Origin of the sequence: Prevotella sp. 10(H), assembly GCF_000711235.1 — a bacterium.
In the GTDB taxonomy this organism is placed as follows: domain Bacteria; phylum Bacteroidota; class Bacteroidia; order Bacteroidales; family Dysgonomonadaceae; genus Dysgonomonas.
On sequence record NZ_JOMI01000001.1, the window covers coordinates 230,687 to 288,357 of the forward strand.

Genomic DNA, 57,671 nt, shown 5'->3' on the forward strand with positions numbered 1-57,671 from the left:
GACTATAAAGGTGAAGGGCTGATTCCTGTAAATCTGGAATCGGGTAATTTCTACCCTCCTCATCTTACAGTTATCGACGATAAAGTAGACGCATGCTCTGACAGCAAAGGCGCTCAACGCTTCGAAAAAGCTGTATCGGGTATGTATCTGGGTGAAATACTGAAATCGGTATTCCCTACCGACGAATTCGAAGAAAGATTCGATGCCCAGAAGTTGACCAACATCATGAACTATCCTGATATCCATAAAAAAAGATACGTCGATGTATCACGATGGATATACAAGCGTTCGGCTCAGCTGGTAGCTGCATCGCTTGCAGGGCTGGTACTGGTACTTACTTCGCATGACAAGTCGATCAAGAAGATACAGCTGGTTGCAGAAGGCAGCCTCTTCTGGAGTGAGCACCGTCTGGGCAAAAACTATAAAGATATGGTATCGGAAGAACTTCGTAAGCTTCTTGAAGAATTCAATCTGAGCGATGTTCAGGTACATATCAGCAAGATGAAGAATGCCAACCTTATCGGTTCGGCTATCGCTGCATTGTCTTAACAGATTCCAAGTAATATAACAAGACAGGTTATTCAGAAATGGATAGCCTGTTTCTTTTAAAACATCACGGTATGTTGAAAAGCAGCAGGGAAGATTTACGGAATAGAGGTGCCGCAGATGAAGCCGATATCCATGCATATAAAAGCCTCTGCAAAGAGGAACTTTTCGAAAAAACAAATTCCGCTATCGCTTCAGAGCGCACGGCTGCTATCATAGCTTTACGCGACATATGCGGCTGGGAAGATATGGCTTATACAAGGCTTTTACTGGATAGATTGAGCACAGAGAAAGCCCTGTATACAAAGATAGAAATCTGCAATTCGCTGGAGAAAGGAAATGCTGAAACTGCAACCGTCATGTGCGACTATCTGGGAAAGATCGGTAAAAACCAACATATATCTATCCCCGATGCGGTTTCGAAGAAAAAAAGCTACCCTCTGCCGCGTGATATAATTGCCCGTACTTTAGGTAGAATGGACGCTTCTGTATGGGATGCCTTATATAGCAAGTTACAGGATATCGATAATATCAATGTTATATCGGAACTGCTCGATGCTATGGGATACCTTGTCTTCAATAATCCGGAATTAGGCAATCCAGAGAATTTCAATCAGATAAAAGAGGTATATAAAAAATACAGTGCTGAAGAGTTGATAGTATGGCGAATTACCCTATGTTGTTCTATGTTTCCTATAGTAGAAAGTAAAGATTTGTTACAGTCGATAACGGACAGAGTTTCAAGTAATACAATTATTAAGGAAGCAGATCGCAGCCTGAAACTGATAATGTAAAAATATAATTATCTGCTAATAAAAAAGGATACCCGCTACAGGTATCCTTTTTCTATTGTTTTGAATCTTATGCTTATTTATTTGGTGGTAGCTGTAAATACTACTACGCGGTTCCACTGGTCAGTAGGGAACAGCTGTTCCTTATCGCCGCTTGCTTTAGTAGTGATACGACTAGCCGCAATATCATATTTAGTGATCAATACGTTAGCAACAGCTTGAGCACGTTGTTCAGATAGTCTCTGATTAACTGCTGCAGTACCTGTGCTCTTATCAGCATATCCGGTAACGATTACATTTACCTTAGGATTATCTTTCAGATAACGGGCTGCATTGAAGATGTTAATATCCTGATTTTGTTCAAGCTTAGCACTACCGATACGGAATACGACAACAGCATTCATCAACACTTCTGTTTCTTCCTTCACTTCTTTAGTTTCCTGAACGATTATCTGTGGCTCAGGCTTCTTAGCAAGTTCTGTTTTCAATCTGTTTATTTCAGCATCTTTATTTGTAAGCAGAGCTCTCTGATTGTTCAGCTGGCTATTGAGACGGTCTACTTCGGCAGGATCTACTACATCTACCATTTCGAATCCGCTTTTGCCCAGATTGAAAGAAAGGCCGACCATAGCATCAATCATACCGTCGTATTTTTTACCTTCCTGACGACCATTAAAGTTGTCGGCAAGTAAGTTTCCTGCCACTTCTATATTGAAGTTCATTGCGTCATTCAGTCGGAAATCGGCTTGTAAACCTACGCGCGGTACAATAGTGTTTGTTCTGGATATTCCCCTGTCTTTATTCTTAAAGCCATGAGCATAACCGATACCGGCAAAAGCGATAAAGTTAAAGCCACGGTCTTCTTTGTATGGCATAAAAAGATTTGTAAGATTTAGTAAACCGTCGACACTGGTCTGGATATACCTGATCTTATAAGTACCGTCTACATTATCGATCTTGTAGTAGTTCTTTGATTCCCATCCGCCTACATTCAAACGGGCACCCACCTTCGGTGAGAAATATTTACCTAATGAAATGGCAGCATGAGGAGAAACGAGATCACCAAAAGAGGCATCCTTGTAGTTTTCACTGATTGTGTAAGATACACCGCCTTGCAACTGGATAAACCAATTGTCGCCGAACGTTGCCGGAACAAATGCTTTTTCCTGAGAAAGGGCGGGGATTGTAAGAGTTGCAAAGATTGCAATGGTTAAGATAAGTTTTTTCATTTCATAAAATTTTTGTTACTTCTAGTTAAACAATAATCAGCAGACTTTGTTCGTCTGCAAAAATAGAACAATTTATTTAACTAATAAATCTATAAATTGATAAATATTTTTTAAAGCAGCTAAATGCCTTATTGATACTGATAAAGGAATAAACTGAATAAACGAAAATATATTCGTTTTTTATTATCTCTTTGTTTGCATATTTTCATAAACCATTTTTTTTTGATAATTTTAAGAGCCGAAAATATCTCCCGGCAACATTCTTTAGGATATAAATGTTTACACAAAATATATATTATTTATAATTTATGGCGCACCTTCCGCATTTTATAAGTGACCTCGCGATAATACTGATTACTGCCGGGATCATTACCATTGTATTTAAATGGCTGAAACAACCCGTAGTACTCGGATATATAGTAGCGGGATTTCTGGCCAGCCTGCACTTCAAAAAATTTATAGAAAACCTTGTAGTAAAAGTTACCGACCTTCCCGAAACTCAGGTGGCAGACGTATTTAAAGTATTGCCGGAGATTTCCGACATGGCCAATGTCAGCATCTGGGCAGAAATCGGGGTTATATTCCTCCTGTTTGCACTGGGGCTCGAATTCAGTTTCAAAAAGCTGATTGATGTAGGCGGTAAGGCTTCCATTGCTACCCTTATCAATCTGGGATCGATGATTATTATCGGTTATCTGGCCGGCGAGTTGTTCATTGTAAAGATGATAGACGACTGGACATCCATGGATAGTATCTACCTCGGTTGTATGCTTTCCATGTCATCTACCACTATCATTATCAAGGCATTCAACGATATGGGGCTGCAAAAGAAGAAGTTTGCAGGCATCGTGTTCGGAATGCTTATTGTAGAAGATATTGCCGCTATTGTGATGATGGTATTGCTGACAACCTTTGCAGCCAGTCAGAATTTTGACAGCGAACAGGTGGCTAATAGTGTAGTCAAACTCGTGTTCTTTATGCTTATCTGGTTTGTAGTGGGTATATATATGATACCTACCATGCTGAAAAAGCTGAAGAAATACCTCAACGATGAAACCTTGCTGATTGTTTCCGTAGGCTTGTGTCTGGGTATGGTACTGTTTGCTACGGCTGTAGGTTTCTCTGCAGCACTCGGGGCGTTCATCATGGGGTCGATACTTGCCGAAACAATAGAATCTAAACATATAGAGCATCTGATAGAACCGCTTAAGAATCTTTTCGGGGCGGTCTTCTTCGTATCGGTAGGTATGATGATAGATCCGGCCATAATAGGCGAATATGCTGTACTTATATTGATATTAACGCTTGTCATACTCGTCGGACGTACTTTCTTCGCCACTGTTGGTGTGCTGGCATCCGGCGAAGGGCTGAAAGTAGCCATGCAATCGGGATTCAGTCTGGCGCAGATCGGTGAGTTCTCTTTCATCATTGCATCGCTGGGTATGGGCCTCGGAGTAATTACCGAAACCCTTTATCCAATTATTGTGGCAGTATCGGTGATAACCACATTCACCACTCCGTACTGTATAAAAGGCGCAGAACCCGCCTACAATTTTGTGGCAAAGCGTATACCGAAGAAATGGGATAAACTGATCGAAGGTTACAGCGCATCGGGCTATAATACGGTAAATAAGCAAAACGACTGGAAGAAACTCCTTCAAAGTATATTAAAACTCGTTGCCATATATTCCACTATATCAATAGCTATCTTGCTTGTATTCCAGAACTTCATCAATCCATATATTGTAGAATATGTGCCGGGCAGTATCTGGGGAAATATATTGGCGGCGGTTATCACGCTCACCCTGATGGCTCCGTTCCTGCGGGCTATCATGATGAAAAAGAACCGTTCGGAAGAGTTCAAAACGCTTTGGAAAGACAACCGTTTCAACCGTGGCGCGCTGATATCCTTGATAGTTTTCCGTATCATTATATGTATGGCGTTGGTACTTTTGGTATTGATACCGCTGTTCCCTCGTCTGACCGTACTTATGGTAATCATTTCGCTGGCAGTGGTTACGCTGATAATTTTCTCTCAAGGCTTTAAAAAACAATCGCGTAAGATTGAGGCACGTTTCCTTGAAAACCTGAATCTGAAACAAAAACATGATGAGAAAAAAGCAGCCATTCTTCCTACAGTTGCCAATGACCTGCGTTCGAAAGATATACATATTGAGGAATTTGAAATATCACAATCATCGTCAAGTATAGGTAAATCGTTGCGTGAACTCAACTTCAGGCAAAAAACGGGCGTAAACGTGGTAACAATCATACGCGGAAGCAGGAAGATAAATATACCCGACGGTAATGAACGCATCTACCCGTTCGATAAGCTTGTAGTATCGGGATCGGATGAAGAAATGCAACAACTAGCTCAATACCTGCACGATAAACGAGAAATTGCTTCCCAGATAGAACAGGAAGCACAGCATCATATCAGCCTGTCGCAATACCTGATTGAACCGGATTCTCCGCTTATCGGTAAAACACTTGCCGGGGCAAGCCTGAGAGATAAGACCGAAACAATGGTAATCGGGGTAGACAGGGGCGACGAATCTATTATCAATGTTACTGCCAACTTCGTATTCCAAGAAGGAGATATTATCTGGCTGGCAGGGGAAAAAGAAAAATTAAACACATTTGAGGAAAACTTAGGCGATTTAAAACCTCTGATCCCGTAATTTTTTCAGATATTAGCATCCTTACTCTTAACACTTTAATATTATGATTGAAGTACCCGAATCCGCAACTATCAGCCGTCAGGCCGAAACGATCCTTGCAGGCAAACGTGTCGCGAAAGTCGTACAGGCTACAAGTCCGCATAAATTTGCTTGGTTTAATGGCGATCCTGCACTGTATTCCGATCTGCTGGTAGGGCGCGAAATACAATCTGTGAGGGGGCACGGGGCATATGTGGATATCATATTCGACAGCGATGTATTTCTTGCTATCGGTGATGGTACCAATTTGAGATATTATCTCGCCATAGAAAAGCATCCTGCTAAACATCAGCTATTAATAGAATTCGGGGATAAAAGCTTTATTGCCTTTACAGTGGCTATGTATGGCGCGATATGGGCGCATAAGGGAGTCTTCGAAAACAAGTATCATCTGGGGAGTCTGAACAGTATTTCTCCGCTCAGTGATGAATTCGACGAGGCATATTTCGACAGTATATTTAAAGGTGTAAAGAAAGATTTGTCGGTAAAAGCCCTGCTGGCGACCGAGCAACGTATACCCGGCTTAGGCAACGGCACATTGCAGGATATACTGTTCAATGCGTCACTGCATCCGAAACGAAAGATATCGACTCTCTCCGACTTTGACAAAGGTGAATTGTTTCACAGCCTGAAAGTGACGCTTAAAAGCATGACCGACAAGGGTGGACGCGATACGGAAAAAGATTTTTACGGCAACTTCGGCGGATATAAGACTATCCTTTCTAAAAACACTCATAAGAAACCTTGCCCGAATTGTGGCGGCGAGATTATTAAAGAAGCATATTTGGGCGGTGCGGTATACTATTGCCCTGCATGCCAGAAACAATAAATATATATATTATTAGAATGAAAAAAGGCAGTGGAAAATCGCACGAGTGGTCGGAAGAAAAATCTTCCGACCACTCGTGTGTGTTAAACTACGCTTTTCTATTGTATATATTTCCTTGATAACTAGCAGCACTTTATTTTTGTAGTAAATTTACTTGTTTCAAGAATCTTATTCTTAATAGTGTAATTGCGATCACCAGCCCTATCCCAAAACTCATATATAAGCCAATTACCCCTATGTTTAATATAAATGCAAGAAAATAACCGAGAGGTATATTGATAATTATAAAGCATAATAATGAAATAGGCATGAGCATTTTTACATCCTGTATTCCTCTAAGTTGACCCACAGATACTAATTGTAAACCATCAAACAAAAGAATAAAGCTATAAAACATTAATAACCCGGATGCCAATTCAATAACCGCAGGATCGGAGTTGAATAATTTTATTATATCTTCCCGAAAAAACACAAATACAACTGCAACAAGAACACACCATCCTGCCACAAGGTGCAAAGAAGCTACGGACACTTTTCGTAATTGTGCTATCTTTTTTCGTCCGTATTCATGGCTGATACGTATCGTTGTGGCTGCGCTTAATCCTAATGAAAACATAAATACTAAACCGCATACTGTCATAGTGATCTGATGGGCAGCAATTGCAACTGTACCGAACCAACCTACCATTATAGTAGTTAAAGTTCCGGTAATACCTTCCGTAGTCGTATTGAAAGATATGGGTAATCCCATTTTTAACAGAGTGAGGTTATATGAAAGGCGGATATTTTTCTTGCTGAAAAATTGCAAGTAGCTGCGGTATCGTGGTAATATGACAAACCATGCGAATGCCATCACAACCATGCTTACTCGTGAAATGAATGTAGCAAGCCCTGCTCCTGCTGCTTCCATTCGTGGAAATCCACAGTTACCGAATATCAAAAGCCAGTTGAGCAGGATATTGATCACATTGGCAGTAATGATGATAATCATGTTTATTTTTGTATTGCCTATTCCTTCCCAAAATCTTTCAAAGCAGCAAAACATCATGTAAGGTATTATAGACCACACGAGATATTTATAATAAGGTATGGCGGCATCTACTACTTCTACGGGTTGCCTGAGATGATAGAAAAGCGGAATAATAGCTATCTGCAAGAGCATAACCAATATGCTGATAAATGTAAATAGCAATAGTGAATTCATCAGATAAGAAGAAACAATCTTTTTCTTTCCTTGCACAAATGCTTCACCTACCAACGGCGTAATGGACATAGATAATCCAGTGATGAAATAAAACATGATCAGAAAGACTGATGAGCTGAATGAGACAGCAGCTAACGGTAGAGCACCCAGCGAACCAACCATTGCGTTGTCGAAAATCTGGACGGCAAAAACGCCTATTTGGGATAGTACTACAGGTGTACCGAGTTTGATTAACTTTTTATATTGAGTTTTATATGTACCAAACATAATATGTTGATGTTTAAAAAAGGCCAAAGGAAAATACATAATTCCTTAACAGCCGAAAGCTTAAATATTACAATGAATAAATAAATATACCGTATATCCGGAACCGGATATGGTAGACAATATTCCACTTGTGTTAGTGTGGATATTGGTGAAGATGATCGGAATAATTTTTCTGACTGCCGTAAATATATCGTTGGCAGCAATATTATCCCTTATTAAGCGGAATAATTCTTAAACATGCAATTGATATTAATTCTGGTAATATGCTGCAAAGGTAGTAAAATAAATATTGAATTTATATCCAAATAAACAGAACATATGAACTATCCAAATAAACATAATTGAAAATCAGATAGATACACAAAAAAAAATAGTCGGAAGAAAAATCTTCCGACCACTTGTGCAGATAATCACTGCCTTTTGTATTTTATCAGAAAGCCTTAAGACTCAGATCGATATTCGGTGCGGAGTATATAATGGCACCCGACGAAATGTAATCGACCCCCGTCTTGGCTATTTTATTTACAGATTCTTTATTTATACCGCCCGAAGCCTCTACCTTAACGGCACCGTTTATAAGATTTACGGCAGCTTTCATTTCAGGAATAGACATATTGTCGAGCATGATTATATCGACCGCATTAGTCGCTAACGCTTCCCTCACCTCATCCAGATTACGGGTCTCTATTTCTATCTTCAAGTCCTTATTGTTCTCTTTGAGATATTTTACAGTAGCTTCCACAGCTTTCGTGATGCTCCCTGCATAATCGTTGTGATTATCCTTCAGCATTATCATATCGAAAAGCCCGTAGCGGTGATTCTTCCCCCCACCGATATATACAGCCCACTTTTCGCACATGCGGAATATAGGTGAAGTCTTGCGGGTATCGAGAATACGCGTATTGGTATCTTCGAGCAATTCCACCATTTTGTGTGTATAAGTAGCGATGCCGCTCATACGCTGCATACAATTCAGTACGAGACGCTCCATAGTCAGTATAGAACGTGCCGAACCGGAAACAATGAAAGCAATATCGCCTTCCTTTACTCTGTCGCCGTCATTTTTGTATACATCTAACTTGAGATTCTTGTCATAATAATGGAATATTTCCTGTGCTAGGTCTACCCCTGCCAATATGCAATCGTGTTTCACCAGCAATCGTGCTCGCTGCTGCATATCTGCAGGAACACTGGCAAGTGTAGAATGGTCACCGTCGCCGATATCTTCTTTTATGGCTTCGTCTATGAAATGATAAAGCCGCTCATCAGTTACATAGGGTGGTCTATCCATGTTTTTTCAGGTCTTTATTATAGAATGTTCCTTTGTTTTCCTTTTGTTCAATGCTCTGGTTAATGATCAGGAATGCCACACTGACCAGATTCCGCAGTTCGGATAATTGAGGCGACAAGATAGAAAAATTATAGATTTCTTTTACAGATCTGTAAATTTCTTCTTCTTTTTGTTTTGCTAATTTTAGGCGTCTGTTGCTTCGTACTATTCCTACAAGGTCGCTCATCAGTGTTTGGAGTTCTTTACGCAAGTAGTTGAGCAGTACCATTTCTTCGTTCACTTTCATGCCTTCCTGATCCCACTCGGGTATCTTGTGAAGCTGCTCGTAGTTGAAATTATCTTCATGCAGGCGTTCCAGTGTTTTTATCGCGGCACGGTGTGCAAATACCAGCGCTTCAAGCAGTGAATTGGATGCCAGCCTGTTTGCTCCGTGAAGTCCCGTATTGGAACATTCGCCTACGGCAAACATATTTTTTATGGTACTCTGCCCATACAAATCCACATCGATGCCTCCGCAGAGGTAATGGCTTGCAGGCACTACAGGAATAAGGTCGTTAAACATATCCAGCCCTGCATCCTTACATTGTTTATATATATTCGGAAAATGCTCCAAGAATTTGCGCCTGTCCAGATGACGGCAGTCGAGGCAGACATAATCGTCACCGCGCAGTTTCATCTCGCTGTCGATAGCACGCGCCACGATATCGCGCGAAGCAAGCTCTTCCCGCTCGTCGTACTTGTGCATAAAGGGTTCTCCGGATGCAGTACGCAGCTTTGCGCCGAATCCCCTTACAGCCTCCGATATTAGCGGCAACTGCCCTGTAATGGGACTGTAGAATGCAGTAGGGTGGAATTGTATAAACTGCATATTGCTTATCTTGGCTTTGGCTCTGTGAGCAAGTCCGATGCCGTCGCCCGTGGCAATAATCGGATTCGTTGTATTCTTATATACGTGCCCGCAACCGCCTGTAGCCATAAGGGTTATCTTTGCCGACATCTTTTTGATGCGCTGCGTTTTAATATCGAGCACATATGCCCCGTAGCAATTCAGGTTATACTTGTCGAACGATTCGTCCGGCACATGGTGTTCGGTAATAAGGTCTACAACGTAATGATGATTAAGTAGTTCGATATTAGGCAGATGATTTACAGCTTCCAAAAGTGCCCTTTCTATTTCGGCGCCTGTAATATCTTTATAATGTACTACACGGTTTTCGGTATGGCCGCCTTCACGGCCGAGATCATATTTTTTCGATTTGTTTTTATCAAATTTTGCCCCCCACTCCACTATTTCCTTGATGCGTTCGGGGCCTTCTTTCACGACTACCTCTACTGTTTCTCCCTTACACATACCGTCCCCGGCACGCAGGGTATCTTCGATATGCTTGTCGAAACTGTCTTTGGCAAAGTCGGTAACTACGGCAACCCCGCCCTGTGCATATTTGGTATTTGATTCCTCATCGTCCGATTTGGTAATGATAGTAATCCTTGTATCAGGCTTCTGCTGAGCTATTTTCAGTGCATATGAAAGGCCCGATATACCCGAACCTATTACCAGTACATCTGTATATATCATTTTTTGTGTTTTATTATATCAATAACTTGTGTCTTGTAACTTGTAACTATTTTATCGCCTTCGAAAGCTCCAGCATCTTATTTATCGGGCGTAAGGCTTTCAACCGGATTTCTTCGTCCATAAGTATTTCCGGCTGCTCATATTTCATGCACAGATAAAGCTTCTGCATGGTGTTGAGTTTCATAAAATGGCATTCGCTGCAATTACATGTATCATCTATCGTCAGTGCCGGAATAAGCTTTTTACCCGGTGCACGCTTACGCATCTCATGCAGGATACCTTCTTCGGTAGCTACTATAAATTCTTCGGCACTGTCGTTCACTACATAGTTCAGCAGATTAGCTGTAGAGCCTACATAATGAGCTACCTGTAGCACCGGTTTCTGTGCCTCGGGATGTGCAATTAGTTTTGCTTTTGGATGATCGAGCATCTGCTGCGCAATACGTTCCAGCGAGAATGCTTCGTGAACGATACAGGCACCGTCCCACAATATCATATTGCGGCCTGTCACCTGATTGATATAGCGCCCGAGATTCCTGTCCGGGGCAAAAATAATCTTCTGCTCCTGAGGTAACGAGTTGATTATATGTTCGGCATTTGATGATGTTACGATAATGTCGCTTTCGGCTTTAACTCCCGAATCGCAGTTGATATAGCTTACAACTATAGCATCGGGATGTTCTTTTTTCAGTTCGCGCAGTCCTTCACCCGAACAGGAATCGGCCAAAGAACATCCTGCCAGCAAATCGGGTAATACTACTTTCTTTGTCGGATTGAGTATCTTGGCTGTTTCTGCCATAAAGTGTACTCCGCAAAAGACAATCATATCAGCGTCAGTGTTCTCCGCTGCGCGTGCCAGCTGAAGGCTGTCGCCAAGAAAATCTGCTATATCCTGTATATCGCCTGTCTGGTAATAATGAGCAAGGATAATGGCATTTTTTTCTTTGCGCATATGGTTGATTTCAGCTACAAGGTCTGTGCCCCCCGGTATTTCCATATCCAGATAGCCTCTGGCAGGCAGCATAGCCATTGCTTTTTCGATAGTTGTCATATCTTTTACGAAATAGGATTACTCAATTTTTGATTCAGCGAACAAAAATACTTATAAAAACTGATTTAAACGAAATCCTGCTATAGAAATGAAGTATCCTGAATCCAAGTAATCAAAAGTTATAAAAATAATATGTTTGAAGATATTGCCTGTTTCGAAATGGTTATTTTGAAAGCAAGTTTAATTTTATTTACAAAAATTAACCACGTCTTGTTAATAAGTAAAGCCTAAAAAATATTCCCGAATAAGAAAATTCACTATCTTTAGCCTCTTGATTATGGAGTTTTAAATGATTAATATTCAGTATTCAAAGAGTTTTAGGTTAACACACGCGAGGGTGACAGATAACAGGTATGCAACTCCATTACTAATAGATAATGCCCAATCCTTAAATCTCACATAATTTAAGAAAAACTAATAGAAATATGTAAAATATTTCCATGTTTTGTTCGTCTAAATAAGCAGATGTATTTACTCATTAGAAGGAATTGAAGATGAAAGATAATAAGAATAGTCAGGATAGAAGCAAAGAAAAACCAAAAGAGAAGGAGATCCCCGAACAAAAATCTTCCGTGAAGGAGGACAGCCCCTATATGAAGCTGGCTATCGCTCTGGAAAAGATTTGTGCTGATGATTTCGATATTGCAAACGAAGATATAGATTTGAATGAATAACAATTTCTTGCAAGAAAATATTTAATTGCGGAAAAAAGATTATAAAAAAGAATCCATACAGATATTTTGTATGATTCAATTAACATGCCGGCAATGGCTTTTGTCTGCAAAAAAATAAAAGCGGGATTAACAGTCCCGCTTTCGCTTTTTAAACTATACACACCCTCAATATTAAGCATCGATAAGATTCAAAAAAAGTATTTCTCTATCTGAAAAGAAAAATGTACTTTTGTACTCATTTCGTAGAAAACTATATTTGATATATGATTGATAAGATTAACAGGCTTTTGTCAGAGATAGATAATCTGGCAGCCGGAAAAGCAGAAGAAATAGAAAACCTGCGTATAAAATACCTGAGCAAGAAAGGTGAAATTTCGGCGCTGATGAATGATTTCCGCAATGTGGCTTCCGACCAGAAGCGCGAAGTGGGAATGAAACTCAACGAACTGAAAGAAAAGGCTCAGGAAAAGATCAATCAATTGAGAGACTCGCTCGAAAATTCGCAAACCGGCGACGACTCTATCGACCTTACACGCACTGCTGCCCCTATAGCATTGGGTACGCGTCATCCGCTGTCGATAGTGAAGAAAGAGATTTGCGATATATTCCGCCGTTTGGGATTTTCCATAGCAGAAGGCCCCGAAATAGAGGACGACTGGCACGTATTCTCTTCGCTCAACTTTGCGGCAGATCATCCTGCCCGCGATATGCAGGATACATTCTTTATAGCACGCAATCCCGAGATAGTACTCCGCACACATACCTCATCGGTACAGACGCGTGTAATGGAAAAGCAGGAACCGCCTATCCGCATTATCTGCCCGGGACGTGTATATCGTAACGAAGCAATATCGTACCGCGCGCACTGCTTCTTTCATCAGGTGGAAGCCTTATATATAGATAAAAACGTATCGTTTGCCGACCTTAGGCAGGTATTGTTTTATTTTGCAAAGGAAATGTTCGGAGCAGATACCAAAATACGCCTGCGCCCGTCCTACTTCCCTTTTACCGAGCCTAGCGCCGAAATGGATATATCATGTAACATATGCGGCGGCAAAGGTTGCCCGTTCTGTAAATATACAGGCTGGGTGGAAATCCTTGGTTGCGGTATGGTAGACCCTAATGTACTGGAGAATTGCGGTATCGACAGTAAAGTATACACAGGTTATGCCCTCGGCATGGGTATAGAGCGTGTTACAAACCTCAAGTACAGGGTAAAAGACCTGCGGCTGTTCTCCGAAAACGACAAGCGCTTCCTCGACCAGTTCGAAAGCGCGCACTGATATAGACTATATCGATACATCATACAAAAAAGCTATTCCACAGGGATAGCTTTTTTATTTATAATATACTAGCCTTAAGATTTATAGCCTTAACAATAAAATCTAAAAATCGTAAAAAAGTACATCATTGTCTGCATTCAATGTTTAATAAATCAGCAAATTTATAAAAGAATCTAAACTTTTCCTCAAATACGTTTGTTTACATATCTGAACAATATTTTATGATATTATTAGTCTCCGGAGGGCAGTTCGAAAGTATTGTAAAATTAAAAACAAACTAAAAACTTGAGGTAAGATTGTAGCTACTTCACAAGCGGATTCACATCATACACACCACACCTTGATTCCCTGGTTGATATCAGTCGCAATTACGCCCAAAAGAAGAGAAAATAAACATCTCGAATCAAATTTTATTATTTACTGATATTATTTAAATTATGAAAATTTCAAAGTATTTTTTAATTGCATTGGCAAGTTTGGGATTATTTGCCTGCAGCAACGACAATGAAACCGAAATAGTGGACAATGGTCCTAAATCTATTTCCGTAACGCTAGCAGGAGCTACTCCTAAAGCGACCGGCCCTACAGAAATAATTACAGCCGACACAAAGGATGTAAACAGTGTATTAATCAACCTGACAGATGCCAGCGGTACAGTTATAGCAACCAAATCGGTAACAAAATCTACCGATACAGATTCTGATTGGGACAAACTGGTAACTCCTTCAAAAGGTCTGAAATTTATAAACGTTCCTCAGGCAGTATCTAAAGTATACGTATACGGTAATCCGGGATCAGCAGTGACTAACAATGTTGTGAACACTACATTGGCCGATCAGCAAGGTTCTGCAGTATTGTATTACGGTATGGACGATGATCTGACTCCTGTTGTACCTGAGCCAGTAAACCCTGATCCAACCGGCGGTAACACTTATACAGCTAATGTATCTATCGCGCCTATCGTTGCACGTATACAGATCAAGAGCGTTTCTTTCAAAAATACAGGTTCATTTGTTTTCACAAGAGAAATCAATGGTGCAAACAGATCTGCTAATGTGACATGGGATGGCTTTACAGCAAATCTTAAAGGTATTTATCTGAATGCATTCTATAACACTTACAACCTGCCGGGAACTCTGGATAATCTGTTGCGTAACACTACATTCGAAAATCATATCCAAAATGGTGAATGGCTGTTCGACACTCCTGCAACAAATGCAAGTGAGTATGCAAGCTACAGCAATTATACCGGCGGTGCATATGCTAACCTTCCTTTAGCTCCGGCTAATCAGGCTTATGCATTCAACTTCTTCCCTGGTACAGAAGTACCTACACTGCATCTCGATCTTGCTAATATAGATATAACTAATCTGCAATCATCAGATGTTGAAGTATTTAACCCTGCATTGGCAGGTAGCGAACGTTTCTCTAACATTATCAAATATTACAGAAACACTAACGAAGAAATGACTGCTGCCGACTTCAAACCGGGAACATTATACAACATGGATATCGAAGTTATTCCATTGCTCGACAACGACCTTGGCAATATACAGTACAACGTATTGGTACACGTGACTATCGAACCATGGGCAGAAGAAACTATTATACCGGGATTTGATCTTGAACAATAATCTATTATAATAAGAGAGGCAGGATATAAACTGCCTGCCTCTTTTTATTAACAAATTCAACATACAGAACTAATGAAAAAAATATCGATAATATTTGCCTTATTGCTTGTCATTCTTATGCCTGGCTGTATAAAGGAAGACATGAGCGACTGCGGTACTTTCCTATACTTCAGTTATCTGGGAGATTTCGACACAGAAATATTTCCCGAAAAAGTGAATAAGGTAAACCTGTATGTATATGACAAAAACGGAAATCTGGTACAGACTACGACATTGGATAAAGGCGACCTCAACAGGTCACAGGGAATTCAGTTATTGTTGCCCGAAGGAGACTACCACGTAGTATGCTGGGGCAATACGTTCAATGAGACTCAGATCAACGGTGAATCATCAGTAGGATCGGGTATAGTAGCCGCTCCTCATTATTTTACAAAAGAAACTATTACTACCAATGACAGCCTTTATATAGGTAGTAAAGATATCAGGCTGGCCGGAGATGTACTCACAAGAGATACAGTATACTTCAGCAGTGCTCATATCAAAATGCTGGTACAAACTATAGGATTGGAAGGCGAAAGCTCTTACCCATTCACAATAGAAGTAGGCAACGTAAGCCCTACTGTAGACTTCAACAAGAGATTCTCGGCAGAGAAAGCTATCTATTACCCGATCTCAACAAATCACGGTAATGGAGAATATGATGCAAGATTTAATGTCCTGCGTTTCAATGACGACAACGATGTGTATGTGAGACTGATCGATAAAGAAACATCAGCAGTAGTATATACGCTCAATCTGAAAGACTTTATGTCTGAAAACAATATTACGGTAAACGGTATAAATGAAGCCTTTATAGGAATCAGTTTCCGTTTCAACGGCCTTAGTGTGACTGTAAAACCATGGGATGAAGAAAATATAACCCCGGGCATATAATACATGTAACTTATGATAAACAGATATAACATAATCATCGCTCTGCTCATGCTGCTCATGACTTCGTTCATGACATCGTGCAGCGAAAGCGACGATTCCATTCCCGAAGAACCAACCAAGGATGCGAAACTTTTACTGTCCATCAGGGCAAAGGCCGCAGTAGACGACCTTTCTAAAAACGGTGACAGTAAATTTACAAGCCTTCTCATATATATATTTAATAAAGCAGACGGTACCCGCGAGTATTCAGGTTCGGTAATAGCTATAGCCTCCGATCCTCTGGAAGAATATTCCATTTCGGTAAACGTAAGTCCGCAGACAAAAATAATCTATGCCGTAGCTAACACTACGAATACCGATAATTCCTTATCGGAAAGGCTGGGCGCAAATGTTACGATGGAGCAACTGGAAGCATTGACCGTTACCAGTCAGAATTTTCCGGACAACGGTATAATGATGATCGGGAAAAAAGAAGTCGTTATGGATTCGGAGTTTGTAACTGCCGAAGTACCGATGGAAAGACTGGCAGCACGCCTCGATATATATCTGTTTAAGAATCAGGACTTACAAACAAGTCAGGTCAGAGTGGTGTCTGCCCAGCTAGTAAACCAGATAAAAAACAGCAATGTATCTTATAAGAACAATGCAATGGTATCTCCGATAAATAAGGCTACGGTTACAGGTGTGATAAACCAAAGTACCACACTAACTACCATGCCGTCCGACATGAGCGGTATTGTGCCCGAAAATGCGCACACATCGTTCTATACGTATCAGAATATTGCAGGTGCATCGGCACCAGACGATGATACGCCTTACCTGAGATTGGTTATCAATATAGACGGTACAGATTTTACTTATAGAGGATATTTTACCGATGACGGGCAAACGGCTAATAAATACAGTCTGATGCGCAATACGGTATATACTGTGATTGCAATGCTTACGCATCCTGACAATCTATTGATACTGAAGATTATTCCTATGCCATGGACTGTGAACGAATCACAGACCGGAGGTTCGGTAACAGATGCCGATTTCAGCCTCGATCCATGGACAGGAGATCCACAGGGAGCACAAACAGGCGTTATCCATTACCCGACAGTGGTGAACGGTAATGCTCTTGACGAAACTTCTTATGCAACATACAGTTTCAAACTTACCGCCCCATTGGGTAAAAGATGGACTGCAACACTTACCAACGGATACGACTTCACATTCGGAACCGAAGGCTCCAGTATAGGCATTATCCCTGTATCGCAAGGCATATCGGGTGATACCGAATATCAGATAAGGGTTGGCGCCAGAAAGTACTGGGACGGTATTGAAAAGACAACAAACATGTACATAACCGTAGATGGCCAGAAATTGAATATCAATCCTGTACAACCGGGCGGAACACGTAAGTATCCCGGTAACAGCGATACCGAAATTACACTTGTCCAAACAGGATATGAACAATAATACGATATAGCAATGAAGCGACTTAATACATATATAATCATTATATTATCAGTTCTGGCAGGAACATTTATTTCCTGTTCGCAGGACGATGATACAAATGAAACTAACAGCATACAGAAAGGAAATATCATAGTAAAACTTTCGGTTAATAAAGCTAACGGCACAAAAGCCGTCAGCGAAACAGGTGAGGATGCCCTGAATGAAAACCGCATAAAGACACTCGATGTATTCATTTACAAAGTGACGGAAGATGCCTGCGCTTTCTATCAGCGAATCACACCTCCTACCGAGCTTACCGGTGCCAGTACATTTGATGCCGTTTTGGATGCCACACAGGAAAGATTCAATAGAAATGACCAGTATTATACCTATGTTATTGCGAATTATGGAATATCGGTACCTGAAGAAGGGATGCCGCTTTCGCAGCTGAAAAAGCTTGTAACAATAGGAATAAATCCCGATGCTGTACAGAATTATTTTTTCATGGACGGAGTGTCGGAAGGAATAGTACTCAACGACGGGATAATAGTTAATAAAGAAATACCTGTACCGATGAAAAGGGTTGCCGCAAAATTGCGTATAGGCATGACTTATGCCAATGGACTGACCCTCTCGGCAACAACCCCTGTGAGCAAAAGGTTAATGAATTTTGGAGATATTAGCAACTTGGTAGATAATACTGATCATGTAGTGGCTCCGGTTCAACTAAGTATGAGTAGTTTTACCACCATAAATGCCGGAGTCAGCACAAATAACAAGATTGTACTGTACAGTTATGCAAACGACTGGAACAACGATCCCAGCAAGGAAACTTACGTCATCGTAAATGTTCCCGTAACGGATTCGCAAGGTGTAGAGCATCCGCAGAATTATTACAGGGTGCCTGTAAATTATGTATTATCGAACGGTAATACGGTTGACCCCGATTCGTACAGGATACACCGCAATTATTTATACGATATAACATTGGTAGTGAATAAGCTGGGATCGACAAATCCGTTTACAGCACAAACACTCAATGGAAATTATATAATTCAGGACTGGACTACAAAAGAGGTGATAGTGGAAGTAGAAGGAATCAATTTCCTGTATGTAAAGGATACCAATATCAAACTGCCTAACAGTACAACTTTTACAACCACATTCCAGTCATCGTCGCAGGATGTACAGATAAGCGATATCACCGTGAACGATGAACCTATTACCAATGGTACAAATGGTGTGAATATTACATGGGATCAACAGGTAAAGTCCGGTAATATTGTTATCAACAGTACATTGCCTGTAAACTTTGTAGAAAAAACGATAAAATTCACCGTAAGTAACGGATCAGGTATATCGGAGCTAAGTCAGGAAGTTACTGTAGCACAGTATCCGAGCTTTTATCTCAGTTCAGATATTTCGGCAGATGCACCGGACGGAACACAGGGACAGAATAATAATAAGATGTACATTATGACCTCGCTGGTAGCCGATTTTTCAACGCTGCAAGATCCGGACGAGTTTGACGAACCGTTCGACCCGGGATACTATCATTATGCACCCGATCCGGCGCTAGGCGCATCATATGCCGAATTTATAAGAACGAGTGCGGTACTGGGATATCCTTTGGTAGATGCTAATGGAGCAACTATAGATACTCCGGATAACAACAGGCGACTGTCGCCGCGCTTTATGCTGGCGTCGCAGCACGGAGCCACTGCAGCTTCTAATTATACGACTGCAAAAACAAAATGTGCAGATTATCAGGAAAATGATAAAACTACCGGCGAACTGTATACAGACTGGAGAATACCTACAATTGCGGAAATATACATGATAGATATACTACAGAATACAAGAGTAAGTGAAGTGAAGAAAATACTCGAAGGTGGATATTACTGGAGTGCACGCCAGAGTCCTGCAGTAAAATATATGGACCCTCGCGTAGGAGCCGGTAATAATGTATCAAATCCATATAATGCTGCCGTACGTTGTGTAAGAGACGTGAAGGAAAACAGATAAACAGATAAAAGCAGGAATAATGAAAAAACTTATATATATACTACCCTTTCTTTTTCTGACTTTATTTTCTTGTCAGAACGAAGATTACTATGAACAGGAAAGTAATGAAGTATCGGGAGACCGTACTACAGTAAAATTTTCACTCAGCATACCCGAATACAGGATAAACCGGACAAAGGCTGCTTCATACGAAAACTCCGTCAATGATCTTTCATTACTTGTATTCGATGCAAACGGCTTATTTCTTGAACGGGTACAGGCTACCGATCTTTTAAGTGATGAAAATAATGGCAGAGGCTCAGGTACATTCAAGGCCAGCTTGCCAAATAATGCCAGTATCATTCATTATATAGCCAATTACGATTGGAGTTCATTCAATGAAGGAAATGCCAAAAATAAAGATGAAAGAGAAATCCTTCCGGCTTTGGCTACCAATAAACTTGTTTTCTGGGGACGCAATGTGATCACTTCCCTGTCTGCGCCTGTAAACATTACATTGTATCGCAATCAGGCGAAAGTAACAATAGAGAACCAGGCTGCAAACTTTCAGGTGACAGGATATGCACTTGGTAATTATATAACTACCGGAAGTGTTGCTCCGTTTAATCCACAGGGAACCCCTACTCCGTTCATCCTTATGGACAATGCTACGACTTTACCTGTAGGGCAACTGGAAAAAGAAAGCCAGACATCCTCCGACTGTGACATGACACCGAAATATATGTTCGAAAACAACAATATATTTACTGACCAGACATATGTAATTATAAAAGGACGGCTGGACAGCGGTCAGGAGTTATATTACAAGATACAATATCTTGACAGTAATAAACAACCTTATATTATAATGAGAAATTATAATTATAAGATTTCTATACGATCGTTCAGTGAAGCTGCCATAGGATCGACTACTTTCAATGGAGCTAAAACTTCAGAACCTTCTAATAATATATATGCCGAGATAAATAAGGAATCGCCTACAATAGCAGACGATAACAACAATATACTCACAGTAGGAAATGTTAATTACCTGTTTATCCAGGGAGGACAACTCAATATAGATGCGCATTATACCAAAAACGGTACTCCTGCCGATAACGAAATACAGGTATCTGTAGTAGAAGATCCTAACCGCATACTACAGGTAGTACAATACACCGGCGGAAAAATCACAGGTAATGTATCTGTAGTTTTAGCCGGACAGCAAGAAGCAACTATACTGGTAAAAGCAGGGAAACTCACCCGTACAATAACGATAACTTCCAGTGCATTATATAAGTTCGATCCTACATCTTTCTCTCCGTCAGCATATACTGTTAAAGATCAGACTATGGCGTTGAATTTCAACATACCGTCTACTATACCGAGTTATTTATATCCGATAAAGTGTGAGATTTCGACACAGAAACTCTACCCTACCGAACCGAATAAAGACCTTGAAGTAGAATATGTAAATGGAATTTACAAGTACATTTACTGGGCAACAAGCGCAGGAAATAAGGTGCTTAACTTCAAAACAAGTTTTGATAACAGTGACGAAACAGTTACAATACAGAATCCTTATTTCGAAACGGCTTCTATAGATGTTAAAGCACGTCATTTCGCGAATCTGTCTGTCAATCAGAATAATCTGGTTAATTACAAAAGCGGAAGTACTGCTGCCATACGGTTTATAATAGCAGATTTGCCTGAAGCACCTGCCAGTTATCCTCTTACTGTAAAGATTACAACAAATAACCTACAGCCTGCAGCAAGCGAAACAGAATGGACAGCAGTATCGGGTGGATATACGCACACTTATAATTCCGCTCCTGTAGGGGAACAGACAGTGCAGTTCGTTTCTAACAAAGACATCAGTTATGAAACTATAACTGTATCTGCTAACGGATTCAGTCCATCGTCTCTCTTTGTGGATAATGTATTAGGCAATATCTACTACCTTGCAGGCATTGTGCGTCAGATTTATAACGGGAATTCGTACAGACTAGAGAACCGGCAGGTAAATTCGAATAACACTTCTGTTGCTGACGGATTCAATACAGGAGTCGGAAGTGGTTATTATATTGAGATTAAAACAGGTTCTAGACTTCATGATATTATTACATTCTCAACAGGTGGTTTATACGCTTCTTTTACCGTAGAATCTTTAATGAATTTGAACAATGGAACTTTGGAATTCAAATAAATACCCATAGCTTACATATGACAAAAAAAAGCAGGAACTGTAAAAGTATCCTGCTTTTTTATTTCTTCTTTTTCGAACCAAAGCAGTCAACATATACCACTGATAAACAAACCATTAAAAAAATAATTAAATTTTATTTATAAAAGCTGTAACCTTTTTCCGTAGGTCTGCGTCATATTATCAGAAGCGCTCAAAAAAACAAATTGAATAAAAATAACTAATAAATAAACACAGTCATGAAAACAAGAATATATACCCTCGCATTAGCCGTAATCTTCGTAGCAGCAAACATATATGCCGGCGAGCCAAAACTGAAAGTGTATGACAACCATAGAGTAACAGAAAGCGGAACAACCAAAGAATATATTTCGTACGACGAAAAGCAATCAAAGCCTGTGGAAAGAAATATATATAATTATGATGCTGAAGGCAGGCTATTAGATAAGGCTTACTAGAAATGGAGTGACGATTGCGGATGGGCATCCGGTCAGAAACATGAATACGTGTCTGACAGTAGCGGAAACATTATAAACCTTGTTTATACAAAATGGGACAGTAAGTTGAACAACTGGTCGAATCAATCAGACCTGTATATTTACCAGTATGACAATGACGGAACATTTGTTGCAACAGAACAATTTAAGATAAATAACAACAGAGAATTCATAGCAAGCAAATAAATGAATTTAAGGGTTGAAGCCGTGTAGCCTGCGACAGGTTGCACGGCTTCTTATTTACATTTTATAGTTCTTCTATCTGTTTCAGGGAAAGCGAGGTGCATTCTTTTATAATGTTATCAGCGATACCCTTTTCTTTCATTTTACGCGCTATTATTAAAGTTTCAACTTTATGGTTATCCGAATTATCAAATATGAAATCACATATCCGGTCTGCTGTTTCCAATAGTTTCTTTCTTCCGGTGGAGGTATTAAAATCAACACCCCAGTATTTGCCCTTATCCTTCATAAGGCTTATAAAATAAATGCCGCCGAAAAGCAATGCAAAAACTACGTCGATATGAATTTCCTTATCTTTTAATGGCTGCAAATACTGGTCTAAAAGATAATTGTTGTAGAAAAATTCACGTGATTTTATATTCTTCGATGTTATCGGGTTGTCTTCTGCCATTTCCCACAGAAGTATCTGGCGCATCGACTTATTGCGGTACAGGTCTTTTACCAACCCTGCAAAAATACGCTTAAAATATAGCTTTGTATCAGGATTCTTATTATCCCATGCATCATCGAGTATATCGGCAAGCCAATAGCTGTATCCGTCCGTGAACTTTTCGAAGACACCATCCATATTATTGAACCATCTGTATATAACCGGAGGCTCGGTTTTGGCAGCCTCTGCCAGATTGGTAAGTGTTGCTTTCAAAAAACCGTGTTCTTCAATCACTTTTTTTGCTCCTGCCATAATATCCTTTTCAATATCTTGGTTGGTCCGGCGGATTCTCTTTGTCTTGTCTGGGCCTGCTGTCATATTTAATATATTAGAAACTGGTTGTTTCGGATTATACTTGTTGCTTCATAACATCCACAAAAATAGTATGATTTTATATTATAAATAAACTTTATTATTTATATTTTTTTTTTACTTTTGTGTGGATAACACAAGAAAGGATAAAAAAGACTATACATAATTATATAATTTATTGCAATATAACTACACATAAACGAGAGACAGGAACAAAAAGAATACACTTCATACAACACCGTGACACACATACTATATGACGAGCCTCAACTTATCAGACAAACGTACAAAAACTTATAATGACAGCTATGAGTGAATATGCAACAAAAGGAGCCATGTTGATATGTACCTGTGGCACAGCTCCAAGCAAATTGCTGGTTACTTCAAATAATTTACTGCATGTACAGGGAAACGCGGTAGCCACCATTTCAGATAAAATACCAATCACTAATATAAAACCATTCGGAGCATGTACGGCCAAGCCGTTCAATCCTCCCTGCATGCCCGCCCCTACTGTATGGGCAGGTTTTATATCTTCGGTACAGGTACCGGGTGGCAATCCTCTCTTAAATTCATCTACAATCCAGTGCGCTTGCGGGGGAATGATCAGTTTCCAGAATTCAGGGCAGAGGAAACCGCAAAAAGTTGATTTAAATCCCTCTACGCCCCAAATTGCTACATTAAAAAAGGCAGCTCTGAACAGTACACCTTTTTGCGAAGAATGTGAAAAGAAGAAAGCACAGAAGAATCCTAAAATAATAAAAATATACTGGGTAGACGAAGAGGGAGAACCAAGGAAATTAGAGGAACTAAATGAAGGAAAAGAAGTTACTCTTTGTGTGGATGTAGAAGAAGGAGCTATTGGAGAAACTGTCAATGTTGTAATTAATGCCAACGAAGATAAACTCTTTAAAAATGGAGTTTCTCAGTTAAAATATGATAACCTGCGAATAGAGGACGATAACACAGCTTATGTAGATACCTTTAAGATTGAATATGATGAGCCAAGGTGACACGTTAAAAGTTTCGGGATTAATTAACAATAATCCTAAAACAAAGCATAATACTACCGTAACGATATCTCCTGTAAATTTTATTGTAAGTGAACTTCAAATAAAACAGGACAGATCTTTTCTCATAGGAGACAAAATTATAGAACCTGTTAACGGCCAGATCGAAATAGAGTATGGAGAAGAATATATTGTAAACGTTCTCAAATATACGGATACATACAGTAAAAACGTATATATAAACAAAGAAGACTCCGGCCGGGAATTCCACTGGCATCTCGAATATCAAAAGTATGATAAAACGACAGAAAGAACAGATCCAAAAATCGGTAAGTCATTCAATTTCAAACTTGAGAAAGATTATTTAGCTGATAACAATCTCAAGTTATGCGTAAGGATAAGTCATTACGATGATATATATACTTTGGAATTGAAAGTTAAATTCAAGTTTGAATTTGATCGTAAAACATTAGTGACAGAGGTGAACAATAGAGAAAAAAATCCGGAGTTGATCAGACAGCCGGGACCTCTGTGTGGAATTGCTGCACCATGTTATATATGGGCGAAGCATCATTTCGAAGAATATGCCGAAACAGTATTAGAACTGCATGCTATGGGTAAAATAAAAGTTAATGATTTTACAATCGATCCGGATAGTCATTTATATAAATTGAAAACAAGTAAAATAGGTAATTATAAAAGTGCAGACTGGGTATTAATGGCAAGTATACGCGACTCTGAAAATACGTTTATCGATTATGGGGATACAGATGATGATTTACCGACAAACATTGCCGGAGTCACACCGATGTCTACAGTAAAAAAACTTGTAGAAAAGATGTGTAAATATAGTATTATCGAGGAAGATGGTTGGCAAGGACTTTTTAACAAAGTCCCCGTGGTGAGATGGTCGATAGACAAAACCAAAAAATATATTAATAATATGGACGACTATTATATAAACAATAAATACGAATCACTTATGATGATCGATTCAGACTTAATTGATGATGAACCTAATATTTCTCCAGATTATCATTGGGTAGTATATGAAGGCAACTTAGTCAAATCAGATGACCGGGCTAAATTTGATGTCTATTCTTGGGGGAGTAATACTACATATAAAGTAGATGATTCATACGAAAGAATTCGTCGTAACTGGTACCAATATCTTGTTGTAAAATGCGAAAAGTAAAAAAAATAACGATCATATTAGCTGGAATATTGACATTTGTGTTGATATTATTCATAATACTATGGAATGTCAACAATTCTTATGACAAAAGGGAGATTGAACAGATAGAGAATTTTCTGTCTCAACAATCAATTGATATATCCAAAACAAACGGGCAAGCTTTGGGATATTGCAAAAACTGGCCATTATTTTGGGAAAGCATACTTACAATCAAGCGAGATAATGTAAGGAAAGCAAAGTCAATAGGCTTTTTTGATGGTAATGGATATAAATCATATCGATTAAAAGGGTCGTTATGTTTAAATGATTTTTCATATCTCAAAACAATCAATATTAGCGAACAGGTAATAGATTCTTTTAAGATAAAGAATTGTCCTAAATTGGAAAGAGTCCTCTGCTACAAGAATAATTTAAGATTTATAGAATTTGAAAACTGTCCGAATCTTGAAGATCTCCACATGAATAATAATCCCATTGAAACCTTAGATTTGACCGGATGTTCTGGTTTGAAAGTCTTGGATATAAAAGATTGTCCGTTAAAGAAACTTATTGTTTTAGATACTCAGCCATGGAGGACATGGTCTGTAGACAGCTCTATTGTAATATTAAAAAACTCGAAGGAAGTCGATTTGTAAGCAAATGATAATATAAAGTTTGAGTAATAAAACTTATTATGAACAGTTGGATATTACCAAATATCAAAGACGAGCTTGGGGTAATTCAAGAAGAACAGACCCTGAAGCAGAGAGAGCAGGAAGAAAAAGAATTCTTACACAACCTGCCTCTACCAAACTATGTACTTATCGATGCTGCCTTGTGGGGTGATGAAATACATACGCTTTTTGCAAGCAAAGCTACTTACCATTCTCTTTTCAGAGGCAGTACCGGACTAGAGCTATGGAGTGTTGCGCCCTATTTGGTCGATGCTACTTCCGATGAGAATTTTATTCAGCAAATCAGGATCAATAGCTCAATAAACAAAAGACTTACATGGCTATATTCCACGCTGAATATAGATGCATTACGAAAGCATCTGCGGCGTTTCTTAAGGATGAAAAAAGAAGACGGTTCGTATATTTATTTCAGGTTTTATGATCCTCATGTTGTTGACACTGTATTTCCTGCATTATCAGAGGAACAGGCTTGTCAGTTTTTCGAAGGTATAGAATTCCTGATTACGGAAGATATTGAATTATCGGAGAAAAAAGTTTTCTATTTCAAAGCAGGAAAAATGAACTTCAAAGATTTGGCTTAATTTGTGATGTGGATAATTACGAACAAACAACTGGATATTATTTCACGGAACATGCAAGATGTTTTTGAGAAAAAATCACTCATGAAATTATCAGAAGATGAAGATATTAAAAATATAAATAGAGATGAATTGAAGAGAATGATTCATTGTCATGTTGAATATCTGAAAAAATTTAATATTACAGATTATGATATACTTCTAGATATAATTAAAATATTCATTCTGGCACCTCAATTATCCAAAGGCTGGTATCCTGAAGAATTACATGATATATTGAGCCTTAATATAGAGGAAAACAAGAAAAAAGAATTAGTGCACTTTCATTTAAACAGCTAAAAAATACAACATTATGCCTTTCTCGCCGATAGAAACATGTCCATTTAATAATGTAACTTCAATTGCAGTGGTGGAAGAAGTATCCGCTCCTCTACCTAAAATAATTGAATCGAAATGGATAAATCAAGACAGTAAACTCATCAAGAGTTCTATGCCTACAGCCAAGGTAAAAATAGAACTTACGACCGAAGGAATCGTCGACGATGAAACAGTAACCGTTTTGATAATCGACGAAAAAGAGAATAAGCTACAATCGGTAGAAATAAAAGTATCGGACAATAAGGCTATATCGGACGATATTGAAATCCCGAAAGCCTGGGTGGATCACATTCTCCAGATCAATGTAGAAAAAGGCAATAAATACGAAGAAACGCATCTGGGTAGCAAACTTAATGTAAGCAACTTAACGATTACCGAACTGCGGTTTAAAATAGTAGATTGCAGAGCCAACACGGCTATTCGTAATGCGAGAACATCGAAAGTTGCAATAAGCTATGGAGAGACCAAAGTGGAAAAGATATTCGACCTGAAGAAAGATGCTAAAGCATTAAGCACATCCACTAAGGTGAAATCGTCGATGGAAGCCTTACAGAAACTGGGTTATGGAGAATCAGATGTCATTCCTAAAAATAACTATGACGAAACATGGCATGCCCATTATAATAAATACTGGGCAGACAGGTCGGCTGCTTTTCATGTGGCAAAATTAGAAAGTGGAAATCCACCCGATAATATGATGAAGTTCATCATCGAAGAATATAACAGCCATAGGGCTACCGATTCCAGCGGAATCTTAACCGTAAAAATACCTACCCCTATGCTCGACGAACATAATGTAGAAGTTGAGGTCGGCTTCTTTGACTTTCCGGTGGTATTGGAAAGAATTAACGGCGATAGTCGTACCAACTCGGTTTTGAGAAGCAATGAAAATGATGCTACAGAATTCAAGATCAAATGGAGAGGGCCGCAAAGCACCGGCTGGGGTGGAAATTTCGGATGGGTTATCCACAGCGGCAGAGTGAGTGAGGCTGAATTTAAGGTTTCAGAGACAATAAAGATAAAGAACGATCTGAATAAATTCGAAAAATTCGATCCTGAAATTCTATCTTCTTTCTACGATGCAGATGATAATTCATCGCCTCATTTCCATTTATTAGCTATGGAATGGTGCCAGTGCGTATGGGATGGAATTGATGATCCGGAAGAAGTAGGAATAAATGAATATAGTTGTGTAGAAAATGCAGATTATGCAAATCTGAATATGCATATCGTCACCACATACTTTGACATTGGCGGTAGTGATCCCTATGGTGGCAAAGGATATGGAAAATCGGAAGTGAGAAATTCCGGAGGATATTTGTGGCGGTCAGCCGGGCATAGAGGTCTGGATATTCATGCCAATCTTGGAGATAATATATATGCTGTACATGGAGGTAAGCTAACAAGGGGATTTGCCACAAAAGTGGGCAATAAGTTAACCGTTACATGGACCACTCCTATGTCTGCAAATATTACATATCTCCATCTGAATGGATATGTCGATGGTATACCCGAAAATTACGCCATGGCAGGTAGAATTGTTGCCTATGCAGGCCGCACCGGAAATCTTGGAGCAATCTCCGAATGGCCGGGACACGTTCATTTAAATGTCGGGGCTACTCCGGTACACGTTATAGGGCTTCGGACAACTCTGGCCCAACTGCACGACGATAACCTGAATGTAGTTATTCCGAATAACGATTACCCTATGTTGTTTCCTTGCCGTTGTGCCGTTACATCAGCAACACAGGATCCGTCGGGCTGCGAATTTGATAACACGACTTTTGCAACACCTTGCTGGGCCGTCCACGAACTAAAATGTCCCTATATGCTACACGAGGGGAGGAGAAATCGCAGGATACAGGCTCAATTAAAACATTTGTCATATTATAGTAGCTCATTGGATGGCTTATGGGGAAATCTGCCAAACAATAATACACCCGTTATTAGTAATACACGACAGGCTATCTATAACTTTAAGGCAGACAACAATCTATTGGTAATCGACCCTACACGAACCTTTATCCCGGAAGATTATGATATGACTGCAGCTGAAGAAGCGATATTAAATCTGGAAGCACCTGTAACTCGTGTACAGATACCAAGACCGCCTGTTGCACCTCCTGTCTTGCAAATACCACCCCTACCAATTAATGAGCGACCGGCATTACCTTCACCGCATATAAATTTATAAAAGGATTATGAAAAGTATACTGATAATATTATGCCTGCTTACTAACTGCTGCTATATAAAAGCACAATGCTTGAATCAAGAAAAAAATAAAACTTTCCGGGTAGTATATCTTGAAGCAACGCCGGATGGAGTGAATAGTATATCAAAAAAACCGGATGCACCGGATGGATATCAGTGTTGTTATTTCAATAAGGATAGTAAATTATTGAAACGATATTTTCGTAGATATTCTTATCCCGACAGCCAGTCATATATAGTTGCGGATTATGATGATTCAGGGCATTTAGCTTCTATCCAGTTCAATATACAAGAACCTGAAGGATACTCTGTATATGGCAAAATAAATATTCAAGAAGGCGATACAAACCAACTCATCAACAATTATGTAATACAATCGATGGATGATGATACTATAGAAGAAATAAAAGAAACATCAGATACATTTCCCTTACAAATAGGCAATTGGATGTTATCAAATTTTCTTTCTGTGGATAGTTTGCTGCAATATCTGGGCACTGATAAAATAATAATTCCGTCAGATGCAGCTAAAGTCCGTTTAAAGAATCCCAAAGCTGGAGATGTAGCTTTCACTAATACGAATGATGTAGAAGTTATGGCCGGCAGATCCGGTTCTTCAGAAGTAATTACTACGATTCAAATAGGGACTTATGTTAAGATAAAAAAGGTGATAAAAGGCCCTGCCGGTTCGAACTGGTGTAAAATAAAATTTCTTGACGGATACCTGGAAAAATATAATGATAGGGATATGTATCTTGACCTTTCTTCCCTTAACTGCGTAGAAACCTTAACAAAATAAAGATATGTGTTATCTTACAGATAAAGTATTAGTCAATACGATAAAAGAATTCCGGGCAGTGACATCGCAATATGCATTGAAAGAAGAAGATATTCAGAAAATAACATGGTCATTAGTCGTTGATCGCAAAAAAAAAGATTTACCTGACAAAGGCATAACCTTAAAATACAAATTTGATGAATCTTTTCTCAACAAAAAGGTAAGGGTTCAGGCCTGTATTGAAGGGAATGAATTCTGTCTGGCCAGTTGCGATATTCAGGTGGTAGACAGCATTATAGTAGATACAAAATGGAAAAATGCCAAAGGAGAGATAATAGACAGTTGTTTTTATAATAACGTTATTACTTTCCATGTAAAATTCAATATAAAAGAAAAGAAACAGGTTCCTATCAAATTATTTATCACCGATACCACAGGAAAAGAACTTGGAGAAGTCCGCATTCCCGCTCCTCTTAAAAGTAGTCTTGATATCAGCCAATATACAGCCGAATTCCATATCAACACTGATGAATCGTGGCAGGATTATACACCCGACGACCCTGTACATAAAATCATTTTACAGGTAAAATCCGACCAAAGTGCTTTCAAGCCTGTAATGCATATATTAGGAGAAATACCTGTACAAGTAGAAGTAAAGAAGCCTAAAAATCCCCCGATGCACCACGAATTCTCGACCACAGTCGCTGTCCGGCTTTATGATTTTTTCAAAGCAAAGGGTATATCCCCGAGAGGGATAATGCTGGTATTAGGGCAGGCTGGTCTGGAATCCAGTTGGGGTAAAGACGCTAAAGAAGATTACAATCTCTTTGGTATAATGGGAAAAACCGCATACTCTACCCGGAGTACGAGCCATGGTGTATTGACAGGTTTTTCTAAAGAAGAAGGTTATGAAGGATCTATGAAGTATTATTATAGTAAAATAGAGAATAACTGGCCCGATTTCTTAACTTTGATAAAAGAAAACAAAACATATACTGCCGACGAGATTGATAAAGCCCTGTATACAGGAGACTATTATCCGGACAAAGCAACACGAAACAAAACCGGGAAAGGTGCTTATTGCGGAAGGAATGATAAAGAGGAGAAAGTGCCTGTATATTATGGAAAAGAATTATTAAAAACAAGCGTAAGTGGTGAAAGAAGATTTAAAGAAAGTCTGAAATACCAGATACAGGACAATACATACGAGCTGGCAACTTCTACTTCACTGACCGAAGCAGAAAGGAAAGAATTAATGGCACAAAACAAAAAATTTAAAACAATACTGAATGAACTGCAATAAAATTTTTATTCTATCCGTTATCTTTTGTTTTTCAATAATTTCCTGCAAAACCAAGCAGGAAAACAAGAACGAGGCAAAGACCGATAAACCGGAAGTAATCTTTTATGATGCAGATAAGCTATCCGGGTTGTATGATATGTGCGATACCGATTCGATAAATCATATGTACATAAATTATAACGGAAGTAAAATATATCTTTCACATGAAAATGATACGCTGAGAATAGAGTACGACAACCATTACAATGTCGCCTTCAGATATGTATACAAAGAAAAACAGTTATTCCCTTGCAACGGATTGCTGGTATATAAAGATAATACATGGCATAATGTAAATTATGCTATTCACAATAACTGGTTGTTATTACCTGTATATGATGTAAAGATAGGCATGGCTATATCACTGATGGTATTCAATCTGGATAGTGTAGCCGATGAGGAACCCCGATACAGTTTTTCCACTCAGGCGCCTTTCTTCTTTGCCGATGACAGTAAAGGTATTATTATGAGTACTTCAACATTAGCTTTAGATCAGGAGATCAGTTTTTATTATTCTATATTTACAAAAGATTCATTAGCAAGTCATTCCACAAAAAATGTATATGCTAAGGATAATCAAAAATGGAAGACTATACTTTCAGATGAAGAGAAGACTATAACATACTTAAAGAAAGAGTTTCTCGAAAACAGCAATTAACATATATAATCTGTTCATCACGAAACACATATATAAAAACAGGATTCAAACTTATCATTTGAATCCTGTACCCAAAAACAACTAATATTAAAAACTGAACTTATTATTTAATACGAGCATCATTCTCTATTTTCTTATTCACTTCCTGCAGATTATAATTCGCAGAACTTATTCCCGCAGCCGCAGCTTTTGCAAACTGAGTTTTAGCCTGTTGCAAATCTCCGCGTTTCAGGTATAATATACCCATATTGTTGGCATATTCAGCCGAGTTTGTATCTGCTTTCATCAGATATCTTTCCGCAGCCGACAGATTATCGGCAGCCAGAGCCGCAGCCGCAGCATTCAGGTTAGCCACTTTATCGTCAGGATACATTTTCACTGCTGTTTCGAACACATCCGTAAATTCTGTGCTGCCTGCCTGATGCGTATTCGCTATACGGAACATTTCATCAAGGCTCAACTGTTGCGGACGGCTTTCCAGTATTTCTTTCGATTCTTCTACATCGAATCCGCGAACTGTATAGTAAGCGCTCGAAACCACTTTACGCAGCTTAGGATATATCTCTGTCAGCATCTGACGGTAAGGCACGCCGCCGTTCAGTGCTTTCAGTTTATTCTTACGTGCATTCACATCGCTTGTATTCTTCAGTATATCTAGTATGGCCTCTTTATCGTTCATAGTTGAAGCCTCAACAGCAGCAAGTAAGCCATCCCAGTTTTCTCCACCATATTGCACATGATACATGTCAGCAGGGAAATCAAACTTAGGTAATACGTATTTCTTAAATGCTTCTGCCCTACCCTTCGACAGGTTTTCATTATGTGCTATCGGGCCTTCAGGAGATGCATATCCTGTGATATCGATGCGTGTAACAGTCAGATTATTGTCTGTCCTCACTGTTCTCAGCATATCTTCTATCTTCGCCAGTTCCGATGGATTCTGCATATAGGTAGGCAATATATTTGTCTTATTCACAGGGAAATCAAGGAATGTTTCACACTGTTCGCTACGCGATTTCACAGCTTCCACATTTGGCTGTATATAAGCTATCTGCGGAGTTATCATATACGGTGTAACTACCGGAGGCATATTCTCGATAACCCGTTCTACGTACATTTCCTGTTCATGCCCGCCGCATCCGCAAAGGTCTTCCTTCATATCCAGATGAGCGTCTGCCATCCAGTCTTCGTAAGGAATAGTCTGACTGTAATGCAATTCTCCTTTCGATTTCTTATCCAGCTTTATTACTGAATACGAGCCTGTATTCTTATTATCTTCGCCGCCCAATGCCTGCGATCTCAGATAGGCTTTCTGGCGTGTGGTACCGTTTATTAAAATATCGGGAAGTTCGCGCTGCATATTTGCTCCTGTAATTACCGGAGTCAGTGTCAGCGAACGGTTACGATCGAGTTCGAGACGCGACAGGTCTAACATCATATGTACATTGACAGAATTTCCTTCACGCTCCATTGTAGCCGTTGATACGCCTATCTGTCCTTTATAAATCTGTTGTGCTGCAACCGGCATAACCAATGCAAACAACAATGCTAATATGCTGATATATGTAATTTTCTTCATTTTGCTTTGCTTTTTACTTGATTACGTAGATAATGCTCAAACCGGCTTTTGTAGGCCCCCAGTAATTTTTAGTATCGTCTTTTATTTTTGCTGCGCAATGTCCGCATCCATATTTATCGTAGTCGAGATGTGCATAACCCACACCTATTGTAGCTTCAATGCTCCAGTGATTACCCAGAATCCAGTGATAACCATATGAAATACCTGCACCCCAGAGATTCCCCTCATAACGGCGATGACTCAACCCTAATTGTTTGATACCACCCACATTATATTCGGCATAATGCCCGTGCAAACCGAAAAAGTGCCCGTTGAAACGTTCACAGGTCCAGTATCGGAGTTCCGGCTGAACCAGCCAGTGCTTCAATTTCTTATTATCTGAAAATGTCCACGGATTGTAATTCCCTGATATGTCCAGTGTAAACTTCTCTGAAAGCCCTATTTCAAAACCTAGGTTCGGTGTAGTTGTGGCCCAGTACAAAGCATTTGTTTTCAGCGCAAAAGTAGGCAGGTACGGATGCTTGCGTTCCTCTTGTGCATGTAAAACGCTTACAAATGCAAGAACTATGCATGTAAATAAAAGTCGCTTAATCATTGTGCTTTTTACTATTTTAATATTTTGTTGTAATTCGTAAAATGAAACAGAAAGTCCGTATATATTCAAGCTTTGTGTTCCCGTTTGTATAATTAACAACAAGTAATTAAGAAATGTTTTCGGAAGGGTAAGAATTATTAAATTTAACCTATTTTTCTAAATTAGTTATAAGTATAATCTATAACCCACATTGTTTCATATTGTAACCTATAGCAATATTTTTCTATGAAAAAGATGCAACGATTTAACTTTTCAATCATCTTATTATATATCTTTAGCATTTAGATAAAAAACTACATTATAATAGACAATATATGAGAAAACTAATATTTTTTCTAGCCTTATTTCTAATCACAAACTGCTTTTATGCGCAGGTGAAAACAATAAAAGGACAGCTTAAAAAGGACGGAATGGAGCTGATGAATCTCTCCTTCAAAGTGAAAGACCGTGGAATAAAAGGCAAGACCGACCGTCATGGCTACTTTATCCTCAAAAATGTTACCGATGATGACATTATAGTTACCGGCGACTGGGGTACATTCACTGTAAAAGAAGTAACAATTTCCGTACTCTCCGAAACTCCTCTGCCGAAAGTATCGGCATTGCTCGAAAGCTCTGTAGATACCATTGGCGTGGCATATCTGCGCGACAATCTGGGCGCAACCTATTACAAAGGGAATCTTAGTCATATAGAATCAATAAAAAAGCCTTTTCTGCGCTACCATATAGAGCCGACAAAAACAAGGTACTATTATTCAGGATATAAAATCAGCTATACCGGACACTTAAATATATCTACTGTAGGCCGCCTGCCCAAACGCCAGTCGGAATATGCACAAGGAAATGGTGATCAATGGCTCGGACCAGACAAAAAAGAAATATTCAGCTGGGGACCGTCTATCAGCAGCTTGGAATTCGACGGCAAGCCCTATGATTACGACCGCCACGGAAGTCTTGTACCCCGCGGTATGGGCAATGGCATTGCAGCGAAAGCTTACGATCCTACAGATTTCTTTAGGACGGGAATATCGTTCGGCAATAATGTAAACATTAAAATGCCCGGATTCAGTCGCGGCTTTACATCCCTGAGCCTTGGGCAGAAAAGGTCTAATAACCCCATACCCAATGCCTACGATGATTCATATAATGTATCGTTGATGATGGACGATATGAGGATGGGCAGATTCAAAACGGGTGTCGGCGCAATATACAATAACAGTTACAGCAAGCTCCCACAACACGGAGCAAATCTGGCCTCGCTGATGTATTCTGTATTTACTACACCTCCAACTTTCGACAATGCAAACGGCATGTCGCGTAAGGATGCCTTAAAAAATGAGGGCTCATGGAAAATAAATGATGACACACAGCGCTCATATTCTACAGGTATTAACAACCCGTTCCTGACTGTATCTACAACATCCGACAGAGACAAGACCCAAAACCTGATGGCTTATGCCAAGACAAATTACTCATACGAGAAAATAACTGCCGATGCCTATTTCAGTTTCGACAAGCAATGGGATAAGCGACATCAGGGAGATCATAATTTGGTGCGTTTCCGGAGTCAATACCGCAGTGAAACCTCGTCCAATATTGCTGCTGCGGGAGAATTCTCATATAAGATAGAACGTATTGACGACAGGTACAGCGACCTGTATCTGATGGCAAAATATGGTTTTAAACATTCGACCGACAAGCTTCACCGGAATAGAGTAGAGAAAATAGAGATCGGCTCCGAAGCTTCATATTTTGAAGAAAACATTTATTATAATCCTCTTCTTCGGAATGCGCACGACGTAAAATACGGTGCTAAACTGGGCAATGGCGATTATACCTTCGAATTACATAACAAGCATTATTTCTCGAATACTGCAAAATCCTCCGATTATGTAAATCTGTTTCCCGAAGCAGGCTTCAGCTGGAATATGAACAATTTCCTGTATGATGCTTTCGATACGGATATCAGTAATTTTACTGTTTATGGATCAGTTGGTCGATCTATTGGCGAAGCATCTCTTGTATACCGCAATCCGGCTGCTTTATCTACCTATTTAAATTCCGGGGAATTCAATAACTATTATGAATATCCCGACATCATTGCCAAAGAAAATCTGAAGCCTGAGACATATTTGAAAAGTGAGGCGGGTATCAGGTACTACAGTCCGCGCGGCAGCTTTACAGGAGAAATAAACGGATTCATTTACAATACGCACAATTTCATTTCGCCTGTAGCAAGTATGTATAACTCACGCGTGTTCGATTTGCACAATATAGGCCGTATACGCAATTACGGATATTTTGTCAGCTTGACCTATACGAGGCCTACATGGTCGAGTAACGCCCTGCGCTTCGATGCCATGCTTACTTTCAGTCAGGTAAGGAATAAGGTTACAGCATTGTATGGCGAACAACCGTTTATCAGACTGGCAGGATTTCAGGATGTAGCAACTGTTTTTGCTAAAGACGAGCCGCTGGGAGCTATTTACGGCACAACTTTCCAGCGTAATGATAAAGGGCAGCTTATTATCGGTGACGACGGCTTTCCGCTAAAAGACTTTGATATAAAAAAGATAGGCGATCCTACACCTGATTTTACCATGTCGCTGATTCCGTCATTCGAGTGGAAAAAATTTAATCTTTCATTCACTATAGAATATAGTCAGGGAGGCGACCGCTGGAACGGTACAAAGGCTACGATGGACTATCAGGGAGTATCGGAAGATACAGCCGAAAAACGCAATATTAAAGGCTACGTATTTCAGGGAGTAGATGCCGCAGGCATTACAAACACAAAAGTTGTCGACTTCTACGACACTGCAAATCCCGGCAAAAACAGATGGGTGAGGTACGGAACAACAGGTGTAGGCGAAGACTATATCGAAGATGCCACTTACGTACGGCTTACGAACGTATCTCTTTCTTATGCCATATTTAATAACAACAGGAGTAAAAGCAACTTATTCAAATCGATGCGGGTAGGTGTAACAGCCAATAATCTTGTGCTTATCACTTCATATAAAGGTGTAGACCCTGCCTCATCTCTCTTCGGCTATTCAGCCGGAAAAGGGCTCGACCTCTTCAATCTGCCGTCGAACCGCAGCTATTCATTCACACTAACATTCGAACTATAACATCATGAAAAAGTATATATACAGCATCCTTATACTGGCATTGCCCCTGTTACTTATCAGTGCCGTAAATGACGATTTCCTCGGCATGCTGCAGGAATACCTAAACAAATACAACAAACAGGTTCCTCAGGAAAAAGTGTATGTGCAAACCGACAAGACATATTATAAGCCGTCGGAAGGCATATATTATAAAGCATTTCTTGTGAATGCCAATAGCAACCGTCCGTCTACAGTCAGCGATGTGCTGTATGTCGAATTGCACGATCCTTGGGGAAATGTACTTCAAAAACATCAGCAGATGATATCGGGTGGCACGTGTAATGCTCATTTCATGCTCAAAGAGGATGTTCCGGGTGGATTATATAAACTGGTAGCTTATACCAACTGGATGAAAAATTTCGGCGAAGAAAGCCTATTCTCAAAAGAACTTACAGTACAGAAAGTTATCACCCCCCGCCTACTGCTCAAACTCGATTTCCAGAAAAGAGCCTACGGTGCTGGTGATGAAGTACTGGCCGATTTGAAGGTGACCGACCTCAATAATGAAAAAACAAACAACAGCATCGTAAAATCGACTGTACGTATCGGTGGAGAAGCTGTTGAAACACTCGAAAATACGACTGCCGACGGAGAAACGACTATCAGATTTAAACTACCACAAAATCTAAGTACAACAGACGGCATATTACAAATCGTTGTCAACGACCGCGGCACCGAAGAATCCATAACCCGCTCCATACCTATCGTACTGAATAAAATAGCTATAAACTTCTATCCCGAAGGCGGCGATATGGTAGAGGGCGCGCAATCGAAAGTTGCTTTCGAAGCAATGAATGAGTTCAAGAAAGGAGCCGATGTCAGCGGAGAAATAGTAGACGAGAACGGAGCGATAGAAACCACATTCGAAAGCTTCCATTTAGGCATGGGTGCATTCGAATTCACGCCGAAATCAGGCAAGAAATACTATGCACGCATTACTAAGCCTACCGGCAACGAGTCGCTGCGTGAATTGCCTGTAGCACAGAAAAAAGGTTTTGTGCTAAGCCTGAAATCAAAAGACGAAAATAAAGTAATCTGGAATATATATTCTTCCCAGAATGTTACTGCCGGACTGGTAGCACAGGTACAAGGCGAAATACATTACAACCAGCCTGTAAAACTAAAAAAAGGACTGAATACGGTAGAGGTTCCGACAGCTAATTTCCCGATCGGCATAGCTGTCTTTACGCTCTTCGACGGAAAGCATCAGGAAGCCTGCGAACGGCTTGTATACCTCAATGCCGAAAAAGGGCTGAATATAGAACTTAATTCGAGGGATGTATTCACTCCGGGCGAAAACGTGCATCTGACTATAAAAACCACTGACAAGAACGGAAATCCGGTTCCGGCAAGTCTGGGTCTATCCGTAGTGGATGAGCAACTGCTCACGATGGCGGACGACAAGCAGGATAACATTCTGAGTTATCTGCTGTTCTCTACCGAACTGAAAGGCAAGATACAGGAGCCGTACTTCTACTTCGACGAGAAAGAAGCGAAAGCTAAAGAAGCGATTGACTATCTGATGCTTACTCATGGCTGGAGGCGTTTTACATGGAGCGAAATAGCTAACCCGTCGATAGACGATTTTAAAGAATTCCCTGAGAAGCTTACAAGTGTATACGGCTTTGTACTCGACAAGGCAGGCAATCCTACACAGGCCGAAGTTTTCGTAATAGAAACCGAGGGCAAAAAACGTGTAGCAAGGGTAAAAACAACCCCGCAAGGACATTTTGTTTTCCATAATATAGATATCACAGGAAGCGTGTTTGTAACGACCAAATTGCCGAATCAGGTATACCTCTTCAAAGGTAAGCCGATTACTGCCACACCTGTAAATATAGAGGCAGCAACCGGCGACCTCGACGAAAACACACTGGTAGTTAATAAACCTCAACCGCCTGTATTATCCCCGTCTCAGGCCAAAGATGAAGAACCTAAACTTGACAGGCAATTTATAAGTAATGAATCTGTAGCCACTGAAGAATTTGCTATGATGGATTTTGCAGATTCGCCACAACTCGATGAAGTGGTAGTAGTCGGCTATGGTACACAAAAGCGGGCATCACTGACAGGCGCCGTATCCACTGTCAGTGCCTCTATGGTTAGCAGAAGCAGCAGAGAAGCAATAGCCCCTGTAGGCGACCTCAGCTCAGCGTTAGCGGGGCGTGTTGCGGGATTGATGATTACACCTTCTGGCGGTTCATCGGGCATATCCATCAGGGGAATGTCATCATCGGCAGCAGGTGGCGAACCGCTTGTTGTTATTAATGGAGTAGCTGTATCGGCTGAGAATGGAATGTCTTTTGTAGACCCGAACGATATACAAAGTGTTTCTGTTCTCAAAAATTCATCTGCATCAGCTATTTATGGCAGCCGTGCGGCTAACGGCGTCATCCTGATAGAAACCAAAAAATCACCGGGATTCCAGCAGAAGATGAAGGTGGGAGAATCCAAATATGGTGGTGTACTGGTACCAAAACGCCAATTCTACATACCGCCTTACAACGAAATAGAATACAACAATTACGACCCTGACAGATCGACTGTATACTGGAAAGGAAATGTAAAAACCGACGATAAAGGTGTTGCAAATATCAATTTCCGCAACAATGAGATGTCTTCTACTTTCCGTATTACTGCCGAAGGTATCGGCAACGGCCTTATTGGCAGCGGAATAAAACGTATCGTAACACGCAAGCCGTTCTCCATAGATGCCAAAACTCCATTGTTTGCAGCCATAGGCGATGAAGTGAAGATTCCGGTAATGGTGCGGAACAATACAGATGAGCCGATAACTGCAAATGTAAAAATGCGTGTAAACGAAAATCTTTATCTGAAGGATGACGGTCTTATCGTAGACGGTACATCATTGAGTAAAGATGTAATGGTTCCGGCAAACGAATCGAAAACGGTTTACTTCACATTCATTGTAGGATCTACCACTGGAAGCCAAAATATAGAAATATTCTCAATGTCGGGTAATCAGGCGGATAATATCAAACGCAGCCTGACCGTGCGCCGCATCGATTTCCCTTACTACTACCACTTCTCAGGCAAAGATGAAGGACAGACACGTACACTGAATATGTCGGCTGCCATACCGGGAACACTTCGCGCCGAAGCGGTAAGTTATTCCGATATGCTCGACCAGTTGTTCGACGGTGTGGAAAGTATCTTCCGCGAACCGCATGGATGTTTCGAACAGTTATCCTCAAGCACCTTCCCGAATATATTTGCTATGCAACTTCTGAAAGCAACAAATCAGGATAAGCCGGAAGTATACAAAAAAGCAATGAAATACCTGACTATGGGCTACAACAAACTCGCAGCCTATGAAGTAAAAGGCTCGGGTGGCTTCGAATGGTACGGCGGATCGCCTGCACACGAAGTATTATCGGCTTACGGACTTGTAGAATTCTACGAAATGAGCAAAGTTTATGATAATGTAGACAAGAAAATGATGAACCGTGCGCTCGACTTCATCCTCAGTCGTAGGAACGGTACTGGCGGCTTTAATCAGAATAACGGCCGTTACGGGTTCTCAGGTGCTCCGAAGAATGTAAACAATGCATATATAGTGTACGCTCTCACCGAAACAGGATATGGCAACCGTATAAATGCAGAATATCAAGCAACGCTGAAAGAAGCATTCGACAGCAAGGATATTTACCGCATGGCTCTGTTGGCAAATGCAGCGTATAATATGAAAGATATGGAAAGCTATGAAAGGCTAACCAATAACTTTAAAGAAATAGCACAGAAAGAAGACTTTTCTAAACTAAAACTACAGTCTACGATTGTACGCAGTTACGGAGATGCCAGCCAGCGGGAAGCCGTCGCATTCTGGATGCTTGCCCTGCTGAAAGAGGGTAAAGAAAGCGACCTGAATATAATAGAAAAATGCCTCGAGTTTATAAATAAAGGGCGAAGCAACGGCAGTTTCGGAGGAACACAGGCAACAAGCATCTGCCTGCAGGCACTAACACGATATGCCGAAAATATGCAGACGGAAGCTGTCGGCGGAAAATTCTGTGTGATCGCAAACGGTGAAGAATTGTGTAAGAATGTGACGAAGAGCAAAGTGGTGATACCGTTCTCTTCGAAACTGAAAACCGGAGAAAACACTATTCAGGTGAGATATAAGGAAACGGATAATTATGTGCCTTATGCCGTCACTATCAGTTGGAACTCGTTGATTCCTGCCACAAGCAAACTCTGTCCGCTCAAACTGACGGCCAGCATGGCTCTCAAAGAAGTAAAAGTCAACGAAACTGTACGCATGACTGTGAAACTGCAAAACACCGAAAATGAAGGCAAACCGATGAGCGTAGCCATTATAGGCATACCGGGAGGACTTAGCCTGCAGCCTTGGCAGCTGAAAGAATTGCAGGAAAAAGGTATATTCGACTTCTACGAAATCACCAACGATAATCTGGTTGTTTATTACCGCGAACTTGGCCCTGCGGAAGTGAAGACAATCAGCCTCGACCTGAAAGCCGAAATACCGGGCACATACCGTGCGGTAGCCTCATCGGCATATGTATATTATATGAACGAACATAAATATTGGATAGAAGGACTATCGGTGAAGATCAAAGAATGATGAAGACAAAGTAATTTTTTGGTTGGAAAGGGAAGCTAATAGGCTTCCCTTTCTTTTTTCACCCGACTACCGAAATGACATTTTGTCGCAAACAACCGTATGTTGTATGATTTACATTTAAACGCATAATTTATTAATATAAAAATAATTACAAATACTCAACTTAAATTTTAAATATTTTCACATATCAAACCCTGTCAATTAGTCACTTTTGCACACTTTTTGCATATTACTTTACAGATACGAAAACGTATAATATAAGAACAATAAAATATAAATTAAAGGAGGATAAAATTATGAGAAATCAACTTAGAAGATTCGACAGAAGCGGAAGCTTTTTACCTACATTCTTTTTAAATGATGGCTTCTTCAATTTTGCAGACGATAACAGTCTTCCTGCAACCAATGTTTCGGAAAACGAAAAAGCTTTTAACATTGAATTATCCGTACCGGGATTCAATAAAGAAGACATCAAAATAGAAATTGAAAAGGACGTACTTAAAGTTTCGGCTGAAATTGAAATGAAGAATGAGCAAAAAGACGAAAATGAAAAAGTGCTTCGCCGCGAGTTCAGGAAATCGTCATTCGTACGCAGCTTTACACTGCCCGAAGGTATAGACGCTGAAAGTATTTCCGCTTCGCAGAAAGACGGAATATTACAGATCACCCTGCCAAAGCAGACTAAGGTTATCGAAGACAAGGTGAAAAAGATTGAGATACAATAATTACATAGGTTTTAATTAGGTTTAAGGTGAATCAGGAAGGCTATCTGCTTATGCAGGTAGCTTTTTTCGTTAAAAACATATTAAATGGGCTTATATCCTTAGGGTTTTCCCCTTCTCAACGATCATTATTGTAGAAACCGGTTAATTATTTATCTTTTAATACAATTATGATTATGAGAACAACATACCTAAAGACCGCACAAATCGTTCTTACCGTTCTGGCCCTACTTTTTTGTATATCGCTACAGGCTCAGAATATGTCGGCAAGCTATGTCACTATTAGTGGTGTAGTGAAGGATAAGAAAAACAACAAAAAACTCGAATACGTAAGTATTTCCGTTCCGGGAACAAACATCGCTACTATTACCAATACCGATGGGTTCTTCTCTATTAAAGTAAATAACGCTCTGGAAGTAAAAACGCTGGATATATCCCACATCGGTTACCAAAACCTAAGATATGCTGTATCAGATGCAGATTTGGGGCATGAAATAACCATTTACATGACATCGAACTCCAACCTGCTGAAAGAAATAGTGGTACATCCCGTAGATGCGCGGGAACTGGTAGAACAGGCCATACAGAAGGTTCCGGAGAATAACAGCGCTGATGTGAACATGTTGACAGGATTTTATCGTGAGACAATCAGGAAGAGACGCAATTATATAAATATTTCCGAAGCTGTCCTTGATATCTATAAAAGCCCTTATACAAAAGATGTATATAACGATAAAGTGCAGGTGTACAAAGGCCGTAAGCTCATCAGCCCGAAAGTGAGCGACACATTGATAGTGAAATTTCAGGGTGGCCCTAGTCTTTCGGTATTCGTAGACGTGGTAAAAAATCCGGATCTTTTCCTCGACCGTAAAACACTCGACCATTACAAATATGAATACGACGGTGTAGCAATGATAAACGAGCGTCCACATTTCGTTATCAAGTTCGAACCACAGGTGAATCTGCCATATGCGCTGCATTACGGTAAACTTTTCATAGACAGGGAAAGCCTTGCATTCTCCCGCGCCGAGTTCAGCCTCAGCATGGACGACCGCAATAAGGCGACGCAGGCCATACTCCGCCGCAAACCTTTCAAGATGCATTTCAAACCCGAAGAAGTATCTTTTGTGGTAACATACAAGCAACAGGACGGACGGACATACCTTAACTATATCTATAACGAAGTGAAGTTTAAATGCGACTACAAGCGTAAGCTTTTCTCTACAGGGTATACAATCGTATCCGAAATGGTGGTGACCAACCGCAAGACAGAGAATGTAAACAAGATACCTAACAAAGAAGCATTCAAGACCAACCAGATATTATCAGAGAAGGTACAGAACTTCTACGACCCTAATTTCTGGGAAGACTATAACATTATAGAACCGACCGAATCGTTGGAAAATGCGGTAAATAAATTGAAGAAACAACATAATAATTAATCAACAGGTTTTTCGTACATTTGATATTATCTGTAAAAACCGGTGCTAATTATGCTGAATGACCTATTCGTATTAAAAAAGATAAAAGAGGGGGACATAAAGACATTCGAACAGGTCTTTCGTCAATATTATGCCCCCCTTTGTCTTTACGGATGCAGCATAACAAAACGAAGAGATGTTGCAGAAGAAATCGTACAGGAATTATTCTATGTATGGTGGAAAGACAGGGAAAACATTCAGATACTGCACTCCCTTAAGAGTTACCTCTACGGGGCAGTACGGAACCAGTCGCTGCAATATCTGGAACATCTCGAAGTACAGGGCCGTCACCGCGAAAAGGTACTGACTACCAACAATAAAATACAGGACAGTACACCACACCAGCAACTCGAATATAAAGAGCTGGAAGAAGTGATAAACCGCACCCTGAAACAACTGCCCGACCGCAGACTGAAAATATTCAGGATGCACCGCATGGAAGGCAAAAAGTACAAGGAAATAGCTGAAATACTTTCCGTATCGGTAAAGACTATCGAGGCCGAGATGACAAAGGCATATCAAATATTACGACAGGAGATAGAAAAATATACGCACGTATTATGATTTTAAAAGAAAAAAACGATAAACTGACAAACGAGGCTTGGGACGCCCTATACAAGCGTTTCGAAGACGACGGACTACTACCTGCTCAGGAAGAAAAGCCAAAACGGGTTGTATTCCGTCCGGCAGTACTCAGATGGACAGCCGTTGCTGCCGTCGTATCTATCTGCTTAGCCTCGGCGCTGGTTATCAAACAACTGAATACGCCAAAGATAGAGACCCTTACGTTGCAAAACAACGAAAACACCTCTACCCTTGTCACCACATTGGAAGACGGCTCGGTAGTTTACCTCTCGCAACAGGCATCGCTGGTATACCCCGTACATTTCGAAGAAACAAAACGGGAAGTTGCCATGCAGGGCGATGCATTTTTCGAAATCAGTAAAAACAAAGAAAAGCCATTCATTATCGATACCGAGACTGCTACGATCGAGGTCCTCGGAACAGCATTCAACATTGTGAGCAAAGACAGCGAATCTTTCTCACTATCGGTGAAAAACGGCGAAGTAAAAGTAACATTGAAAAAAGACGGACAGAGCGTGAATGTGAGGGCAGGAGAAAGCGTACTGCTTCAATCGGACAATCTAACAAAGAAAGTATCGGCAAATACATCACAGTTCGAAAGTTATCTGAAGCAAATACATTTCAAGGACGAAAAGCTGGCTGATGTGATCCGCATCATAAACATGAATTCCGGGTCTACGGAACTGGCTCTATCTCCCGAACTGAAAGATAGATTGCTGACAATGACATTATCGAACGATTCACCGGAAACAATTGCGCAGCTGATCTGCCTTGCATTAAATCTGACATCGACCCGAAACGGAGATGTTATTACCATATCGGCATCTGAATAGTACACGACATCATGAAAAACACGGTCAGAAATACGTTACATCGTTTTTCTGCCTGCCTGTTACTACTAATCACGGTAACTTCCTTGCAGGCACAGGATGGACGTGTGCTCGACCGTATCGTGGAATTGTCTAAATCGAAAGGAACGATATACCAATTGCTGAAAGAAGTATCCGGCCAGTCGGGATACCTTTTTATTTACGACAGCCAGGTAATAGATAACGATAAGACGGTGAAAATCCGTAAAGGAAAATACACACTGCGGCAAGCTATTTATACCATTACCGATAATAATCAGTTGCAGATAGACATCATCGGAAACCACATACTCTTGCGAAAAGAGGCTGTAAAGAAAGAATCAAGGCCTGTCCGGCAGCAGATACAATTGCCCTTAAAAGACACATCCTATTTCACTATCAGTGGCAAAATTTATGACCGTATAACAGACGACCCGATAGTATATGGCTCCATAAGCCTGAACTATACGACGATAGGAACAGTAACCAATCAGAACGGGGAATTTCGCCTGAACATCCCCGATTCACTGCGCAATGGCATTGTGAAATTCTCACATATCGGTTACCAGACTCAGGAAATAGAAGCCGGGTTGCTGGACGGGCAGCATATAAACCTCTCGATCGACCCCCAAATAATTTCGTTGCAGGAAGTAGTTATCAGGGTTGTAGACCCAAGAGAAGCCATCAAAGACATGCTGGAAAAGAGGGAAATCAATTATTCCGATAAGCCGGCACGCATTACTGCTTTCTACCGCGAAGGAACGGACCATAAGAAAAAGAATCTCGACCTTACCGAAAGCGTCGTTGAAGTTTATAAAACCGGGTATAACAATGAGGCGCAAAACGACCAAACCAAACTGATAAAGATGCGCCGGATCGTAAACAAACAGCTGGACGATACATTGTTTACAAAAATGAAATCGGGCTTGTACTCTACTTTTGTACTGGATATCATCCGGGATTTGCCGGATTTCCTTGCGTTGGAAGAACATGCGCCTTATATGTATACGCATAGCGATATCACCATGATAGACGACAGGCGGGTGAATGTGATTTCATTCGAACAAACAAAGCATACTAAGGCACCGATGATGAAAGGAGAACTATTTATCGATGCCGAGAATTCAGCGTTACTGGAAGCCCGTTTCGAAATAAATCCTAAGCATACGGAAAAAGCAACACACTGGTTTATTGAGAAATCATCGCCAAAAATAAGAATGACTTTACAGGAAGCAAAATATATCGTTTCGTACAGGCAGTCTGACAATGGGAAATACTACATCAACCATGTAAGAGGAGACTTACATTTCAAAGCAAGAATAAAAGGCAAATGGTTTAGCTCACCGCTACACCTGTGGTTCGAAATGGTGAACTGCAAAACGGAAACGGGAGATAATATAAAAGGATTCGGCAGGAAGGAACGCTTATCGCCTCACAAAATATTTTCGGAAACGAAATATAAATATGATAAAAGCTTTTGGGGTAATTTCAATGTCATACTGCCCGAAGATAAGTTGAAAGAGACGATTCTCGACAGGCTGAACGAAGTGACTGAGACTGTTGGTGAAGAATGAAATGTGGTTATAACAGACGGTTATCCGCCTCTTCCAGTTCTACATGGAATGAATTTTCCTGTCCGTCATAAGTTACATATTGTTCCCTGTAACCCAGAAAAGCTATTTTAATTTTCTGATTCCTTATATAGGGATTTATTTTTAGCCTTGCTATCCCGTCAAGACCACATATTCCATAATTATTTGTTCCTACTATCTCTGCAAGGGCACCAATAAGTGGTTCTTTCGTCTTTTTATCGATTACAGATATGGATATTCCGGCCTTATTTTCAGAAAGCTTATTCAGAATAGTTGAAATCTGATTATCGTTTTTAATTATTTCTGTTGCTTCTGTTATTGTCAGGTTGTTGACCTCTCCGGCCTTGATATTTATCGTATGTTTACTGAATACCTTTCCCGGATAAAAAATATATACATCGTATTCATCGTTATCATGTCCGGGCACAGCACTCACATAGATATCATTTCCATAAATCGGACTGTAAATCTGTGAATTGGAATATTCCCGCTCCTGTTTATCGAGCAGAATAATATATACAGGTGTATATCGCCATATATCGGGATATGATAATCTCAGTACGGTATTTGTCTTATTGTGCGGAATAAATATCTGCTTAACAAAGTCGTCGTATTCGTAAAGCATCTGATAATAGAGAAGATTCGGGCCAATATAATCCAATTGTTTATCGGAACTTTTCAATATTTTTATCTTATCCGATTTCATTATATATTTTTCTCCACCATACGGCAATATGCTTTTCCTGTCTTCGCCTTTAGTAATTACCATACTATCCTGTCCGGATGGTAAGAGTAAAAAGTGGTGATTATATTCCTTACCTTTATATGATACAACCGGACGTGATTTTTTATATTTAAAATCGTAATCCATAACAAATAATTCCTTAGCCAGCGATTTCTTTTCATTCTTTGTCAGTTGCGAAGACATCCGCCGGAACTTCACATTTGGCAAATCTTCATTACCGTCTTGAAATAATTTTTGCGGATTGATATATAAAAAAGTGCGGCAGTTTTCTTTTATTTCAAAATTGGTCAGTATTACTTCAAAGTATGTAGCCCGTAGCCTTATAGTATGCTTCCCTCCTTTCAGGCGTATGCCGTAAGGCCCGGTATTAAGTGCTGTCGGAAAATATCGCAGTGTATCGTCTACCCATACTATCATAGTTTCAAAATGGTTGTCTGTGCCTTGTGCCGGTATCAGCAATGTACAGGTATCCGGTTCGGTAATGGTATGAATTGCTGTGTCAAATTTAGGATAGAGGTATTTGGCTACAGGGGTATTAACAACGCTTTGGGCATCGGTACATATAGCAGGTAATAAAAGAAGAAGAAGAAGTAAGTAGTAGTAAAGTTTCATAGAATATTTTATAACATAACTGTCAATTGTGAATTATCCACTAAAAATTACATCACCAATTCCTCAAACAACTTCTCAAACGTCTTGCCCAAATCATCCGAAAAGCCCTTATTCGACCGCGAAGTCTGTATCGAAGTACTGCGCACAGCGGTCAGCCAGCGGTAACGCTCGGTAATATCAAGCGATGCAATAGGGCCGCCCTCATTCGACGCCATGCATATTTTATCAAAAGCTTTGAGATTTTCGCGTAATGTTTCCATATCCAGTTCGCCGGAGAACAAAGCAAGTTTAGCCTCATCTATATGATACCGTGCTTTCAGGAATTTCTCCCGCTTGCAGTACATAATGACGCCCACATTTATAAATTCTTCGCGCTCTACCCTCGGCACAACACGGATGACGGCGTATTCATATAAGTGTTTTCCTTGCATTTTGCGCTTCATTTATAAATATTGCTGAATTCTTTATCCGCTCGTTCAGGAAGTCGATATATACCTGTCGTATGCTGTCGGGCGATTCCTCACTCCCACCCCAGTTGAGCCAGTCGTCAGGCAAAGTGTTCACAATGTAAGTTATCTTTTCCGGTGTCAGTATCTTTTTGAATGCGGCATCAGCTTCGTCGAGCTTATCCGCCCAAGACAGTAATACATGGTCTTTTATTTGTACAAAAGGACTCACGGCATACTTCTCCCATCCTGCCCACGAATGATGAAAGTAGAGCGACGCGCCATGGTCGATAAGCCAAAGTTCCTTATGCCACATCAGCATATTTGTATTTCGCGCCGTACGGTCTACATTGGTCAGCAAGGCATCCATCCATACGATTTGCGATGCTGTAAGACTGTCTATCTGCGTCACTACAGGGTCGAATGTCAAAGCACCCGAAAGGAAATGTAGCCCCATATTCAGCCCGTGGCTTGCCCTGAGCAAGTCCTGTACTTCTTCATCTCCCTGACTAAGCCCGAAAGCCTCATCGAGATTGATAAAAACCATTTCCGGCACACGGAATCCGAGTGTTTGAGCCACAAGCCCACCAACAAGTTCGCTTACAAGCATCTTTGTGCCATGCCCCGCCCCGCGAAATTTGACAACATATTTAAACCCGTCGTCAGCTTCGGCAAGAGCAGGTAAAGAGCCGCCCTCCCGCAAGGGTGTAATATATCGTGTAACATTTACCGTACGTAATTCCATCTTATATATTTTTACAGGAGTAAAGATAGAAAGAATAGTGATACTATAACTACAACATACGGCAAGCCGTCTACATCAAAGGTGTAAATATCCGCATTACCGATTCCATAAAACGGCGCCAAACATGGCGTTTATCCCATTTGGTACGCGATACTTCGGTAGAATTCGTTAAATCTTCGGCAAATATCTCTTTTGCCTTACTCGCTGTTTCGCGGTCGTAAACGAAAGCATCGGTTTCAAAACTCAATTCGAAACTGCGGGTATCCATATTCGCCGAACCGAGTATGGTCAGGCAATCGTCTATTACCATGCATTTGGTATGGATAAATCCTTTTTCGTAGAGATAAACCTTTATATTATAATTCAGTAAGTCTTTGACAAACGAATGTGTCGACCTGTCTACAAAAAAGCTGTCGGATTTTCGGGGAAGTATCATTTGTATCTTTACCCCACTTATCGATGCCGTCTGCAATGCGCTTAGTATTTTTTCGGTAGGCATAAAGTAAGGTGTTTGTATACAAATGCTTTCTTTAGCGCTGTTAATCGCCTGAAACATTCCCCTTTCGATACTATTATAGATATCTATCGGGCCGCTGGATATGATTTGCAGCGGATTGTCGCCTTTGGATTCAGATGTAGGAAAATAAGGGGTCAATTCGGGCACCGATTTATGTGAAAAGTACCAGTCTGAGAAAAATACGTGCTGCAAGCCTTTCACTCCGTTACCTTCGATACGTATCTGTACGTCGCGCCACGGCCCCCATTTCAGTCCTTCGATATAGCAGTCACCTACATTCATACCGCCGATGTAACCTACTGTGCCGTCTATAACCACCAACTTACGGTGATTCCGGTAATTTACCCTGCGGGCTATCCACGGCAATTTCATTTGTAAAAAGCATCCCACTTCAATGCCCTCTTTCTGCATCTCTTTAAAATAGCGGTTACGGGTTTTGATTGAACCCACATCATCGTATATAAGCCTTACTTCCACCCCTTCGCGTACTTTTTTTATCAACAGGTCTTTCAGGCGATTGCCTATATTATCATCTATTATCTTATAATATAAAAGGTGGACATGATGCTTTGCCTTTTCTATGTCGGCAAACAAATGCCTGAACTTTTCTTCGCCCGATGCATAAAAATCTATCTTGTTTCCGTCGAGTACGGGCGCAAAATTGATATTCTGAAGCATCTTTACCAGCTTTTCATATTCTGGGGGGTAATTATTTACGCCATGTATATCGTACTTCGGCGTATATTTGGTATCCAGCCCCTTGTACAGTTTCTTTACTATCCTGTATTTCTTACGGTGCTCTTCACCAAAGAACAGATATAAAATAATCCCCACTATAGGAAGGAAGATAAGAACGAGTATCCACGAGATAGTCTTTGTCGGACTGCGGTTTTCGGAAAGGATGACGAAAATGATACTTACCACCATTATGATAAGCAGTATTTCCAAAACAAGAAAAACGATAGCTTGTGTATCCATGATATATGCTTTTTGTAATAAACAAAAATAAGATTTTCAAAATTAACATCAAACAGTTTCTCCGGCACGACCTGTTTTGCCGAAAAAGCGTCATAAAAGACTTATATCGTCTGATTCCTGTGCGGTTTCACCCTCATTATCCATATGGCGTGCATCGCAGAAAGGCTTATTCTGAGATTTACCGCAACGGCAGAGGGTCACCCTGTTGCGTACCGGATAGATACCACCTTCCGCATCTTCTATAATTATACCGCCTTTAACCCAGATAGGGCCACGCACCTGACAATCGGGGTCTTCGAGTACGCTTATCTCTTTGGGCAACCGAGGCTCTATTCTTTGTCCGTATTTAGTCACGGCTGTCAGCCTTCCGCTCGGGCACTTACAGCACTGATCGATAACGATATCTTTAATTTTCGGATTGTCTTTATCTTTTACCAGATCCCATGTAGTACCGTTGGTATCGCAAAAGCGTCCTACAGCACAGAGTATTTCGGCATCGAGCAGATCGATTTGCTCGCCCTGAATAAATCCCGCCATTTCATCATAAGTCTTATGTTCTGCCGTTTCCCTGCTTTCAAATCCGTGATAGTGAGAACCGTCGCAGTAAGGTTTATCGTTTGACATCCCGCAACGGCAAAGATGATATACCGGCTGATCTTCATAATCCTTTTGCTTCGCATATTCCACACACGCACCTTCCGCATCGGGAACAAGATTCAGCTGGTTTAAAGGAACATTGCCGGACACTTCGTAGGGGCCGTCTTCCAGAACTTTTACTCTTTCGGGATTTTGTGAGCTCATGATGATCTTTTTAGTTTCTATTCTTAACAAATTCTCAGCTTGATTGGTTTTATTACTGAATCATTATAACAAAAAAAAGTCCGCGACATCACATCGCAGACTTCCCTAAACCTTAACACAAACTTTACAAAACTACACATAGTATAAACCACAATAAGGTGGTTTTGGTTCTGAAAGTTGGATTAATTAACCTTTTTATACTTATTTTCAAATTTTTCGTCATATTAGGCCACAACTATTATTTTAACACCACTTCAATAATAGTATCTATTTCATCTGTTATGTTTGCTGTAGTGAATGTCACATCCCCCGTTTTTTTATCCTTTTTCCAAACTAATGGTGTAGATTGGTTTATCCATTTGGCCGATTTGATATCGGGTATATTCAGCACTATCAATTGAGTATTTGCATCCAGTATATGAATATAATACGTTTTGCCCTTTTTAGTGACTGCGCCCCATTCCTGAGGTTTTACAAAACCCTGCTCTGTACCATATATCGTATAGCCGTATTTATTCATCCACTTACCCATTTCCTGCAATCGCTGCACACATTCTTTCTCTATTTTTCCATTTGGCATCGGGCCTACGTTCAGCAACAGATTTGCCCCTGTGCCTGCCGTGCGGATGAGCAGATGCAAAAGATCTTTTGTAGATTTATAATTGTCGTCGGTAATGTTAAATCCCCATGTGCTGTTTATTGTTTCACAGGTTTCCAATGGCAGATGCGACACTTCCTGTCCGCTGTATCCCGCCTTATTCTCTCCCGGCACATCGCGTTCGAAAATCTGATAATCTTCACCCTCAATCGGTGGTAAATGGTGATTGTTGGCAATGAGGCAGGTCGGACACAGTGTATGTATCAGTCCGTATATTTCAGGATAGTGCCAGTCGGCATGCGTAGAATGGTCGGTACGGTTTTCGTCGGCAGTCTGATCCCAATGCCCGTCGAACCATATACCTGCTATCTCATAATTGGTGAGCAATTCTGTAAGTTGGGCTTTCATGAATGCTATATAAGAATTCCAATTGCTTTTTTCGGTACGTCCCGAACCTTTTCCCGTGCGTCCTGTTTCGTACTGGTAATCATCTCGCATCCAATCCAACTGTGAATAATAAAGTACAAGCTTTATATCCTGCCGCTTGCATTCATCCGACAATTGCTTCAACAAGTCTTTTCCGTAAGGCGTATTCATTATATTCCAGTCGGACTGTTTCGTATCCCAGTTGCTGAATCCGTCGTGGTGGCGCGAAGTAAAAGTTATGTATTTCATTCCCGCATCTTTGGCAATCTTTACCCATTCGGCAGCATCGAAAGCATGCGGATTGAAAATATCCTGTAGCCGCATATAATCCTTTGCCTTTATAGGGCGGTTGTTCATAATCCATTCTCCGTTGCCAAGTACTGCATACGGGCCAAAATGGACAAACATACCGAAGCGCGCATCTTCGAACCATTTAGTGTCGGGCTTACTTACGGTAGTCTGGCAAAATATTTGAGAAACAAAAATGGAAAAGAAAAATAAATACAGAAATAACTTCTTCATAATCTTGGCATTTTAGTTAACATCTATAAAGATAAGAAAAGATTTTTCTCTGAAACTGTATTTTTTCGAAACTCAATTATCTATACTGAAAAAACAGTATGGATGCAGCTATAACCGGCATTGTAGTAATGCTCTCAGCAATTTCTTCACTTTATTTGGGTGCACTTCTCTCTATTCACCTACCCGAACTTGATAATTTTTTCGACAGGAAACCTTTCAACTGCCGCCCGTGCTTCACATTTCACCTCATGTGGATAACGTCTTTGCTGGCCGGGCTTATGGTTAACCGCATCAGTATCGTACTTACAGGTGCTGTTGCGGCATTCGTACTGTTTTTTATTACAAAAACAATTGACAATAAAAACATAACAAAATGAACGAAACAGATTTGAAACAGGAAGTAGAGGAACTAATCTCCGATGTGGATAAAACACACCGCTATTCTATGAGCAGGATTTATGGCCTGTCGAATAAAGTTTTTGGCAGAAATGAAACGCCTCAGTCGTGTGCAAGCTGCCTGATAAGGAAAGTGCGTGAACTGAGAAGCTGGCTCGATACACAAAAAGAAGCAGAGCCTGCCGCACCCGCAAAAGAGCAAACAAAGAAAATAAGAAGAAACAGAAAAAAAGAAAATGATAACGGACAGCTTTAAAACAAGAAAGAAAGGCGGCAGAGAGCAGCTCTATACCGATCCTGACAAACTGCTGACCAAAGCATTCGAGTACTTTGCATGGTGCGACAGCAACCCGTGGCAAAGGAAAGAACTGATGCGTTCGGGAGAGCTGAAAGGCGGAACGGTAGAAGTGCCCGTATCTCGGCCTTATACACTGGCAGGATTGTGTTCATACTGCGGCATCAGCCAGTATACTTTTTCGTGCTATGGCAAGAATGAAGAGATGAAAGATGCCGCATCGCATATACTTGGTATTATCCGCAACAATTACCTCGAAGGCGCTATATTGGGAGAATATAATGCTACGTTTGTGGCGAATCTGCTGGAAGATTTGTACTGATATTTCGGGATATTGATGAGGATATAGCCGGAACAGGGATTATTTTCTGCTCCGGCTCTTTTTATATATTAAGGTATATACGCATGGATTTTTCTTCTATTTATAGTATCTTTATAAATATAAAAAGTAAAGAGACATGAGCCAATTATCTGAAATATATAAAACGTACTCCAACACCGCCCTGTTGCGTATAGTACAAACGCCTGCCGACTATCGCCCCGAGGCAGTAGAAGCCGCCCAAAAAGAACTCGACAGCCGCCAGCTGTTACCTATCGAGATAGAAGAAGCTAAAATACAACTCGAAGCCGAAGATCAGGAACTGATAAGCAAAAGGGAGAAACGCGACAAGATAAAAAATACATTAGCTGAAAAAGGAACGGGCATAATCGACTATATCAATCCTGTAATGGACGAAAATGCCGGGGAAGATAACAGACAGAAACCACCCTTAATAATAAATACGATTGCCATTGTATTTCTCATTATCTCAATCTTACAGATTGTCACCCAGTTCTATCTGCTGAAAGGACTTTTCGATAATGGCAAATGGGATTTTAGTGTTGTGCTTTTCCTGTTCCCTATTATTGTCACCCCTCTTGCCTCTATTCTTTTCTGGATGAAAAAACGGTCCGGATGGATACTGCTTGCCATATATCTGGGCTTTGCCGTTATGGGTATGCTATGGATGCTCTTTATCTCATTCGATAGCATGTTCCTTGTGGGCAGTTTGTTCTTTACTGGTACATTGTGGTGTATCTGTCAGGAAAAAATCAGGGAGGTTTTCAACATATCTATCAAACAGATGTATTATACCATTCTCTTATCTATAGCCATAATGGCCATAATACTGGTGGGATACTTTTTTGCTTTATGATTTTTTAACACAAAAAGATAGCTTTCCGAATTAACCTTTTGGCTTTTGATTAGTCATAGTAGACAGTATGTATCAATTTTAAAATTAGGAAATTATGAAAAAGTTAATTTTGTTCCTTACCATTGCCCTGTTTACAACAGGCGGAGTATTCGCCCAGCAAAGACAACGCGCAACCCCTGAAGAGAGAGCCAAAAGACAAACCGAAACTCTGGTGAAAGAGTTGGGATTGAACGATGACCAAAAAACAAAAGTATACGATATAAATCTGAAATATGCGAAGGCTTTCGGCGAACGCAACGGCCAAGTGGACCGCGAAAAGATGAGAGCCGAATTCCAGAAAAATCAGGAAGCCCGCACTGCTGCCATAAAAGAAGTGCTGACTAAAGACCAGCAAAAGAAATTCGACGAACATCAGAAGAAACAACAAGATAACCGCAGGCGGAGAAACTAGTAAGTGCCCAAAGGTATAGTATAATGGCAGGGATTGGATATCTCTGCCATTTTTTGTTTCTTGCATTCTGTTTTACCAGAACCTGTATTCGTTGTATGTATCTATCAGCTTCTGATCCCTCAAGAATTTTGGCGCGCGCCCGAATCGTTTTATTAAATTGAATTGTAAAGCACCTGTATCAAGCGCCATCTTCGATGGACCAGTAAAAAGTATATAGATTCGATTGTACACAAACGAAGTGCCTATCGACCACGAATCGTGGTTATAGCCCATTGAGAAGCGTGGAAAAACAGACGGGTATACTTTCACCCTGTTCCTATGTCCGTCTATGTTTTCATATCCTATATTGGCGCCCACGGAAGCCGAAATGGAAATAAACAGCCGCTTGTTAGGCACCCATGTATAAGCATAGCCACCATTTATCCCTATCTGATAATTACGCAATTTATGCCCGTCCTGAAAAACAATCGAACTGTCTGACCTCGCCCTGCTGTAATACATGGCTCCGCCGAGCAGGAAGCTGCCTGCCGACTTCAATTGCTTTTCGCTCTGGTTGAAGGCTGCCGGATAAGAGAACTTATTGCCGTTGAAAATATATTGACCGTTGAAGCCATATTGCCTGAGGCTTATGTCGGGATAGATATCGTATTGCTCTTCTTTAGGCTCATGGTAAAGTCCTTTATAGCTTTGGAAGAATATATCATAAACAAACTTACGCCCATAGGAATGGTACTGGAAATCGTACGAGCGTGTCTTGCCCCGCTTTTTATCCCTCATAAAGTCGAACCCATATGAGCCGCTCAGTGTTACATTTTTGTACGAAAAGCCCAGTCCAATACCGAAAGGGGCATTGGAACGGTATGATATCTCGTCGTGATGGTTATTTTCCTGATGCGAGAGTACGGCAAACTTATCCATAAAATAGGTGCGCACCGAAAGTTCATGCTCGAAGAAACCGATATATGTGCTGTCGACCTGCGCAGAACTATTCAGTGATAGAAATAAAATAAAACCCGATAGAAGAAGGTATTTTCGAAAATAGTACATAATGCGCGAAAAATGGCGGTATGCTGTGCTTAAATTACTCTCTTAGTATTCTGAAACGCTGAAAATGCAAAAATAGTATAAATTAATATACCAGAAGCATCTGATTTGGAAAGATTATTCTATATATTTGAGACTGCATATGCTTCTCTTCCGTTTATCAAACTAAAGATACTGATATTATGAAATTTACACTTCTATTCATTTTTGTTTGCCTTTCCGTAATCACATTTGCAAAAGAGCCTGACCCTGAGAAAGTATTGGAAGAGGGCAAACAACTTTACCGACTGGAAAAAGCTTCGTGGTATGCAACAGACGATTTTTTCACCCGCTTTGCACATAAAACAAGTTCGGCCGGAATTTATATTTCATATATTTCAGCTGAAGGAAATGTAAATACAGTATTCTTTGACAAGAATAATCCCGACCAGTTGCTTGTCAGGTATACATTCGATTTTATACCGAAGACCATGCCGTTAATAGTGGATACGGTAAATTTAGAAGCAACAATACTGGAAAAAGATTTAAAGGCTATTAAAACCGAAACCGGCAAGTTGGCTCCTCTTATTTGTATAAGTTATGAAAATACCGGATTCAATTTTATCCCAATAATAACACCCGAAGAGAAGAAAGTTTATATCCTCACGGCACCAAAAGAGCCCGGTGCTGTATTGATTGGCAATGATTACTGTTTTACATTCGACTCAAAAAATAAATATAAAGATATGAAGCGTCT

The 57,671-nt window shown here is 40.3% G+C and carries 49 protein-coding genes and 1 pseudogene (2 of these 50 running past the window's edge); 35 read left to right on the plus strand and 15 right to left on the minus strand.

What is annotated here, in order from left to right:
- A protein-coding gene (locus K348_RS0101000; RefSeq protein ID WP_029902047.1) for a hexokinase crosses the window boundary here: on the plus strand, positions 1–549 show its 3' end. It extends 660 nt beyond the left edge of the window; 549 of the gene's 1,209 nt are visible here — the last part of the coding sequence; its start codon lies off the left edge, out of view; it ends in the stop codon at positions 547–549.
- Between the two features lie 71 nt (positions 550–620).
- Positions 621–1,340 (plus strand): hypothetical protein, encoded by a 720-nt coding sequence (locus tag K348_RS0101005; RefSeq protein ID WP_029902049.1) that lies wholly within the window; start codon positions 621–623, stop codon positions 1,338–1,340.
- Between the two features lie 77 nt (positions 1,341–1,417).
- On the opposite strand, the gene K348_RS0101010 is transcribed toward K348_RS0101005, so the two are convergent.
- The gene (locus K348_RS0101010; protein ID WP_051697465.1) at positions 1,418–2,566 is read right to left on the minus strand and encodes an OmpA family protein; all 1,149 of its coding nucleotides are present in this window, start codon (positions 2,564–2,566) and stop codon (positions 1,418–1,420) included.
- 308 nt (positions 2,567–2,874) lie between these two features.
- Here K348_RS0101010 and K348_RS0101015 point away from each other — a divergent pair, with 308 nt between their 5' ends.
- Positions 2,875–5,247: a cation:proton antiporter gene (locus K348_RS0101015; protein WP_029902053.1), complete on the plus strand. Its 2,373-nt coding sequence runs from the start codon at positions 2,875–2,877 to the stop codon at positions 5,245–5,247.
- Positions 5,248–5,290: 43 nt separating this feature from the next.
- Positions 5,291–6,115 carry a DNA-formamidopyrimidine glycosylase family protein gene (locus K348_RS0101020; protein WP_029902054.1) on the plus strand — a complete coding sequence of 275 codons (825 nt, stop codon included), beginning with the start codon at positions 5,291–5,293 and terminating at the stop codon, positions 6,113–6,115.
- 133 nt (positions 6,116–6,248) lie between these two features.
- Here the strand turns inward: K348_RS0101020 and K348_RS0101025 are convergent, their stop codons facing one another.
- The 4 genes from K348_RS0101025 to nadA all read right to left on the minus strand — a co-directional run bounded on the left by K348_RS0101025 (position 6,249) and on the right by nadA (position 11,504).
- Positions 6,249–7,586 (minus strand): MATE family efflux transporter, encoded by a 1,338-nt coding sequence (locus K348_RS0101025; protein ID WP_029902056.1) that lies wholly within the window; start codon positions 7,584–7,586, stop codon positions 6,249–6,251.
- A gap of 430 nt (positions 7,587–8,016) precedes the next feature.
- On the minus strand, positions 8,017–8,877 hold the full coding sequence (gene nadC / locus K348_RS0101030) for a carboxylating nicotinate-nucleotide diphosphorylase (protein ID WP_029902058.1): 861 nt from the start codon (positions 8,875–8,877) through the stop codon (positions 8,017–8,019).
- Positions 8,870–10,453 (minus strand): L-aspartate oxidase, encoded by a 1,584-nt coding sequence (gene nadB / locus K348_RS0101035; protein ID WP_029902060.1) that lies wholly within the window; start codon positions 10,451–10,453, stop codon positions 8,870–8,872. The genes nadC and nadB overlap by 8 nt, the downstream gene beginning before the upstream one ends.
- Positions 10,454–10,499: 46 nt before the next feature.
- Complete coding sequence (nadA, locus tag K348_RS0101040; RefSeq protein WP_029902062.1) at positions 10,500–11,504, minus strand: quinolinate synthase NadA; 1,005 nt, start codon at positions 11,502–11,504, stop codon at positions 10,500–10,502.
- Positions 11,505–11,998: 494 nt separating this feature from the next.
- Here nadA and K348_RS0101045 point away from each other — a divergent pair, with 494 nt between their 5' ends.
- The 9 genes from K348_RS0101045 to K348_RS19125 all read left to right on the plus strand — a co-directional run bounded on the left by K348_RS0101045 (position 11,999) and on the right by K348_RS19125 (position 22,361).
- The gene (locus tag K348_RS0101045; protein WP_029902063.1) at positions 11,999–12,178 is read left to right on the plus strand and encodes a hypothetical protein; all 180 of its coding nucleotides are present in this window, start codon (positions 11,999–12,001) and stop codon (positions 12,176–12,178) included.
- Positions 12,179–12,441: 263 nt separating this feature from the next.
- A complete protein-coding gene (pheS, locus tag K348_RS0101050; RefSeq protein WP_029902065.1) occupies positions 12,442–13,461 on the plus strand; it encodes a phenylalanine--tRNA ligase subunit alpha in 1,020 nt (339 codons plus the stop codon).
- Between the two features lie 437 nt (positions 13,462–13,898).
- Positions 13,899–15,095 (plus strand): hypothetical protein, encoded by a 1,197-nt coding sequence (locus K348_RS0101055; RefSeq protein ID WP_029902067.1) that lies wholly within the window; start codon positions 13,899–13,901, stop codon positions 15,093–15,095.
- 72 nt (positions 15,096–15,167) lie between these two features.
- Complete coding sequence (locus K348_RS0101060; RefSeq protein ID WP_029902069.1) at positions 15,168–16,028, plus strand: FimB/Mfa2 family fimbrial subunit; 861 nt, start codon at positions 15,168–15,170, stop codon at positions 16,026–16,028.
- A gap of 12 nt (positions 16,029–16,040) precedes the next feature.
- Positions 16,041–17,492: a DUF4906 domain-containing protein gene (locus K348_RS0101065; protein WP_029902071.1), complete on the plus strand. Its 1,452-nt coding sequence runs from the start codon at positions 16,041–16,043 to the stop codon at positions 17,490–17,492.
- 12 nt (positions 17,493–17,504) lie between these two features.
- Complete coding sequence (locus K348_RS0101070; protein ID WP_029902073.1) at positions 17,505–19,496, plus strand: fimbrial protein; 1,992 nt, start codon at positions 17,505–17,507, stop codon at positions 19,494–19,496.
- A 19-nt stretch (positions 19,497–19,515) separates the two neighbouring features.
- Positions 19,516–21,681, plus strand: coding sequence for a hypothetical protein (locus K348_RS0101075; protein WP_029902075.1), 2,166 nt, complete (start codon positions 19,516–19,518; stop codon positions 21,679–21,681).
- Positions 21,682–21,917: 236 nt separating this feature from the next.
- Entirely contained in the window at positions 21,918–22,136 is a 219-nt protein-coding gene (locus K348_RS0101080; protein WP_029902077.1) for a hypothetical protein, read from the plus strand.
- Between the two features lie 48 nt (positions 22,137–22,184).
- A complete protein-coding gene (locus tag K348_RS19125) occupies positions 22,185–22,361 on the plus strand; it encodes a hypothetical protein (RefSeq protein WP_156032683.1) in 177 nt (58 codons plus the stop codon).
- Between the two features lie 61 nt (positions 22,362–22,422).
- Here K348_RS19125 and K348_RS0101090 read toward each other — a convergent pair whose 3' ends face one another.
- Positions 22,423–23,166, minus strand: a complete 744-nt coding sequence (locus K348_RS0101090) for a TetR/AcrR family transcriptional regulator (protein ID WP_029902080.1) — start codon at positions 23,164–23,166, stop codon at positions 22,423–22,425.
- A gap of 302 nt (positions 23,167–23,468) precedes the next feature.
- Between K348_RS0101090 and K348_RS18665 the strand changes: the two genes are divergently transcribed.
- The 9 genes from K348_RS18665 (at position 23,469) to K348_RS0101135 (ending at position 31,985) form a co-directional block, all read left to right on the plus strand.
- Positions 23,469–24,173, plus strand: a complete 705-nt coding sequence (locus K348_RS18665; protein WP_197027611.1) for a DUF4280 domain-containing protein — start codon at positions 23,469–23,471, stop codon at positions 24,171–24,173.
- Positions 24,157–25,365 (plus strand): hypothetical protein, encoded by a 1,209-nt coding sequence (locus tag K348_RS0101100; protein ID WP_029902084.1) that lies wholly within the window; start codon positions 24,157–24,159, stop codon positions 25,363–25,365. Before K348_RS18665 ends, K348_RS0101100 begins: the two co-directional genes overlap by 17 nt.
- Entirely contained in the window at positions 25,353–26,000 is a 648-nt protein-coding gene (locus K348_RS0101105) for a leucine-rich repeat domain-containing protein (RefSeq protein WP_029902086.1), read from the plus strand. The genes K348_RS0101100 and K348_RS0101105 overlap by 13 nt, the downstream gene beginning before the upstream one ends.
- Positions 26,001–26,038: 38 nt before the next feature.
- The gene (locus K348_RS18670) at positions 26,039–26,620 is read left to right on the plus strand and encodes a DUF4123 domain-containing protein (protein ID WP_051697472.1); all 582 of its coding nucleotides are present in this window, start codon (positions 26,039–26,041) and stop codon (positions 26,618–26,620) included.
- An 81-nt stretch (positions 26,621–26,701) separates the two neighbouring features.
- A complete protein-coding gene (locus K348_RS0101115; protein ID WP_156032685.1) occupies positions 26,702–26,956 on the plus strand; it encodes a hypothetical protein in 255 nt (84 codons plus the stop codon).
- A gap of 13 nt (positions 26,957–26,969) precedes the next feature.
- Positions 26,970–29,189: a hypothetical protein gene (locus K348_RS0101120; RefSeq protein ID WP_029902090.1), complete on the plus strand. Its 2,220-nt coding sequence runs from the start codon at positions 26,970–26,972 to the stop codon at positions 29,187–29,189.
- A gap of 70 nt (positions 29,190–29,259) precedes the next feature.
- Positions 29,260–30,006, plus strand: coding sequence for a hypothetical protein (locus K348_RS0101125; RefSeq protein ID WP_156032687.1), 747 nt, complete (start codon positions 29,260–29,262; stop codon positions 30,004–30,006).
- Between the two features lie 4 nt (positions 30,007–30,010).
- A complete protein-coding gene (locus K348_RS0101130; RefSeq protein ID WP_029902094.1) occupies positions 30,011–31,288 on the plus strand; it encodes a glucosaminidase domain-containing protein in 1,278 nt (425 codons plus the stop codon).
- The gene (locus K348_RS0101135; protein WP_029902096.1) at positions 31,275–31,985 is read left to right on the plus strand and encodes a hypothetical protein; all 711 of its coding nucleotides are present in this window, start codon (positions 31,275–31,277) and stop codon (positions 31,983–31,985) included. The genes K348_RS0101130 and K348_RS0101135 overlap by 14 nt, the downstream gene beginning before the upstream one ends.
- Positions 31,986–32,088: 103 nt before the next feature.
- Here the strand turns inward: K348_RS0101135 and K348_RS0101140 are convergent, their stop codons facing one another.
- Both K348_RS0101140 and K348_RS0101145 read right to left on the minus strand, forming a co-directional pair.
- The gene (locus K348_RS0101140) at positions 32,089–33,564 is read right to left on the minus strand and encodes a DUF3868 domain-containing protein (RefSeq protein WP_029902098.1); all 1,476 of its coding nucleotides are present in this window, start codon (positions 33,562–33,564) and stop codon (positions 32,089–32,091) included.
- Between the two features lie 13 nt (positions 33,565–33,577).
- Complete coding sequence (locus K348_RS0101145; protein WP_029902099.1) at positions 33,578–34,159, minus strand: DUF3575 domain-containing protein; 582 nt, start codon at positions 34,157–34,159, stop codon at positions 33,578–33,580.
- 314 nt (positions 34,160–34,473) lie between these two features.
- On the opposite strand from K348_RS0101145, the gene K348_RS0101150 reads away from it, so the two are divergent.
- The 7 genes and pseudogenes from K348_RS0101150 to K348_RS19555 form a co-directional block, all read left to right on the plus strand.
- A complete protein-coding gene (locus K348_RS0101150) occupies positions 34,474–37,293 on the plus strand; it encodes a TonB-dependent receptor (protein ID WP_029902101.1) in 2,820 nt (939 codons plus the stop codon).
- A 4-nt stretch (positions 37,294–37,297) separates the two neighbouring features.
- Positions 37,298–41,935 carry a TonB-dependent receptor plug domain-containing protein gene (locus tag K348_RS0101155; RefSeq protein ID WP_029902103.1) on the plus strand — a complete coding sequence of 1,546 codons (4,638 nt, stop codon included), beginning with the start codon at positions 37,298–37,300 and terminating at the stop codon, positions 41,933–41,935.
- A gap of 296 nt (positions 41,936–42,231) precedes the next feature.
- Positions 42,232–42,660, plus strand: a complete 429-nt coding sequence (locus K348_RS0101160) for an Hsp20/alpha crystallin family protein (RefSeq protein ID WP_029902105.1) — start codon at positions 42,232–42,234, stop codon at positions 42,658–42,660.
- A 173-nt stretch (positions 42,661–42,833) separates the two neighbouring features.
- Positions 42,834–44,099, plus strand: coding sequence for a carboxypeptidase-like regulatory domain-containing protein (locus K348_RS0101165; RefSeq protein ID WP_029902107.1), 1,266 nt, complete (start codon positions 42,834–42,836; stop codon positions 44,097–44,099).
- Positions 44,100–44,150: 51 nt separating this feature from the next.
- Positions 44,151–44,702, plus strand: a complete 552-nt coding sequence (locus K348_RS0101170; protein ID WP_029902109.1) for an RNA polymerase sigma-70 factor — start codon at positions 44,151–44,153, stop codon at positions 44,700–44,702.
- A complete protein-coding gene (locus K348_RS0101175) occupies positions 44,699–45,556 on the plus strand; it encodes a FecR family protein (protein WP_029902111.1) in 858 nt (285 codons plus the stop codon). The genes K348_RS0101170 and K348_RS0101175 overlap by 4 nt, the downstream gene beginning before the upstream one ends.
- 11 nt (positions 45,557–45,567) lie before the next feature.
- Positions 45,568–46,218: pseudogene (locus K348_RS19555) on the plus strand (STN and carboxypeptidase regulatory-like domain-containing protein); the annotation flags it as partial.
- 934 nt (positions 46,219–47,152) lie between these two features.
- Here K348_RS19555 and K348_RS0101185 read toward each other — a convergent pair.
- From K348_RS0101185 to K348_RS0101210, 6 genes are all read right to left on the minus strand, one after another.
- A complete protein-coding gene (locus tag K348_RS0101185) occupies positions 47,153–48,520 on the minus strand; it encodes a hypothetical protein (protein WP_029902115.1) in 1,368 nt (455 codons plus the stop codon).
- A 47-nt stretch (positions 48,521–48,567) separates the two neighbouring features.
- Positions 48,568–48,951, minus strand: coding sequence for a DUF3037 domain-containing protein (locus K348_RS0101190; protein WP_029902117.1), 384 nt, complete (start codon positions 48,949–48,951; stop codon positions 48,568–48,570).
- On the minus strand, positions 48,929–49,711 hold the full coding sequence (locus K348_RS0101195) for a HipA family kinase (protein ID WP_029902119.1): 783 nt from the start codon (positions 49,709–49,711) through the stop codon (positions 48,929–48,931). The genes K348_RS0101190 and K348_RS0101195 overlap by 23 nt, the downstream gene beginning before the upstream one ends.
- Before the next feature lie 70 nt (positions 49,712–49,781).
- Entirely contained in the window at positions 49,782–51,206 is a 1,425-nt protein-coding gene (gene cls / locus K348_RS0101200) for a cardiolipin synthase (protein ID WP_029902121.1), read from the minus strand.
- Positions 51,207–51,296: 90 nt separating this feature from the next.
- A complete protein-coding gene (locus K348_RS0101205; RefSeq protein WP_051697474.1) occupies positions 51,297–52,007 on the minus strand; it encodes a CDGSH iron-sulfur domain-containing protein in 711 nt (236 codons plus the stop codon).
- Between the two features lie 238 nt (positions 52,008–52,245).
- Positions 52,246–53,553, minus strand: coding sequence for an alpha-L-fucosidase (locus K348_RS0101210; RefSeq protein WP_029902125.1), 1,308 nt, complete (start codon positions 53,551–53,553; stop codon positions 52,246–52,248).
- A 98-nt stretch (positions 53,554–53,651) separates the two neighbouring features.
- Between K348_RS0101210 and K348_RS0101215 the strand changes: the two genes are divergently transcribed.
- From K348_RS0101215 to K348_RS0101235, 5 genes are all read left to right on the plus strand, one after another.
- Positions 53,652–53,930: a hypothetical protein gene (locus K348_RS0101215; protein WP_029902127.1), complete on the plus strand. Its 279-nt coding sequence runs from the start codon at positions 53,652–53,654 to the stop codon at positions 53,928–53,930.
- Positions 53,927–54,205 (plus strand): hypothetical protein, encoded by a 279-nt coding sequence (locus K348_RS0101220; RefSeq protein ID WP_029902129.1) that lies wholly within the window; start codon positions 53,927–53,929, stop codon positions 54,203–54,205. The genes K348_RS0101215 and K348_RS0101220 overlap by 4 nt, the downstream gene beginning before the upstream one ends.
- Entirely contained in the window at positions 54,186–54,566 is a 381-nt protein-coding gene (locus K348_RS0101225; RefSeq protein ID WP_051697476.1) for a terminase small subunit, read from the plus strand. The genes K348_RS0101220 and K348_RS0101225 overlap by 20 nt, the downstream gene beginning before the upstream one ends.
- A 136-nt stretch (positions 54,567–54,702) precedes the next feature.
- Entirely contained in the window at positions 54,703–55,440 is a 738-nt protein-coding gene (locus K348_RS0101230) for a hypothetical protein (RefSeq protein ID WP_029902133.1), read from the plus strand.
- A 94-nt stretch (positions 55,441–55,534) separates the two neighbouring features.
- Positions 55,535–55,891, plus strand: a complete 357-nt coding sequence (locus tag K348_RS0101235) for a DUF4890 domain-containing protein (protein WP_029902135.1) — start codon at positions 55,535–55,537, stop codon at positions 55,889–55,891.
- A 72-nt stretch (positions 55,892–55,963) separates the two neighbouring features.
- On the opposite strand, the gene K348_RS0101240 is transcribed toward K348_RS0101235, so the two are convergent.
- Positions 55,964–56,938, minus strand: a complete 975-nt coding sequence (locus K348_RS0101240) for a DUF4421 domain-containing protein (RefSeq protein ID WP_029902136.1) — start codon at positions 56,936–56,938, stop codon at positions 55,964–55,966.
- A 179-nt stretch (positions 56,939–57,117) separates the two neighbouring features.
- Here K348_RS0101240 and K348_RS0101245 point away from each other — a divergent pair, with 179 nt between their 5' ends.
- Positions 57,118–57,671, plus strand: the 5' portion of a protein-coding gene (locus tag K348_RS0101245) for a hypothetical protein (protein WP_029902138.1). 268 nt of this gene lie beyond the right edge of the window; the window shows 554 of its 822 coding nt (coding positions 1–554); it begins with the start codon at positions 57,118–57,120; the stop codon falls past the right edge of the window.

Coding starts and splice junctions, on each gene's coding strand:
- pheS (WP_029902065.1), top strand. CDS start 12,442: ATGATTGATAAGATTAACAGGCTTTTGTCAGAGATAGATAATCTGGCA.
- K348_RS0101215 (WP_029902127.1), top strand. CDS start 53,652: ATGGATGCAGCTATAACCGGCATTGTAGTAATGCTCTCAGCAATTTCT.
- K348_RS0101080 (WP_029902077.1), top strand. CDS start 21,918: ATGAAAACAAGAATATATACCCTCGCATTAGCCGTAATCTTCGTAGCA.
- K348_RS0101155 (WP_029902103.1), top strand. CDS start 37,298: ATGAAAAAGTATATATACAGCATCCTTATACTGGCATTGCCCCTGTTA.
- K348_RS0101065 (WP_029902071.1), top strand. CDS start 16,041: ATGATAAACAGATATAACATAATCATCGCTCTGCTCATGCTGCTCATG.
- K348_RS0101135 (WP_029902096.1), top strand. CDS start 31,275: ATGAACTGCAATAAAATTTTTATTCTATCCGTTATCTTTTGTTTTTCA.
- K348_RS0101070 (WP_029902073.1), top strand. CDS start 17,505: ATGAAGCGACTTAATACATATATAATCATTATATTATCAGTTCTGGCA.
- nadA (WP_029902062.1), bottom strand. CDS start 11,504: ATGACAACTATCGAAAAAGCAATGGCTATGCTGCCTGCCAGAGGCTAT.
- K348_RS0101105 (WP_029902086.1), top strand. CDS start 25,353: ATGCGAAAAGTAAAAAAAATAACGATCATATTAGCTGGAATATTGACA.
- K348_RS0101075 (WP_029902075.1), top strand. CDS start 19,516: ATGAAAAAACTTATATATATACTACCCTTTCTTTTTCTGACTTTATTT.
- K348_RS0101140 (WP_029902098.1), bottom strand. CDS start 33,564: ATGAAGAAAATTACATATATCAGCATATTAGCATTGTTGTTTGCATTG.
- K348_RS0101060 (WP_029902069.1), top strand. CDS start 15,168: ATGAAAAAAATATCGATAATATTTGCCTTATTGCTTGTCATTCTTATG.
- K348_RS0101100 (WP_029902084.1), top strand. CDS start 24,157: ATGATGAGCCAAGGTGACACGTTAAAAGTTTCGGGATTAATTAACAAT.
- K348_RS0101190 (WP_029902117.1), bottom strand. CDS start 48,951: ATGCAAGGAAAACACTTATATGAATACGCCGTCATCCGTGTTGTGCCG.
- K348_RS0101055 (WP_029902067.1), top strand. CDS start 13,899: ATGAAAATTTCAAAGTATTTTTTAATTGCATTGGCAAGTTTGGGATTA.
- K348_RS0101025 (WP_029902056.1), bottom strand. CDS start 7,586: ATGTTTGGTACATATAAAACTCAATATAAAAAGTTAATCAAACTCGGT.
- K348_RS0101160 (WP_029902105.1), top strand. CDS start 42,232: ATGAGAAATCAACTTAGAAGATTCGACAGAAGCGGAAGCTTTTTACCT.
- K348_RS0101240 (WP_029902136.1), bottom strand. CDS start 56,938: ATGTACTATTTTCGAAAATACCTTCTTCTATCGGGTTTTATTTTATTT.
- K348_RS0101010 (WP_051697465.1), bottom strand. CDS start 2,566: ATGAAAAAACTTATCTTAACCATTGCAATCTTTGCAACTCTTACAATC.
- nadC (WP_029902058.1), bottom strand. CDS start 8,877: ATGGATAGACCACCCTATGTAACTGATGAGCGGCTTTATCATTTCATA.
- K348_RS0101120 (WP_029902090.1), top strand. CDS start 26,970: ATGCCTTTCTCGCCGATAGAAACATGTCCATTTAATAATGTAACTTCA.
- K348_RS18670 (WP_051697472.1), top strand. CDS start 26,039: ATGAACAGTTGGATATTACCAAATATCAAAGACGAGCTTGGGGTAATT.
- K348_RS0101220 (WP_029902129.1), top strand. CDS start 53,927: ATGAACGAAACAGATTTGAAACAGGAAGTAGAGGAACTAATCTCCGAT.
- K348_RS0101145 (WP_029902099.1), bottom strand. CDS start 34,159: ATGATTAAGCGACTTTTATTTACATGCATAGTTCTTGCATTTGTAAGC.
- cls (WP_029902121.1), bottom strand. CDS start 51,206: ATGGATACACAAGCTATCGTTTTTCTTGTTTTGGAAATACTGCTTATC.
- K348_RS0101090 (WP_029902080.1), bottom strand. CDS start 23,166: ATGACAGCAGGCCCAGACAAGACAAAGAGAATCCGCCGGACCAACCAA.
- K348_RS0101150 (WP_029902101.1), top strand. CDS start 34,474: ATGAGAAAACTAATATTTTTTCTAGCCTTATTTCTAATCACAAACTGC.
- K348_RS0101185 (WP_029902115.1), bottom strand. CDS start 48,520: ATGAAACTTTACTACTACTTACTTCTTCTTCTTCTTTTATTACCTGCT.
- K348_RS0101170 (WP_029902109.1), top strand. CDS start 44,151: ATGCTGAATGACCTATTCGTATTAAAAAAGATAAAAGAGGGGGACATA.
- K348_RS0101175 (WP_029902111.1), top strand. CDS start 44,699: ATGATTTTAAAAGAAAAAAACGATAAACTGACAAACGAGGCTTGGGAC.
- K348_RS0101020 (WP_029902054.1), top strand. CDS start 5,291: ATGATTGAAGTACCCGAATCCGCAACTATCAGCCGTCAGGCCGAAACG.
- K348_RS0101005 (WP_029902049.1), top strand. CDS start 621: ATGTTGAAAAGCAGCAGGGAAGATTTACGGAATAGAGGTGCCGCAGAT.
- K348_RS18665 (WP_197027611.1), top strand. CDS start 23,469: ATGAGTGAATATGCAACAAAAGGAGCCATGTTGATATGTACCTGTGGC.
- nadB (WP_029902060.1), bottom strand. CDS start 10,453: ATGATATATACAGATGTACTGGTAATAGGTTCGGGTATATCGGGCCTT.
- K348_RS0101130 (WP_029902094.1), top strand. CDS start 30,011: ATGTGTTATCTTACAGATAAAGTATTAGTCAATACGATAAAAGAATTC.
- K348_RS0101235 (WP_029902135.1), top strand. CDS start 55,535: ATGAAAAAGTTAATTTTGTTCCTTACCATTGCCCTGTTTACAACAGGC.
- K348_RS0101210 (WP_029902125.1), bottom strand. CDS start 53,553: ATGAAGAAGTTATTTCTGTATTTATTTTTCTTTTCCATTTTTGTTTCT.
- K348_RS0101165 (WP_029902107.1), top strand. CDS start 42,834: ATGAGAACAACATACCTAAAGACCGCACAAATCGTTCTTACCGTTCTG.
- K348_RS0101225 (WP_051697476.1), top strand. CDS start 54,186: ATGATAACGGACAGCTTTAAAACAAGAAAGAAAGGCGGCAGAGAGCAG.
- K348_RS0101230 (WP_029902133.1), top strand. CDS start 54,703: ATGAGCCAATTATCTGAAATATATAAAACGTACTCCAACACCGCCCTG.
- K348_RS0101205 (WP_051697474.1), bottom strand. CDS start 52,007: ATGAGCTCACAAAATCCCGAAAGAGTAAAAGTTCTGGAAGACGGCCCC.
- K348_RS0101045 (WP_029902063.1), top strand. CDS start 11,999: ATGAAAGATAATAAGAATAGTCAGGATAGAAGCAAAGAAAAACCAAAA.
- K348_RS0101015 (WP_029902053.1), top strand. CDS start 2,875: ATGGCGCACCTTCCGCATTTTATAAGTGACCTCGCGATAATACTGATT.
- K348_RS0101115 (WP_156032685.1), top strand. CDS start 26,702: ATGAAATTATCAGAAGATGAAGATATTAAAAATATAAATAGAGATGAA.
- K348_RS0101195 (WP_029902119.1), bottom strand. CDS start 49,711: ATGGAATTACGTACGGTAAATGTTACACGATATATTACACCCTTGCGG.